This is a genomic window from Cellvibrio sp. ARAG 10.3 (genome assembly GCF_051846955.1).
GTDB lineage: Bacteria > Pseudomonadota > Gammaproteobacteria > Pseudomonadales > Cellvibrionaceae > Cellvibrio.
The window spans coordinates 230,686-288,356 of the sequence record NZ_JBPYCU010000002.1 but is presented as its reverse complement, the minus strand read 5'-3'; the positions used below and the strand labels follow the sequence as shown (position 1 = coordinate 288,356).

Sequence of the window (57,671 nt, the reverse complement as noted above, 5' to 3'; positions counted from 1 at the left end):
ATCAAGAACGGCATCGCCAAAGGCGTCAAGAATTACATTGGTGGAAACTGTACTGTCAGTCTCATGCTGATGGGCTTGGGCGGTTTGTTTCATGCGGGTCTGGTGGATTGGGTTTCCTCTATGACATACCAGGCGGCCTCTGGCGCCGGCGCGCAAAACATGCGCGAATTGATCAGCCAGATGGGCAGCATCCATGCCTCCGTGGCGGATAAATTGGCTGACCCGGCTTCGGCAATCCTGGAGATAGATCGTCAGGTTGCGGAGACGATGCGTAGCGCCGATTTCCCGCGCGACAACTTCGGCCATCCTCTAGCGGGTAGTCTCCTGCCGTATATCGATAAACAACTGGACAGCCGCCAGAGCAAAGAAGAGTGGAAGGGGCAGGTTGAGACCAACAAGATCCTGGGGCGCAGCGATAATCCTATCCCGGTGGATGGACTTTGTGTGCGTATCGGTGCAATGCGTTGCCACAGCCAGGCGCTGACCATCAAACTTAACAAAGATGTTCCGCTTGCCGACATTGAGGCTTTGCTGGCAGAAGCGAATCAATGGGCTAAAGTTGTACCGAACGAGCGTGATGCCAGTTTGCGCGATCTGACACCTACCGCTGTAACCGGCACTCTGTCGATACCGGTAGGGCGTTTGCGCAAGATGAATATGGGGCCGCAATACTTATCAGCGTTCACCGTCGGGGATCAATTATTGTGGGGTGCGGCAGAGCCGTTGCGTCGCATGTTGCGCATCCTCAAAGAAGCCTGATAAAGAGATTACTGCTGAATCAGCGCCTCGATTCTTATTCCGGAATCGAGGCGTTTTTTTAAATACAAAGTCATTTTGACTCTGCGGGCGGTGAAATCTACCTCTTAATTTTGTGGAATATGCCCAAAAACGTTTAAAAATCTGCCAGCTTGGCTGCTTGTAACTGGTGGAAGTGTTGATAAAAAGCTATTTATAATGAATACTTACGAAAGATAGTGAAGATATATTCGAGGTTTTATAACCTCTGCATACAACGTCCAGGTTTAAGTACCAGATTTTTTTGACCGACAAAATGTTGCCATCCCTGTCAGGTGCTTGAAACCAGGGGAGATAATAAAAGGATAGTCCTATGCATCTTCGAAAGCTGGTTTGGGTCTGTGGATTTGCCGTCGCGCTGTTGGCAAATTACGCCAGTGCCTTGGGGTTGGGAGAAATCAAATTAAATTCAGCACTGAATCAGCCGCTCAACGCTGAAATCAAGTTGTTGGATATTCGGGATCTCAGCACAGAGCAAATTATTGTTGCACTGGGTTCTCCTGCCGATTTTGAGCGCAACGGCGTTGACCGTCTTTATTTCTATACAGAGCTGGAATTTCAGGTTCTGTTGAACGAACCCGGCGGTGCCGTTGTGCGCATCTCAACGCGCAATCCTGTGCGTGAACCCTATCTTAATTTCCTGGTTGAAGCCCGATGGCCCAGTGGTCGTTTATTACGCGAGTACACCTTGCTAATGGATCTGCCCACCTTTGCCGATACGCCCTCAACACCGGTCGAGTCTGCAACTACTTATCCGCAGCCGATGACCCAGCCGCGCACCAGCGCTACAGTACAAACGCCAACCCGCTCCAGTTCGCCAGCTTATCCCCAGGCGGAGTCTCGGCCAGAGCCTGAATCTACCCCCGGTGGCCGTCGCTCCGGCGCTGATTCCTATGGTCCGGTTGGCAGCAATGAAACGTTATGGCAAATCGCACTGGATGTTCGTCCGGATCGTGGTTTGTCCGTGCACCAGACCATGCTGGCTATCCAGCGCTTGAACCCGGAAGCATTTATCAACGGCAATATCAATTTGCTGCGCAAAGGGCAGGTCTTGCGTCTACCTTCTGCTGATGAGATCAGATCCATTTCCCGCAGCGACGCAGTTGCCGAAGTGGCTGTGCAGAATCAGGAGTGGTCGGGAAGCACCATGGGTGCCCAGTTGAATGCATCGCGCCGTGAAGTATCGGCGCGACGTGAGTCTCAAGATGTGAGCGGACAGGTGCGACTGGCCTCGCCTGGCAGCGATTACGATGGCAGTGGGCAGGGCAGTGGTAGCAATGCCGGCGACAGTCGTGGACTGGAAAATGAATTGGCCGCAACCCTTGAAGAACTTGATAAGGCTCGCATGGAAAACTCCGAACTGAATTCACGGATTCAGGATTTGGAGGAGCAAATCGACACGATGGAGCGTTTGGTTAATGTGAGCAATGAGCAACTGCGTGCAATGCAATTGGCAGCCCAACAATCTACTGCCGAACAACCGGCCGCTGAAACTATTGGTACGCCAGAGACTACTCAGCCGTCGGAGACAATGCCAGAAGAGCCAGTTGTTGATGCGCCTGTAACTAATGTTGTACCAGAGTCGACTATCGAACCCGAAGTTGAGACAACGACTCCCCAGGCCGAATCTGAGCAGGCCAAGCCGGCTCCAGCACCAGTCAATCCCAATCGCGTGGTCCAGTCTGCGCCTAAGCCTAAAACACTGGTTGACCACATTGTCGATAATGCCATCTGGATCGGTGTGGGTTTACTTGTATTGTTGCTTGCCGCTTACGCCCTCATTCGTCGTCGCAACGAACAGGCTATGGAAGAAGAAGCCACGCAGGACGATGATTTCTTCAGTATGCCCCCGGCAGATGAGGAGGCATATAACGAAGAGTATCAGGAAGAATATCCTGGTGACGCGGAAGAAGAGATGCCGCTGTTCGATGAGGATGATGTTCCGGCAGAAGCCGAGACGGGCGATGCTGTTGCAGAGGCCGATATCTACATCGCATACGGCAAGTTTGATCAGGCTGAAGAAATGCTGCTGAATGCGCTCTCACGGGAGCCCTCTTCTGTACCGATTCGCATGAAGTTGTTGGAAGTCTATTCCCAAACGGAAAATGTCGACAAATTTGATCAACACTACGCCAGTCTGTTAGGCGATGCCAATCATGCGGAATTACAGCGTGCAGCAGAGTTGCGTGAAAGCATTCCGGGTGCCGGCGAATTTGATTCGGGCCTCGATTTGTCTCCACAGGAAGGCATTGATCTCGCTTCCAGTGATGACACGCTTGATTTCGGTCTGGACGATGATTTGTACAGTGAGTCGCCAAAAGCAGAGAAGGCTTCAAGCGCTGCCGCAGACGATGACTTCAGTTTTGATCTGGATCTTGAAGAAGAGTCTCCTGAGCCTTTGTCGTTGGGAGAAACATTATCACGGGAGTCTGATGTAGGTAGTGCTACCACCCGCTATGACCTGTCCTTTGATGAGCCTCAAGATGCTGACGCTATTTCGGAAGAAGACGAATTTACATTGGAGCTTGATGACGACTTCTCCACAGCAACTGCTGATGAGGCTGAGCCAAGAGAAGAGAAAGTGACTCTGGATGACGATTTAGGTGAATTGTCATTCGAGTTGGAGGATGAAACGTCGGTAGCGAAAACCACTGCCTCATCAACCGCTGTTGAGGATGATGACTTCAGTTTTGATTTTGAAGAAAGTGAAACCAGCCTGACGGAAGATGAGCTTTCTTTTGATGAAGCAGCTATCGATGAAGCGGCCTTCGAAGAAACCTTGGCACAGGAAGATGTTAAGCGAGAAGAAAAGCCAAACGGCTCGCTGGAAATGGCAGACGATAATGCCGACGACTTCAATCCTGACATGGACATGAGTGATCTCGATCTTGAAGCCTTGGATCACGAGATGGAAAGCCTTGATGCCGAGTTTGGCGAAAGTGATGACAAAGCCTTCGCTGATCTTGATGCCCAACTGGAGCTGGACGATAAACAGTCCACATTGAAAACGGGCGATATACCGGACGCTGACGATGATATGTTTGAGCAGGCATTGTCCGAACTGCCGGATCAGGACACCGAAGCGATGCCGGAGCTCAGTCCTATCTCTGAGGCCGACATGGATGCGGAGTTGGACTTCCTCGCTGACACGGACGAGGCAGCCACCAAACTGGATTTGGCGCGGGCCTATATCGATATGGGTGATACCGATGGCGCACGGGATATCCTTGCCGAAGTGGTTCAGGAAGGTAACGCGCAACAGCGGGAAGAAGCGGAAGGGTTGCTTACTCGAATAGACGTTTGATTAATCCGCGCTTTATCAAAGCCTTGTGTATTTCGGTACACGAGGCTTTGTTGTTTATAAATGGCTAATTTTTATGAAGTTCCAACTGTTCAAATGAGCGAAAACTACGTTCCTGCCAGCAAAGTGTATACCCGTAACGGCGAGGTTGTGGCTGATACGATTTGGCCCGAAGGTATGCAGCGGGTGGCGATGGCGGTGGAATACAACGGTGCCGAGTTCCATGGTTTTCAAACCCAGCCCGGCGGCGTCAACACCGTGCAAAAGGCATTGGAAACAGCCCTGTCAACCATAGCCGCCGAGCCTGTGACACTGGTATGTGCAGGGCGGACTGATGCTGGTGTGCACGCCACTGCGCAGATTGTTCACTTCGACACCCTGGCTAAACGTCCGGAGCGGGCGTGGGCGCTGGGGACTCGCGCCCATCTGCCGCCCAGCGTAGCAGTGCGTTGGGCAAGAAATGTTATGCCGCAATTTCATGCACGCTTCAGTGCCTTGTCGCGGACCTATCGCTATTTACTGTCGGATCGGGAAAGCTACTCCAGCCTGACCCATGATCGGGTGACCTGGTTTAATCGGCGGCTTGATGTCGAGCTGATGCGCGAGGGCGCTGCTTGCCTGGTGGGCGAACATGATTTTACTTCGTTTCGTGCCTCCCAATGCCAGGCGCGCAGTCCAGTGCGAAAAATTCATCACCTGCATATCGTCCGGCGCGGCGATTTGATCGTATTGGAAGTGCAGGCAAATGCATTTTTGCATCACATGGTGCGCAACATCGTGGGGGTATTGATCGCTGTCGGTGCTGGTGATGTTGCTCCGTCCTGGGTAGCGGAGGTATTGGCCGCAAGGGATCGCAGTGCAGGTGGTATAACGGCCAGGCCCTTCGGTTTGTATCTGGTCTCTGTTGATTATCCGGAGCATTTCAATTTACCTGAGGTGGCGCCAGGGCCCTTGTTTTTAGCTGAACCGGTGGGTGGTTTTGCAGCGCCAGAGAATTAATGGCGGGGGGCGCCAAAATCGGGCAAGTTACAGTTTTTGGGGGAGTTTTCTGTTAGTATCGGCGCTTTATTTTCTTAGCGGTCAGGACTGTGGCTCGAACCCGAATTAAAATTTGCGGCATTACCTCAGTAACCGATGCGTTGGCTGCGCAAGTGGCGGGTGCTGATGCAATCGGTCTGGTGTTTTATGAGCCCAGCCCCCGAGCAGTAGACATTGAACTTGCTCGCGAGATAGCTTGCTCTGTCGGGCCATTTGTCACAGTCGTCGGTTTGTTTGTTGATGCTGAACCTGCTTATGTGAACACAGTATTGGCCCAGGTGCCCTTGCATGTGCTGCAGTTTCATGGAGACGAAACCCCGGCCTATTGCGAATCGTTCGGTCGTCCGTACCTTAAAGCTATTCGTATGCGCCCCGAATTGGATACCAGATCAGCTATAGCGGATTACCCCTCAGCAACAGCGATTCTCCTCGATGCGTACCGCCCCGGTATTCCCGGTGGTACCGGTGAGACTTTCGATTGGCAACGGGTCCCACAGGACTCAGGTAAAACGATTATATTAGCCGGTGGTTTGACGCCTGCTAATGTCGCTGAAGCAATTCGCTCCACACATGTCTACGGTGTGGATGTAAGCGGCGGTGTTGAATCCGCTCCTGGTCAGAAAGACGCCGCCAAGGTAAAAGAATTTATTATCAATGCCAGTCATGGCTCGTACAGGTGAAGAAACGGTGAGTGATAACAAGCAGTCTTCCACAGTTGATTACAGTGCATTTCCCAATGCCGAAGGTCATTTTGGCCCCTACGGTGGTCGTTTCGTATCGGAAACGCTTATCTATGCCCTGGATGAATTGAATACGATCTATACCCGCTTGAAGGATGATCCCAACTTTCAAGCCGAATTTGATAAGGACCTGGCCCATTATGTCGGGCGCCCGTCACCTTTGTACTTTGCCGAGCGCTGGACCCGTGAGTTGGGTGGGGCGCAGGTGTTTTTAAAGCGCGAAGACCTGAATCATACCGGTGCCCACAAAGTTAATAACACCATCGGTCAGGCACTGTTGGCCAAATTCACCGGTAAGGGCCGGGTTATTGCCGAAACTGGTGCAGGACAGCACGGTGTAGCTACGGCCACAGTTGCAGCACGTCTCGGTTTGAAATGTCGGGTGTATATGGGTGCGGATGACGTGAAGCGTCAATCGCTGAATGTCTACCGCATGAAACTGCTGGGGGCGGAAGTATTCCCTGTCACCTCCGGATCGCGCACGTTGAAAGATGCGATGAATGAAGCCATGCGTGATTGGGCGACCAATGTGGACGATACCTTCTACATCATCGGTACGGTTGCTGGTCCTCATCCCTATCCACAACTGGTGCGCGACTTCCAGGCTGTTATTGGTCGCGAGGCGCGCGCGCAGTCACTGGCGCAGGCTGGCAAATTGCCGGATGCCCTGGTGGCATGTGTCGGCGGTGGGTCCAACGCAATTGGCTTGTTTCATCCCTTCCTGACCGACGAATCCGTGGCGATGTACGGCGTCGAAGCGGGTGGGCTGGGTATTGAAACAGGCAAGCACGCAGCGCCGCTAAATAAAGGTATTCCTGGTGTCCTGCACGGCAATCGCACTTATTTGATGGAAGATGAAAATGGCCAGATCATCGAAACCCACTCTGTATCGGCGGGGCTGGATTATCCTGGTGTGGGGCCTGAGCATTCCTGGTTAAAAGATATCGGTCGCGTAAATTATGTGGCGATCAACGACGACGAAGCTCTCGCCGCGTTCCGGAAAATTACCCGGACTGAAGGTATTATGCCGGCGCTGGAGTCCAGCCATGCTTTGGCTTATGTCGAGAAACTCGCCCCTACCATGGGCAAGGATCAAATTATAATTGCCAATCTTTCCGGTCGGGGTGACAAGGATATCCTCACTGTTGCCGGAATCGATGGAATCACTGTTTAACCAGCATCGGGCGCTATCAGCCATCAGGAAATCCAATCGATGAGTCGTATTTCGCAAGTCTTGAGTCAAGCCAAAGCCAATGGCAGTAAAGCCTTGGTGGCTTATATTGTTAATGGTGACCCCTATCCGGCAGCAACCCTGCCCACCATGCATAAATTGGTAGAGCAGGGGGTTGATGTGATTGAGTTGGGTGTTCCCTTCTCCGATCCTATGGCCGAAGGCCCGGTCATCCAGAAGGGCCATGAACGCGCGCTGGCACATAACATTAGCCTCAAGGCTACCCTGGATGTGGCGCGTGAGTTTCGCAAGAGCAATAGTCATACGCCGCTGGTATTGATGGGGTACGCCAATCCGGTGGAACGCTTCGGTTATGAAGCCTTTGCCAGGGCCGCTGCTGAGGCAGGCGTTGACGGTTTGCTGACCGTGGATCTGCCGCCGGAAGAGGTGGCGGTATTGAAGGAAGCATTGGATTCAGCAGGGCTCGACAACATCTTTTTATTGGCGCCGACAACAACTGTCGAGCGCGCCCGCAAAATCGCCAGCCATGCCAGTGGTTTTCTCTATTATGTTTCTCTCAAAGGCGTAACGGGTGCCGGCCATCTGGACGTGGGTGCCGTTAAAGCCAAATTGGATGAGTTCGGCCAGTTAACCGATCTACCCGTCTGTGTTGGTTTTGGTATCAAAGATCCTGAAACTGCCAAGGCGATTGCGTCCTTGGCTGACGGTGTGGTGGTAGGTAGTGTGCTGGTGGACAAGATGGGCAGCATGGCGGATCAAAGCCACACTGACATTGCTCAGGCTGTTGGCGACATTGTTGGCAGTATCCGCAAAGCGCTTGATGACCGCTAAACCTGATTTATTAATTTCGAAAACTGTAACGAGAGAAGATAACCGATGAGTTGGTTAGACAAAATTATCCCGAATGTGGTGCGTTCAGAAGGCAAGCGCAGCACCAAAGTCCCCGAAGGTTTGTGGGAAAAATGTGTGAAGTGCGATGCCGTACTTTACAAACCCGAGCTGGAAAAAAACCTCGATGTTTGCCCAAAGTGTGATCATCACAAGCGCATGGGTGCACGGGCGCGATTAAATGTATTTCTCGATGAAAACAATCGTAAGGAATTGGCCACAGAGGTCGAGCCCATTGACCGCTTGAAGTTTAAAGACATCAAAAAATATAAAGAACGTTTAACCACTGCCCAGAAAGCCACGGGTGAAAAAGACGCGTTGATCGCTATGAAAGGCGAATTGAAAGGCATGCCGGTAGTCGCTGTGGCTTTCGAGTTTGCGTTTCACGGTGGCTCCATGGGTTATGTCGTTGGTGAGCGTTTTACCCGCGCTGCCAAGGTGGCCCTTGAAGAAAATATTCCGCTCATCTGTTTCTCAGCTACTGGCGGTGCCCGTATGCAAGAAGCACTGATTTCCCTGATGCAAATGGCTAAAACCAGCGCGGTGATTGAGCGCCTGAAGATGCAGGGAACACCTTATATTTCGATCATGACCGACCCGGTTTATGGCGGTGTATCTGCCAGTCTGGCGCTGTTGGGTGATATCAATGCCGCTGAGCCAGGTGCACGAGCCGGTTTTGCTGGCCCTAACATCATTGAGCAAACCATCCGTCAAAAGCTACCTAAAGGTTTCCAGCGCAGTGAGTTTTTGCTGGAGCATGGGGCTATCGATATGATTATCCATCGCCGCGATATGCGTGACAAAGTGGCTTCCTTGCTCGCAAAATTTACCCGTCGCGCAGCGGTGTAAATTTCTCGCGCTGCGCTCTCAATGCAATTTTCATCACTTAATGAGTGGTTGGGATGGCTGGAAACCTGCCATCCCCAAGAGATCGACCTGGGGTTGGAGCGTATCCGCGTTGTAGCCCGGGCGCTGCAATTATTAAATCCCACGGCGCGGGTTGTCACAGTGGGCGGCACGAATGGCAAAGGTTCATGTGTCGCAGCGACAGCCGCGCTCTTGCAATCGACAGGCTTGCGTGTCGGTGTCTACACCTCTCCTCATCTACTTCATTATTGCGAGCGCATCTGTGTCAATGGTGTAAAAGCCACTGAAGCGGAAGTGTGTGAGGCCTTTGAAAAAATTTACCTCGCGTGTGGTTCGGTTAGCCTGACGTATTTCGAATTTGGCACCCTGGCGGCATTGGAAATATTCCGGTCTCGGCAGGTGGATGTGATGGTGCTTGAGGTGGGGTTGGGCGGACGCCTTGATGCGGTCAATATTATTGATCCCGATGTGGCTGTCATCACCAGCATTGATCTGGACCATCAAGACTGGCTGGGTAACGACCGGGAAAGCATCGGTCAGGAAAAAGCTGGCATTATGCGCTCCCACAGGCCGGTCATATGTGCTGACCCTATGCCGCCTAAAACGGTGGTGGCGACAGCGCAGCATGTTTCAGCCCAATGGCATGGTGTGAATGAAACCTTTGGGTTTTCGGCCGAACAAGCTTGCTGGGATTGGTGGGGCTTGAATCCAGCGGGTCAACGCATTGAATTGCGTGGGCTCCCATTACCTGCATTACCCTTGCCGAGCCTCGCGGCGGCGTTACAGGTGATAAACCTTTTGGGGCTTGATCCCGGCAAGATTGGGTGTGGCAAGCTCCTGGCTCATTTGGAGCTCCCCGGTCGTTTCCAGCAATTGCATTACCAGAATCATCATTTCATTCTTGATGTTGCGCATAATCCGGCTGCGACACAATACCTTGCGCGGCGTCTGCAGGCGCAGAACTTCTCCGGCCGAATCATCGGTATCGTGGCGATGATGGCCGACAAAGATCGCTCTAACAGTTTGGGCAATCTTACGCACCTGATTAATGCCTGGTATCTGGCAGACCTGTCGTGGCTACCACGGGCGGCTACTCCTGACCAACTGGCGCAGGATCTGCAACAATTGACGGTACCTGTTGTCGGTCGTGGTACAGTGGCGGAATGTATTGAGCAAGCCCTGGCTGTTGCACAGGCTGAGGATCGCATAGTGATATTTGGTTCTTTCTACACTGTGGCCGCTGCCCTGGCTGTAATGCAGCCTTCAGAGACCGAGCAGGGGAGTCAACAGTGAAAGACGCCTTAAAACAAAGATTGGTGGGAGCTGTAGTGCTGGCCGCTATCGGCGTGATTTTTCTGCCCGGGTTTTTTAAAGAGCAGCAGGGACATCAGGTCGACACTCGTTCACACATTCCTGCCGAACCTTCCTCGCCACAAGTGACCTTTGAGGCGCCGCAACAGCCTACTGACATATCCCCGGCGCCAGAACCTGAAACCATGTTTCTACCCCCTGAACCAGAGCCAGCCCCTAAACCCGAGCCGGAAGTGCTGGCCGACGCAGATGCTCCTGTCCCCGTTGAAGACAAACCCGCCGCAACAACAGAGCAGGTTCCTCAATTACCCTTGGGGCCTGACGGAATTCCTGATGCCTGGGTTGTGCAGGTGGCGAGTCTCAGTAACAAAGAGGCCGCAGCGAAACTGCGTGATGAGTTACAGGCGGAGGGGCACAAAGCTTATGTCCGCACAGTGACAACGGCAAACGGTTCGGTGACACGGGTTTTTATTGGACCAAAGCTGGACAAGGCAGAAGCGCTTAAAGTAAAAACTGAGGTCGACAAGCGTTTGAAAGTGAACGCGATGGTGTTGCGTTTTCAGCCTTGAATCCGACACGGCCGGCCACCATTATTGCCGTGTTTTCGGGGTATCTGATGCCGGACCGGTCTGCTAAAATGCGCCTCCTTGATCAACCGGAGATTCCTGACGCATGAATTGGGCAGATTGGACCATTGTCGGTATCTTGGTTCTATCCAGTTTGATCAGTATCAAGCGGGGTTTCGTCAAGGAAGCCCTCTCTCTCGCCACCTGGATTCTGGCAGTCATTATCGCGCTGTTATTCAGCGAACGTCTGGCTGTCCTGTTAACTGATTCAATTACTACTCCTTCTGTTCGCGAGGTCGTCGCGTTTGCCATTTTATTTATCGCGACTTTACTGGTCGGCGCCATGGTGAATTATTTGATTGGAGAGTTAGTGCGCATCACCGGCTTATCGGGTACAGATCGCATGCTGGGTATGGTGTTTGGACTGGCGCGTGGCTTTGTTATCGTGATGGCCCTGCTGATTTTCTTGCCATCATTGATTCCCGTTGAAGAAGACAGCTGGTGGCATGAATCACGGTTGATCCCCTATTTTTTATCATTTGAAGGCTGGGCCCGTTCAACGGCCACGGATGTCTCGCAAATGTTTTCCGGGTTGTTCGGCAAGTAGCAATACACATTTTTTTAAAGGTGAGGCAATTATGTGCGGCATTGTTGGTATTGTGGGTAAACGCGATGTGAATTTACAGTTGTACGATGCGTTAACCATATTGCAACACAGGGGGCAGGATGCCGCAGGGATTGTGACATGTCAGGAGGGGAGGCTGGCGCAACAAAAAGCCAATGGTCTGGTGCAGGATGTGTTCAGAACCCGCCATATGCAGCGGCTGGTTGGCAACATGGGCATTGGTCATGTGCGCTACCCTACGGCCGGTAGCTCCGGTCCGGCGCTGGCACAACCTTTTTATGTCAATTCACCTTATGGTATTGCTCTGGCGCATAACGGCAATCTCACCAATGCCGCGCAGTTAAGTGAAGAGTTATTTAAAACGGATTTGCGCCACGTAAATACCGATTCCGATTCGGAAGTTTTGCTGAACGTATTTGCACACGAGTTACAATTGCAAGGCAAATTAACGCCCAATGCGGATGATATTTTCGCTGCAGTATCCGGTGTACATCGTCGCGTAAGCGGTGGTTATGCCATCGTGTCATTGATTGCCCGTTATGGTCTGGTTGCGTTCCGCGATCCGTTTGGTATTCGCCCTTTGGTGTATGGCAAGCGCGAGTCGGAAGAGGGTACCGAGTATATGGTGGCCTCCGAAAGTGTCGCACTCAATGTGCTGGGTTTTGAATTGATTGATGACGTAGCGCCGGGTGAAGCGATTTATATTACCGAAAATGGTAAATTGCATCGCCGCCAGTGTGCGGAAAACCCGAGCCTGAATCCATGTATTTTTGAACACGTGTATTTTGCGCGTCCGGATTCCATCATGGATGGCATCTCCGTGTATAAAGCACGCTTGCGCCAAGGCGAAAAACTGGCTGAAAAAATTCTGCGTGAACGGCCCGATCACGATATTGATGTGGTGATTCCTATCCCTGACAGCAGCCGTGTTGCAGGCCAGGCACTGGCGCAAAAACTGGGCGTGAAATTCCGGGAAGGTTTGGTCAAGAACCGCTACATCGGCCGCACCTTTATCATGCCGGGACAACAGCAGCGTAAAAAATCTGTGCGCCAGAAGCTGAATCCCATTGATCTGGAGTTTAAAGGCAAGAATGTGTTGTTGGTAGACGACTCCATCGTGCGCGGCACCACTTGCCAACAAATTATTCAGATGTCGCGCGATGCTGGTGCCAAGAAAGTGTATTTTGCTTCGGCGTCGCCGGCGGTTATTTATCCCAACGTGTACGGCATTGATATGCCAACGGCTTCCGAGTTGATTGCACACGGCCGTACTCACGAAGAAGTGTGTCGCGAAATTGGTGCTGACTGGTTAATTTATCAGGACCTTGAAGATCTGATTGCGGCGTCTTCTGAAGGTAACAGTCGGGTTACCAACTTTGATTGCTCGGTATTTACCGGCCAATACATTACCGGAAAAGTGACGCAAGAATATCTTGATATGCTGGCCGCAGTACGCAGCGACAACGCCAAAACCAAAACCGGGAAAAAAACGTTTAAACCGGAAGACACCGTGATCGGTCTGCACAATGGCGTGGCGAACAGTTAACCAGGAACAGCAGGAATATACCAATGGATGAATTTGACCATTATTTAGATCACGCCGCACTGGATACGCTGGCGGTTCGTGCCGGACAGGTGCGCACTCAGGAAGGTGAGCACAGTGAGGCATTGTTCCTGACCTCAAGTTATGTCTTCGGCAGTGCGCGTGAGGCAGCGGAGCGCTTTTCCGGTGAACAACCGGGCAATGTATATTCGCGCTATACCAATCCCACGGTGAGAAACTTTGAACAGCGTATTGCAGCGCTGGAAGGCGCGGAAGCTGCCGTAGGGACATCGTCAGGTATGGCGGCCATTTTGAGTACCTGCATTGCTTTGCTGCAATCCGGTGATCACATTGTTTGCTCCCGGAGCGTGTTCGGTACCACCACAGTATTGCTGAGTAAATATTTGCAAAAATTCGGTGTCAGCACCACCTTCGTCAATCCCGTTGACTACACTGCGTGGCAGGCTGCGTTTACATCGAAAACCAAACTGGTATTTGTTGAAACACCGTCCAATCCACTGTGTGACGTGGTCGATATCCAGCGTCTTGCCGATATAACCCATCAGCACGATGCGTTGCTGGTCGTGGACAATTGTTTTTGCACACCGGCATTGCAGCGCCCACTGGAATTCGGTGCTGACTTAATCGTTCACTCCGCCACCAAATATATCGACGGGCAAGGGCGTTGTTTGGGCGGCGTTGTGGCAGGACCCAAAAAATGGGTCGATGATGTCCTCGGTTTTATTCGCAGTGCCGGGCCAACCATGAGTCCTTTTAATGCCTGGGTATTTCTTAAAGGCCTTGAAACCTTGCGTTTGCGGATGGAAGCACATTCGCGTAATGCATTGGCCCTGGCGCAATGGCTGGATGCCCAGCCCCAGGTCGAAAAAGTTTTTTATGCGGGACTGCCTTCACATAATGGCCATGAGCTTGCCACCAAACAGCAGTCTGCTTACGGTGGTGTGCTATCGTTTCGTGTAAAAGGCGGGCGAGAGCAGGCATGGAAAGTGATTGATGCCACACGCATCATGTCATTGACTGCCAATTTGGGTGATACCAAAACCACCATTGTTCACCCGGCGACAACAACTCACGGACGCCTGAGCCCCGAACAAAAAGCGGAAGCGGGCATCACAGAAAATTTAATTCGTGTTGCGGTTGGTCTCGAAGATATTGCGGATTTACAAGCAGATCTTGCGCGGGGGCTGACCTCCTTGTAGCGATAAACGGTAACAACCAACGACAACAAAGGCATCCGGGTGTTATGCGGGATTTTATTGAAGCGATTATTTCTGAAGTTGGCCGCGTACTGCTTGGCAAGGAAGATAAGATAAAACTCGCCTTGACCTGTTTGTTGTCCGATGGTCATTTACTGATTGAAGATTTGCCGGGGATGGGTAAAACCAGCCTGTCCCAGGCACTTGCCAAAGTTCTCGGCCTTTCCCACCAGCGCATACAATTTACCAGCGATATGCTGCCTGCCGATATTCTCGGCGTCTCTGTGTTTGATCCAAAAGAAGGTCAATTTACGTTTCATCCTGGTCCGGTTTTTACCCAGGTATTGCTGGCCGATGAAATCAATCGCACCACGCCGAAAACCCAAAGTGCATTACTGGAGGCGATGGAAGAGGGGCAGGTGACCATCGAAGGTGAAACCCGCGCGCTGCCAAAACCTTTCTTTGTGATTGCGACACAAAACCCGCAGTCCCAAATGGGAACTTATCCTTTGCCGGAATCACAACTGGATCGTTTTTTAATGCGCATCAGTTTGGGTTATCCCGATGCCGCAGCTGAAAAGCAATTGTTTCTGGGTGGTGATCCGCGACAGCACCTGAAGGATCTAAAAGTTTGCATTACGCCTGCGCAGTTGCAGGACATCAAACACACCACCCAAAAAATTAAAACCTCGGATAATTTGCTGGATTACCTTCAACGCCTGATTCATTACACCCGCGTATCCGCAGATTTTTCTTACGGACTGTCGCCACGCGGCGCCATGGCATTGTTACGCGCGGCGAAAACCTGGGCTTTTATGCACGGCCGAGCTTATGTGATTCCTGAAGATATTCAGGCGTTATTACCTGCCGTGGTGACCCACCGTATTGCACCAGCATCGTCTGCTCGGGACCAGGGCGAACACACCTTGATTATCAAATTGCTCAATACCGTTGATGTTGTTGCCACCTAATCTATCGAAACTCTTGTGGTGAGCCGCCATGAGCACCAAACACGCTTTGGTTAATTCGCTGCGCAACAGATTCTGGCAATGGGTAGCGCGCCGCGCACCCAAAGCGCCTGCTGTCACCCTGCAACATAAATCCATCTATGTCTTTCCCGGCCGCCAGGGTGTGTTGTTTATTTTTGTGCTGGGGTTGATGTGGCTGTTGGGTACCAATTACGAAAATAATCTTATCCTGGCCGCAGCATTTCTCCTGATGAGCATGATGATCGTATCGGTTGTTCATGCGTTTCGTAATCTCGCCGGGCTGCGGTTTACCGCCATTGGATGCCAGCCAGTATTTGCGGGCGACTATGTGCGCTTCGATGTCTTGCTGGAGGCCGCGCCGCGCACTGATCATGAAAATATCCAACTCAGTTTTTTCGATGAAAATATGTCCGTTGCAGTGGATGTGCCGCACGGGGGTGAGCAACGCCTGAATTTGTCGGCCAAGACACACCGGCGCGGCTGGTTTCAGCCGGGGCGCCTGTCAGTGAAAAGCCATTATCCCCTGGGCCTGATTCGTGCCTGGTCATGGATTCAATTGGACACTAAAGCACTGGTTTATCCCGCGCCCCTGCCTTCTGCAGCGCCGCCTATGACACCGGCCAATTCTGCCCACGGCGATTATCTCTCCCGCGAAAACAGTGAGGACTTCCAGGGTTTTCAGCGATACCAGGCAGGAGCACCCCTGGCCCATGTTGCCTGGAAACAGTTTGCGCGCGGTGCCGGTTTGCACTTGAAAGATTATGTGGGCTACCAAAATCAGCAGGTTTGGCTGGACTGGGATGGCTTGCCGGGACTGGATACCGAAACCCGTCTATCGCAATTATGTTATTGGGCATTGGAGCTGGCCAGGACGCACACCGAATTTGGTTTGCGTATGCCGGGCTGCACGATAGAACTGGGCTTGGGAAGCGCGCACCAGGATCGCATATTGCGTGCGCTGGCGCTGTTTGAGATTGGCGACCCTGACACGCGAGGTCAACGCGGTGCGTGAAGCTGACCAGATACCGCGTAACAGCCTTGCCTGGTTATTGCTGGCCCAGGCGGTCATCCTCGCCCCTCATGTGGTACATGTCCCCTTGTGGATCTGGGGCGTCTGGTTGTTTGTGGTGTTCTGGCGCTGGCAAATTTTTCGCGGTGCCTGGGGGTTTCCGGGTTGGGCGGTCAAGCTGGTACTGGTGGCCAGCAGCAGTGCGGGTTTGTACCTGGTTTACCGGGGCAGTTTCGGCGTCCAGACCATGGTCGGGTTGCTGATCGTAGGCTTTATCCTGAAGCTTATCGAAATGCGCAAACGCGGTGATTTATTGCTGCTCTGTCACCTCGGATACTTTGTTATTGCTACCCAGTTTCTATTTTTCTCCAACGTGTTCGCCGCCCTCTATGGGCTGTTTTCCCTCACGGTGCTTTCCGCCACCTTGCTCGCTTCCCACCAGTCGCTGGATCAACACCGCTTCTGGCGCACTTTACGTTTGACCGGTGTGCTGGTTTTGCAGGCGGTGCCTCTCATGTTGCTGCTGTTCCTGATCGCGCCGCGCGTGGGACCTTTGTGGGCCGTGCCGATGAATACCAGCGCGGCAAAAACCGGAATGAGCGATACCATGTCGCCCGGCGACATCAGCCAGCTCAGCCGCTCCACGGAGCTGGTATTTCGAGCGACCTTCGAAGGGGCTGCGCCACCGCAGGCCGAGTTGTATTGGCGCGGGTTGGTATTTTCCCATTTTGACGGGCGTCGCTGGTCACAATCGAATGCGCAGATATCTCGCTACAACATCAATTGGCCGGAGCAAGGGCGGGCGGATTGGCGCGATGAGCTGCGTTACCAGGGCAGTGAATACCGCTACCAGGTCATTACCGAGCCAACCCGGCAATCCTGGATGTTTTCCCTGACAGCGCCACAGCAGTGGGGTGATGACGCGGGGTTGAGTCAGGAGTTGAGTTTGCAACGCCAACGACCGATTACCCAGCGCATTCAGTATTGGGTCACCTCGTCGCTGGATTTTCGCTATCAGCCGGACCAGCTTGAGGATTGGCAGCGCCGCCAGGCGCTGCAATTGCCCGCTGACAGCAATCCGCGCACGCGTACCCTGGCTGAACAGTGGCAACGGGAGGCGGATTCTGAGGATGCTCTGATCAGACGGGTGCTACAGCATTACAATGCGAGCTTCCGTTACACACTCCAGCCGCCTCTTCTCGGCCAGGAAAGCGTCGATGAATTCCTGTGGGAAACTCAAGCCGGATTTTGCGAGCACTTTGCGAGCAGCTTCGTTTTCTTTATGCGGGCGGCGGGTATCCCGGCGCGGGTCGTCGTGGGCTACCAGGGCGGTGAATACAATCCGCTGGAAAATTACTATGCCGTGCGGCAGCGCGAGGCTCATGCATGGGCCGAGGTATGGTTGCGGGAACGCGGCTGGGTCAGGGTTGATCCGACTGCAGCAGTAGCGCCGGAACGCATTGAGCAGGGCGTGGACTTCTCATTGGATGAGGAGGATGTCCAACTGCTCGACAATTCTTTTGTATCCGATATTTCGTTGCTCAATACACTACGGTTGCGCTGGGAAGGATTTAACTATCTCTGGAGCCGTTGGGTGCTGGGTTATAACGCTGAGACTCAGGGCTCGCTCTTTGAGCGCTGGCTGGGGGGCGTCGATATCTGGCGCATTGCCTTGTTTGTTCTGGTGTCGGGCGCGCTAATCCTTGGCGTCATCATGCTGTTCCTGCTGTGGGGTCAGCGAAAACGATACCGTTATCCGGCCGACCGTTATTATCAACATTACTGCAATAAGCTTGAGCGCTTGGGTTTCTCGCGTAAACCGGGCGAAGCCCCGCGTGACTTCGCGCGGCGAGTAATTCATCTGCGCCCGGATCTATCCAAACCCATAAACTCCATTACAGAACTCTATGAGTGGGCCAGTTACGCAGGTAACCAGGCCGCGCTTATTGATTTAAGACGAGCCGTTGCAAACTTCGTGGTTCGTCCCACCTGACACCCCCCGTTGTAGATTTGTTCATTGATGGGGCGTGCGCACAACATTTTGCGCCTATCCTGTGCCTTCCGATATTTTGTGCATTTTTATTGTGCATTTCTTGAGTGTTATTGTTTTATTTTGGTGCATTTCCCGTCGTGTTCGTCTGCGCTAATTTATCTAACTATTTGATAAATAATCCTATTTTTGATTGGCGCAGTTATTGCTGTGCGGAAGCATCTGCACAAATTTGTTGCGGAATTTGAGGATTTGCACCTCGATCAACATCAACATCAATCGATAAAACCCATTCTTTGGTGCGTGATCCGGTTTTGCAACGATCTCGCCATCATTCGTGATTCAAAGTGGGGCATTTATTGTGATCTTACAGCTCATCCCTAACCCGATGGGCATACAACTATAAGGAGTGATCATGAAAAACGTCGCCCGTGCGCTTTTTTCTCTCTCAACCCTGGTAACGGCGCTGCTCATCGCCCCTGCTGCCCTGGCTCAGGATGGCGTTGATGGTGCCAATACAGCCTGGATGCTCACCGCTACCGCGCTCGTGTTGTTCATGACCTTGCCGGGGCTGTCATTGTTTTATGCTGGCTTGGTACGGGTCAGAAATGTCTTGTCAGTGTTAATGCAGTGTTTTGCCATTGCCTGCCTGATGTCCTTGTTGTGGATGATCGCTGGCTACAGCCTCAGCTTTGGCGACGGCAACGCTTACATCGGCGACTTCAGCAAGGTGTTTCTGGCTTCTGTCGGTGAAGACGCCTTGTGGGGGGATATCCCTGAAAGCCTGTTCGCCACCTTTCAGATGACTTTTGCCATCATCACCCCGGCGCTGATTGTGGGTGCCTTCGCGGAACGCATGAAATTCTCTTCCATGTTGCTGTTTTCCGCGCTCTGGCTATTCGCGGTGTATGTGCCGGTATGCCATTGGGTGTGGAGTGGGAACGGCTGGTTGTTCAATATGGGCTTGCTGGATTTTGCGGGTGGTACGGTTGTGCATATTACCGCCGGTGTGGCAGCTCTGGTGGCAGCTCTGGTGCTAGGTAACCGCACCGGTTTCCCGACCACCGCAATGCCACCCCATAACATGACCATGACGGTCACGGGCGCAGGTATGTTGTGGGTCGGCTGGTTCGGGTTCAATGCCGGTAGTGCCCTGGCGGCCAATGGCAACGCCGCCATGGCAATGCTGGTAACCCATATCTCTGCTGCCGCCGGCTCCCTGGCCTGGATGACCATTGAATGGCTCAAATTCCGCAAACCCAGTGTGCTGGGTATTGTCACCGGGATGGTGGCGGGGCTGGGCACCATTACGCCGGCATCGGGTTACGTGGGGCCGGGTGGAGCCTTGATCATCGGCCTATGTGCCGGTATGGTGTGTTTCTTTATGACGCAACTGATCAAACGCGTATGGAAGATTGACGATTCGCTTGATGTCTTCCCGGTCCACGGCGTTGGTGGCGTTCTGGGCACCTTGTTAGCGGGTATCTTTGCGTCTACTGAGTTGGGTGTATTCAGTGGTCACGGTTTTGCGGAGGGTATTAGCAGTATTGGTGAACAACTGGGTGTCCAGTTCATCGGGGTGATCGTGACCTTCGGTTATACCGCTGTGGTGACTTATGTTCTGTTGAAGATAACAGGCGTGCTGACGGCCGGTTTACGGGTAACCAAAGAAGAGGAAGTGGTTGGGCTCGACATCAGCCTGCATGAAGAAGACGGTTACAAATTGTAATAAGTCAGTCTGTTGAAAAATGCCATGACCATCTCCGGGTGGTCATGGCGTTTTTATTTATCAGTACTTTTTTACCGTCAGCGAAAAGCAATCAATGCAGCCGTGACGGCAACATTCAAAGACTCTACGCCGTTATTCATTGGAATACGCACACGCTGGTTACAGAGCTTTTCAACCTCTTGCGACACGCCTTCTGTTTCATTGCCCAACACGTAGATGCACGCCCCTTGAGGTTGGAAATCCTTCAATGTATGGCGGGCGTGGGATGAGAGGCAACAGATATCAGCGCCGTGTTGCTGAAAGTCTTTGAGCGCTGTTGCCAGATGGGTGCAGCGTAAGATCGGTGCACGAAACAGCGTGCCTGCGCTGGCTTTAATCACTAACGGATCAATTTGTGCACTTCCTTTTTGCGGCAACAGGATACCGTCAATATTACCGGCGCAGGCTGAGCGAATAATCATGCCGAGGTTCTGCGGATTGTTGATGTTATCGAGGGCGAGTAGTGTGAATGGCGTTGCCGCAGCATCCTTGAGAAACGCGTCATGGGTTTTATAACCGCGCAGTACCAGGTCGGCTGCTACACCCTGATCCTGTTTTGCATTTTTTGAGATGCGCGATAACGCCTGGCGGTTGTGATAAAGCACTTCTGCGCCTTTGTCCCGCGCGATAGCGATGATGTCTTCGAGAATATCGGCTGATTTATTGCTCTCCGCCAGGTGTAAGCGATACACGCCGACTGCAGGATCTTGCAGCGCTTCAAGCACCGGCTTCCGGCCATAAACGGTGAGTAAATTTTCAAAAAAACGCTTCTTATCGCGGTAGGCTTCGCTATCGGTTTTATTCATGAAGGGAGCACGAGTAAATTAGTGATCGGGATGCGGATTATATCCCGATCACGCGGCATGACGTGAAGGTTTCAGTACAGCATTGCCTTGTCAATAACGGATATAACGCGCTTCATCATTGTGCATCAGCGCTTGCAGAATCATTCGTCGATTGATAAGGCCTACCAGTTTCCCGCCTATCACCACCGGATAATTTTTCGGTTTATTTAATAACATGGTTTCTGCTATCTCGAGGATGGACGTATCCGGCGTAACCGTCAGCACATCTTTGCGCATTATGCTGCTGACCGGCGGCGGTTCTGCGCAAAAAAACGCGCTATTAAGCATCTCTTTTATACAATCCTGTTCTGAGACAAAGCCTACGACCTGTCGGTTTTCATCAATAACCGGTGCACCGGTGAGGTGGTGGGTGAGCAAGTGGTCAACCACCTGTTCCACATTGGCGGAGACGGGAATCGCGTGCGCGTTGTGCTGCATGTAATCTTTAACAAGAATGGACGGCATTGCGTGATCCTCCATTGAGTGCTCACTAAAAGCTTAGACCACAATGAGGCTTTTTTCCGCGCAAGATTTCTACAGAATCTGTTTATGCATCCTCACACAGCGCCTTGTAGGCGCGCACGGCATTATCCAGGCCCATAGCAATGGCATCCACGGTAAGGGCGTGGCCAATGGACACTTCCAGCAGCGCTGGCACCATACGGAACATCGGCAGATTTTCCAGATTCAGATCGTGGCCGGCATTGAGGCCGATACCGATTTTCTGAGCGTGAACAGCGGCATCAAAATAACGCTTAAAAAGTGCATCGAACTCGGCATCCTGATGTTTGAAGGCTTCAGCATAAGGGCCGGTATATAACTCAATGCGATCTGCCCCGATATCTTTTGCCAGGCTGATTTGTTCGATATCCGGGTCCATAAAGAGGCTGACGCGGATGCCCAGATCTTGCAGTTCCTGAATCAACGGGCGCAGTTGTGCACCGGATTTACGTAAATCAAATCCGTGATCTGAGGTTAATTGGTCGTTGGTGTCAGGCACCAGTGTGCATTGATGCGGACGTGTATCACTCACCAGCTTGATAAAACCGGGAAAACTTCCCAGCGATTCAGCGTAGGGATTGCCTTCAATATTAAATTCGATTTGCTTGTTATCACGCACCAGTTCCGCTAACGCGTACACATCGCCGGGGCGAATATGTCGTTGGTCCGGACGTGGGTGCACGGTTAAACCATCGGCGCCGGCGGCAATGCAGACCTTGGCGTGACTGATCAGGTCCGGATAATTACCCGGGCGGGAATTGCGAATCAGTGCAATCTTGTTCAGGTTAACGCTTAAAGCGGTGCGGCTCATGATCGCGGCACCAGCGCATCACTGACATTGCTGTTTTTCAACGAATCTTTTTTTTGGGCCTCAGGTTTTTCTGCCTCACGGTTGTTTTTGTCCACGCGGGTGGCGTTGAGAATACGTACCGCATAATTGGGTGCATCAGGAAAAGCGCGAAACATGCCACGGGGTTCTGCGACGATTTTTTCTACGACATCCATACCCTCCACAACCTTGCCAAAGACGGCATAGCCGGGTTTATTTTCTTTGGCATCCAGCGAAGGATTGGCTCGAAGGTTGATAAAAAACTGCGAGGTGGCACTGTCAGGATCATTGGTGCGTGCCATCGACAGGGTTTTGTATTCGTTCTTTAAGCCGTTATTGGATTCATTTTTAATCGGGTCGCGGGTTGCTCTTCCTGCAAACTGGAAATCCATACCGCCGCCCTGAACCACAAAGCCGGGAATGACGCGATGAAAAATAGTGCCGTCATAGAATTTGCTGTCAACATATTCCAGGAAGTTTGCCACAGTAATGGGCGCTTCCTTGGGGTAGACTTCTATCACAATCGTGCCCAGGTCAGTCTTTAGCGCGACCTGGGGATTCTGTTGCGCTGCCGTTGCAAGGGATAAGAGGCTGCCCAACACAATAGCCACAATTCGCTTCATAAAATTTTTGTGGGTCATAAATTTTTTGTAGTTCATCATTGATCTTCGCGCCTCACATCAACGCCATTCTGATTGCCGTTTGCGTTTGCCCAAGGCTTGCAAAAGGAAGGATAAAATTACACCGCAGATTAATAACCCAGCGCCGTAAACCCACTGGTTATAACGGTCTGCGTCGCGCAGCTGTTCATTCTCTGCTTGCAATACATCTACGCGCGTTTGCAGCAACTGATTGTTTTCATGGATGCGCTGGTTCTCCTGCTCCAGGTCCACCGCTGCGGCCGAGGTTTGACGCAGGCTGTCGGTGCTATCCAACAACGCCTGATATTCCTGTTGCAGATTTTCATAATCAATTTGCAATTGGTCATGTGCTTTTTGTCGTTCCAGGGCTTCTTTTGCCGAGGATGAGGCTCTTGCCAGTTGGGCATTTACCCGCTCCAGCTTGATTGAAGCGGTGGGCTCGTTGATCAAATGTTGCGTGCGAATCCAACCCTGTACACCGTCAGTGGCTTCTACCAGTGCCCAGGTATCGTTACTGGCATCCTGCTCTTCGCGAATCAGGCGCAGACGGGTTCCGCTGGTCAGAGCGGCTTTAACCACTTCGGCGTTATTGCTCATACTTGCGCGCAAAGGTACATACATGACATCAGAAATGTACCGCACATTGGCTTGCGCGAAGCTGTTCAGCGAATACACAACCGAAATCAGTGTGCACACCAATGCCAGCAGTATTGATGGTGAAATAAGCAGGTTTTTTTTCACGGCGATTCAGTTCCTGTTGTCAGCGAGGTGAAGAATAAGAATGGTTTGTGACGCACTTTTTATGGCAAGACTTTTTTGAACGGTTTGACAATGACTTTCTGATAAACCCCTGCCGCGACATAGGGGTCAGCCGCCGCCCAGGTTTCTGCATCCTGCAAGGATGGAAACTCCGCCACAACCAGGCTGCCACTGAAGCCGGCATCGCCGGGGTTTTCTGAATCAATCAGGGGATGTGGTCCGGCCAGCACAAGACGGCCCGCGTCTTTGAGTGCCTGCAAGCGCGCCAGGTGATCGGGACGGGCGCCTTTGCGTAAATCGAGACTGTTAGTGATGTCTTCACTGATGATGGCGTAAAGCATGGGGTTTCCTTAGCAGATTAATTAGCGCTGCCATCGTTGATGATTTCTTCGAGGGTCAAGTGGGTCAAGCGATGGATATTACGAAATAGATAGTACATAGCCCCCATCATCACAATAGTGACAGGCAACGCGATAACCGGAAAACTCAGTGCCGTCATCTTGCCCAGTTCGGCGTTAAAGGCTTCGGTACCAGGTGCACTGACAACCAATAGTTTGGCCAGAATATAGTTGAGTGCGGAGGACAGGAAAAATGAACCAGCTACCAAAAAAGACGCATTTTTCAGGGTTTTTTCAAAATCCGCTTCGGTGCCATGTTGCTTGAGGGCGTCCGCAATTTTATCGACTTTGAGCACGGTGTCGTTATAGAGAAATGTCTTCACCAGGGGGTAGGGGGTTTTAATGGATATCAGGGTAACCAGGCCAATCAAACCGGGGATGGCGGCTTCCTTGATGGCAATGTATTGTGGGTCCAGTTGCAGCAAACTGATGCCGCCAGTGAGCAATACGCTGATAAAACCCAGCGCCGAGAAGATATTGAATTTGCGATTGATGATGAAATCGCGCAGGCCGTAAGTAATAGGAAAAGCGAGCGCAACCACCACAGCCCATTGCGTACCCAGGTGCTCTTCACCGCTGAGCTTCATCAGGATCAATGTGGGTATGGCAATATTCAACAGGATGTTGAACAGCAGGTTTTCTTTTTTGGGCTTGCGCGCGCTGGTTGTCTCCGGCGAAGCCGCGTTGTTCTGGGAAGAATTATCGGCAGTCACAGTATTTTCCACTTTGTTTTCAGAAACGGTTTCAGTCATTGTCATTACCGGTGTCATAATAGGTTTCGTCGTAACAAGCGAAGCTCCTCGTTACTGACCTGATCCGCCTCCTGAATCCATCCTTGTATATGAACAGACGCTTAAGGAATTCGGTTTGATTTTTGATCTTCACTGCCACAGCAACCAATCGGACGGTATTTTAAGCCCTGACGCTCTGTTGTCGAGGGCTAAAGCAAAAGGTGTCGACGTATTGGCGTTGACCGATCACGATACCATAGCCGGTTTGCCGAGCGCCCGGCAAGCGGCCTGTCAACAAGGTGTGCAGCTCATCAATGGAATTGAATTTTCCAGTCAATGGGGCCGGAATGGCGTGCATATTGTGGGACTGGGCGTGAATACAGCAAGTTCCGCGTTGCAGGACGCGATTACCGCACAACAAAATGCCCGTACCCAGCGTGCGCTTGCGATTGCCGAACGTCTTCAAAAAGCGGGTTTTTCCGATGCTTTGAGTGGTGCGCAGGCGCTGGCCGGAGATGCGCTGGTGGGGCGCCCGCATTTTGCCCAATGGCTGGTAAACGTGGGCGCAGTCACCAATGTGAACGCTGCCTTCAAAAAATATCTGGGCGCGGGTAAATCTGCCGATGTGAAATACCAGTGGCCCGCGATGTCTATTGTTGTCGAATGGATTCATGAGGCGGAAGGGGTTGCGGTGTTGGCGCACCCTTGCAAGTATGATCTGACGCGCACCAAGATGTGCGCGTTAATCGGTGATTTCGCGGCGGCGGGTGGCGATGCCCTGGAGGTGATCAGTGGCCAGCAAGTGGCCGGCGTGGCAGAGGATCTGGCGCGCATAGCCGAAGCCAATCAACTTTATGCATCCTGCGGCAGTGATTTTCACATGCCCGACCAGCCCTGGCAGGAGTTGGGCCATTTCGGCACCTTGCCTGAACGCTGCCGCCCGGTGTGGCAGTTACTTGGCTTTCAGGCATAGCGACCAAGACAATCAGTACGATAATGACAAGCGATAGATAAACCATCTAAGGAGTAACCTGTGGCGCAGTTTTTTCAGATCCATCCCGACAATCCGCAAACCCGTCTGGTTACCCAGGCGGTTGAGATTATTCGCAAAGGCGGGTTGGTCGCGTATCCGACGGATTCCGCTTATGCGGTGGGCTGCCACATTGGCGACAAGATGGCCCTGGATCGCATTCGCGCGATGCGCCAGCTTGATAAACACCACAATTTCACCTTGATGTGTCGCGATTTATCAGAATTAGCTACCTACGCGCGGGTCGATAACCGGGTGTTCCGCTTATTAAAGAATCACACGCCGGGCCCTTACACATTTATTCTGGAAGCCACAGCGGAAGTTCCCCGCCGCTTGATGCACCCCAAACGCAAAACCATCGGTTTGCGGGTGCCCGACAACAAGATCGCCCTGGCGTTGATGGAAGAACTGGGCGAGCCGCTAATGACCAGCAGCTTGTTGTTACCGGGCGATGAGTTCCCGCTCAGCGACCCTTACGATATCCGCGATACGCTCGAACACCATGTTGAACTGGTCATCGATGGCGGTTATTGCGGGGTCGAACCTACCACGGTGATTGACCTGACCGGCGATGTGCCGGAACTGATCCGCCAGGGTAAAGGTGATTTCTCAGATTTCGCCGCTAATTGATTGATTTTTAATGACTGTTAGGGATTTCCCGCAGTGCTGTCACCACTGCGTAATAATGGCTATAATGCCCCCCTCAATCCGCCCGGGGTCTGTGATGCCGAGCGCTTCCGTGGTTAATGTGGATCTCTCTTTGTGAACAATCCGACCAACGATACCCTTGATGATGCAGGTGCAGCGACGGCTGATGAGGCAGTCGCTGAGGCGCAACAAGCGCCCGCAGCTGAAGTACAGGAAGGGGAAAATCACGGAGCTAGCCACCGTCCAAGCCAGGCCGAGATGCCGTTTGCCATTGTCCATGGCAAGGCATATACCCAATTACCTCAGGATCTCTACATTCCGCCGGATGCTCTGGAAGTTTTCCTGGAGGCTTTCGAAGGCCCGCTGGATTTATTGCTCTACCTGATCCGCCGGCAGAATATCGATATCCTCGATATCAATGTTTCAGAAATCACGAGCCAGTACATGGCGTATGTCGACCTGATGGAAGCTCACCAGTTTGAGTTGGCTGCTGAATATCTGGTGATGGCGGCCATGTTGGCAGAAATAAAATCGCGCATGTTGCTGCCGCGCTCGGCGGAAGAGGAAGAGGAAGGCGAAGATCCTCGCGCCTCGTTGATCCGCCGCTTGCAAGAGTATGAGCGCTTCAAGCAGGCCGCTGAGGATGTCGATAAGCTGCCGCGTATTGGCCGTGATGTCTACCAGGCCTCCGCTCAGGCGCCGGACCGTAGCCTGACCCGCCCGGAGCCGGACGTTGAGTTACAGGAGATTTTGCTGGCGCTGTCCGAAGTGCTGCGCCGGGCGGATATGTTTGAAAGTCACCATGTATCGCGCGAAAAGCTCTCCACCCGTGAACGTATGGCGCAGGTGCTGGATAAGCTTGCACACAACCATTTTGTCCCGTTTGTCAGCTTGTTCAAGATCGAAGAAGGGCGCTTGGGCGTTGTAGTGACGTTTCTGGCGGTGATGGAATTAATCAAGGAGTCGCTGGTAGAAATTGTACAGAGTGAATCCTTTGGACCTATACACGTAAAAGCTCGCATGTCATGACCATAGAAGATACTGACGAAATCACGCCTGAACTCGACGAGTTAGACCAGGATATCGGAAGCCCGGATGACACTCTGGATGACCAGGAGGACACCCCTGCGGTTAATCCTCATTCGCTGGCGGTTGATCCGGAACAACTGCGCAAAATCATTGAAGGTGCCTTGCTCGCGGCGGGTCAACCGCTAACGGTTGCCCGGTTGATCGAATTATTTGATGAGAAGGTCGCCCCCGCCAAAGAAGACGTGTTAGCCGCACTGCAGGCAATCGAAACCGCGTGTGAAGATCGCGGCTTTGAATTGAAAGAAGTCGCGTCTGGCTGGCGCTTTCAGGTGCGGGAGGGGCTGGCCCCCTGGGTAAACCGTCTGTGGGAAGAGAAACCGCAAAAATATTCCCGTGCGCTGTTGGAGACTCTGGCGCTGATTGCTTACCGCCAACCGATCACCCGGGGAGATATCGAGGAAATTCGGGGCGTAGCCGTCAGCTCGCATATTATGAAAACCTTGATGGAGCGCGAGTGGGTTAAGGTGGTTGGCCATCGCGATGTGCCGGGGCGGCCTTCGCTCTACGCCACCACCCGCCAGTTCCTGGATTACTTCAACCTGAAAAGCCTGGAGGATTTGCCCTCCCTGAGCGAAATCCGGGATTTGGATGAAATAAATCCTGTGCTTAACCTCGGTGGTGATGAGGAGGGCTTGGGTGAGTCTGACACCGACACGCCCATCCCCGACAATACCGAGGGGACCAGTGCCGAGGCGTCGGAAGAAGACGGTCTCGAAGAGTTTATTGAAGGCGAGGACGCCTTTGAAGATATTGAAGAATTGCCTCAGGACGCTGCACCAAGCAGTGGCCCGCTAGACGACACTACAGACAACCCAGTGGCAGAAGATGCCGCGAATGAGGACGAGGAGCCTCGCAACGAGTAATTTCGTTGCACTAGCCTATGGTAAAACATCCCCACCAAGACCCATCCGATAAGCCACGCAAGTCAGCTAAACCGACTACTGATAAATCGGCTCATGCCAAAAAATCACGCCCGCAACCACCGCTGGGGACGGGGAAAGCCAAAGCTGGCAAATCCCGCCCAGCTGATACACCTGTGTCTGTTGAGCGTGAATCAACCAGCGAAGCAGCAGCGGGCGATGAAAAGCTTCAGAAAGTATTGGCCCGTGCGGGATTGGGGTCCCGGCGGGAGATGGAGCGGGCGATCGAGAGTGGTGCGGTCAAGGTCAATGACCGGATTGCCAGCTTGGGCGATAGGGTCACACCGGCGGACAAAATCTTCTTTAACGGCCAACGGGTCGTTACCCGCGCCGAGGTCACCCGTCGGCGTGTCATTCTCTATAACAAGCCGGAAGGTGAAATTTGCTCCCGCTCCGACCCGGAAGGGCGTCGCACTGTTTATGACAGCCTTCCGCCTATCAAAGGTGAGCGTTGGATTTCTGTTGGGCGTCTCGACTTCAACACCAGCGGTTTATTGCTGTTCACCAATGATGGCGAACTGGCGAATAAGCTGATGCACCCGTCATCGGTGATTGATCGGGAGTATCTTGTGCGCATTCAGGGAACTGTGGATGACGACATGAAGGAGCGTTTATTGGAAGGTGTGCTGCTGGAAGATGGCGTTGCGCGCTTTACCGATATTGTTGAGGGCGCGGGTGAGTCCCGTAACCGCTGGTTCTACTGTGTGGTTATGGAAGGTCGTAATCGCGAGGTGCGGCGTTTGTGGGAGTCCCAGGGTGTCAAGGTCAGCCGGTTAAAGCGCGTCCGTTACGGCAATATCTTTATTCCTTCCCATGTGCGCGTTGGACAATGGATGGAATTAAGTGAAAAGGAAATCTATGACCTGTGTCTGACAGCAGGTTTTGATAAGGCTAGCCTGCCGAAATCCACGCCTTTGTCGCGTGAAGAGGCAATCAAACTCCAGCGTCACGACAAGCGTCTGCGCGCGGCCTCCGCACCGCGCCGCCCGGTGGTTCCCCCGCGCAAAAAGCAACCCGAATGACTATCGGATCGTTTGCACAAAGCGGGCGGGGTGTCGGGGCAGAGCGGGTTAATTTGCAGCCTGTAGATTGATGATGCAGTTACGGCCTTTAGCTTTGGCATAGTAAAGGGCTTTATCGGCCCGCTCGAATATCGCATCAACTTTTTCCTTGTCGCGTCCGCGGCTTCCCACACCAATACTGACCGTGGTGGCGAAGCTCTCGCCGTCCTCTCCAAAGCGTAATTTCGCAATTTCCTGGCGCAGCCTTTCCGCAATGATCAAGGCTCCGCTGGCGCCGGTTTTTCTCAGCAGTACCACGAACTCTTCACCACCGTAGCGAAAGGTGATGTCAGACTCACGGCACACGGCCTGAATTCGGCCGGCGACTTCGCGCAATACCTGATCACCGCGGCTGTGACCGTGTTTATCGTTGATCAGTTTGAAATGGTCGATGTCGATCATGAGCAGCGATAAATCCTGATCATAGCGCTCGGCAAGTTGAAGCTCCTGATGCAAGGCTTTATCTAACGCGATGCGATTACCCAGGCCCGTCAGCGGATCTTGCAACGCCAGGGCGATGGCATCCTGGTAGCGAAGCGCATTGCGCAAGGGGTACACCAGGTGAGCCAGTAGGCTTTCGAGCAGTGCCAGTTCATCTTCCGCCAGGCGTTTACTCCGACTGAAGACAATCTCACCCAGGTAGGCATCCGCGACAGTTAATCGGTAGTCACAGTGGTGAACGGCCTCGCGGCCAAGGTTGAGCGTTTCGTCGTGAACGAAATGAAAGCGCAGTCCCTGAATGCCGACAATACCCTGAAGATGCGTGAAAAACAGCGTGATGATCTCACGCGGTTGCTGGCTGACTTGCAAGGCTTGCATCAGCTTGTTGCGCGCCTCAAGCAGTTCGGGTTGAGAAAGATGGGGTATCGCGGATTGCACAGCAGAATATTCGCCCTGAGCGAGTTCGCTCCGTGCGTCTTTTATCATGGTCATATCCCGCATACGTTTTTACCTGTTATCAACCCTTCCGCTGTCCAGTCCGTTCGCATTAAGGGTTAAAGAATTGGCGCTACCGGCAGATTTGCCCGCGTTTTAACCCTATGGAGCGAAAACTGTGCCAGTTGCGGCTTTTCCATTGGAAAGCGATATAAATCAGGTGGTTATAGGCAGTAGGGTGCGGCGGGAGTGACGGTTAGGTGGCGGCTAAATCATGAAAAGGCGGCAAGAAATTGCCGCCCGTCAAAAGTTTGGCTACAGGCTGGGTGGGTCAGGATTTTTTTTCGGTGGGGATCTGAACACTGACGCACAGGCCGCCATCAATCAGGTTGCGCGCACTGATCTTCCCTTTATGCAGGGCTACCGTGCGTTGGGCAATGGCTAGGCCGAGGCCATAACCGCCGCTTTCGCGGTCCCTGGCCTGGTCTGTGCGAAAGAAAGGTTCAAAGATATCCTCCAGTGCCTCCTCAGGTACACCGGGGCCGCTATCACAGATATGAACAATGTACTCCTGGTCATTGGCCAGGTAATGCAGGTCGATGGTGATCCTGCCGCCGTAGGGCGTGTAATGCAGCGCGTTGCGCAGCACATTTTCGAACACTCCGATCAACATGTTGCCATGGGTTTGGACCAGCGCCTCGTCGACGGTGGAATTCAGCTTCAGATCAATATGCTTGTCTTCAGCGTCCTGGCGATAATTTTCCTGCAGGGTTTCCAGGAGCACCTGAATATCCAGTGCATCATCCAGTTCCCATTCACCGTTATCCAGAACGGGCAGGGCGAGGATGTCTGAAATCACATTGTTCAAATAATCCGCTGCCTGTTTAATCCGCTCAAGTTCCTTATCAACGCTGCCGTTGCTGCGTTGCTGGGCAAGCCCGAGGGCGATCTGCAAACGGGCCAGAGGCGAACGCAGTTCGTGAGACACATCCTTGATCAAACGCTTTTGCTCGAGCATCGCTTTTTCAAGGCGCTCGGTCATATGATCAAAATCGCGACCCAGTGCGGCAATTTCGTCGTTGCGGCCGGAAAATTGTTTACTGACCCGTACACTTAAATCACCGCGTGCAATTTGTTGCGTTGCTTTTTGTAAGGTATTCAGGCTGCGTGTGAAATGACGTGCAAGTAAGAAACACGCGCTGCCACTGATCAGGATGGACACTAACAACAGTGGCCAGATGTTTTCGATAAACATCTCCCACAGGATGTCGCGATCCGAGCCATCATCGCGTCCTGGGGAAATGGTAATTAATTTCACACTGTTACCATCGTTGAGCGTGATATAGCGGCCGAATAATTTGCGATTGCGATCCTGGACTTTGTCGTAGGGATGGCGGCTGGTGAGCTTGGGCAATAACACCAATACGCCGGGAGGCAAGGGGCGATCCAGTAAGTCCCGGTTGTCTTTATCGACCACATAAAAAAAGCGGGTAGACCAGGCGGGCATACTGCGCATGTCCTGCATTACCTGTTCGGTATTGCGATTGATGGCGGCGCCGGTCATTTGAAACAGAAGGCGTTTGGCCGGTTCTTCGTCGCGATCAATAGAGCGCTGCATACGATCCGGCGTCATGTCAAACCAATGCACGACTACATTGGTTGCCACGATAATCAAGGCGGTGATTAACCAGAAGGTGATAAAAATCTTGAGGTACAGTCGGGTCATGTAAGTTATTCGGTATCATTCAATGTAAGCATATAACCCGCACCGCGAACATTGATAATCAGATCCTTATGCGCACCGACGGCGGTTAATTTCTTGCGAATATTGCTGACATGTACATCAATACTGCGGTCATAAGGTGTCAGTTTCCGATTCAGTGCCTGCTCTGTCATTTCGTCCTTGCTGATCACTTGTCCCGCACTGCGCACCAGCAATTCCAGCACGCTGAATTCTGTTCCGGTCAGGGGAACGTCGGTGTCTTCCCAGGTCACACTGCGACTGCCGAGATGCAAGGTCAATTTATCGGAACTGATACGCTCCACTGCCTGCTGGGTAGCCTGGTTGGGGGTCGCCCGACGCAGGACAGCGCGGATACGCGCAACCAGTTCGCGGGGATCACATGGCTTGGGCAGGTAGTCATCAGCACCAATTTCCAGGCCGATAACCCGGTCAATGGTGTCGCCTTTAGCAGTAAGCATCAGCACGGGCGTCTGGCATTTTTGACGCAACTGTTTAAGCACATCAAAACCGTTGCGGATGGGCAACATGACATCGAGAACAATGGCGGCATACTGGTTGTGATTTGGAAGGTCTACGGCTTGTTGTCCGTCATGTACCATGTCGACGACGAAGCCTTCAGTGGAGAGATATTCATTCAATAATTGGCAAAGTTCTTTATCGTCATCGATCAAAAGCAATTTATTCATGGGTAATCCATCTGATCAGATACTGTGAGAGTAAGTGTGCTACAGCGCCACGCAAAGTGTCATGGTTATTGTGAATTGTTTAACCCTTCTTAACATTGCATCAGAGATACTGTCTCCAACGACAACAAGAGCATCCAATCGGGCTCCTGTCGTAAAAAACCTGTTGGTAACTGACCTGTGCGGATACTACTTGAATGATAGGTCGCGTTGCCAAGAGAGCAAGTCTGATCGACTAACCCTCGGAGATTCAATTATGAATACGATGAAAAACTGGCGCCATCTTATCACTGGTATTACCACCCTGGCGGTGGTTTCTTTGGGTAGTTACGCCCTCGCAGAAGAGACTGTGGGCCCGGATAAAGATTGCAAAGGCAAACACAGCTTTCGCCAGCACATGAAAGGCGAGCGCCCCATCGAACACATGGCCAGGTTCCTGGAACTCACTGACGAACAAAAACAAACGCTGGCCGCGCACAGAGACGCGCAACGCGCGCAATATCGCGAACAGCGGCAGCAAATACGCCAAACCCAACGGGCGTTGCACGACGCCGTTGCCAATAATGCGGATGAAGCAGAAGTGACCGCCCTGGCAGAAAAATTGGGTGACCTGAGCGCGCAACAAGCCATCGCCCGCGCCAAGGAAAAGCAGTTTTTGCTCAGCATCCTGACACCGGAACAGAAAGAAAAAATGGAGCAGATGAAAGCCAAGCGTAAGGGGCACTGGCGCGAAAAAGCGGCCGATACTCGTGCCTGATTAATCTGGTTAGACCCTTGCACGCAAGAAGCAATGTTGGGAAAATCCGCACTCTTTTGGCGGGCCCCGGCGGCCCGCTAACTCGATTCCTTTATATTCCGGTGATCCCGAGGTGAATGTGGGCAAGATAGGTCTGTTTTTCGGCAGTGACGAAGGTAACACCGAGCGTGCCGCCTACCGTATCCAAAAGCGCTTCGGCGAGGATGTGGTGGACGTGATGGATATCGCGGATGTTACGCAACTGGATTTTGCTGACTACGACCGGATCATCCTCGGCATTCCCACCTGGGATTTCGGCCAGATTCAGTCAGACTGGGAAGAATTCTGGGACGATATAGCCGCAGTCGATTTTTCCGGCAAGACCGTCGCCCTGTTCGGTCTGGGCGATCAGTTTGGCTACGGCGACTACTTCCTTGATGCCATGGGCATGCTGCACGATGTCATCATCCAATCCGGTCCTATTATCGTCGGGCATTGGCCCACAGAGGGATACGAATTCGACGCCTCCAAGGCTGAGATTCCCGGCGCAGGCATGTTTGTCGGGCTGGCGCTGGATGAAGACCAGCAGGAGCATCTGAGTGCAGAACGCCTCAACCGCTGGTGCGCCCAGATTCATGCGGAGTTTGGCCTGGATACTCCGCTACAAGCCTTGGATGATTGATTGTTCAGGGCGCTTCCGCGACAAAAACAGCGCGTACTGGTGCCGGATGGCCCTCTGCCGTTAAGGCCGGGTTATCCGGGTGGAGAAATTCCGGCAGGGAATGGAAACGCATCCAGTGGGTTGAACGTTGTTCTTCCGGCGTGGTAGGGCACACATCTACCACGCGCGGATTGGCAAAGCCCATCTTGCGCAGCCAGGACACCATTGTGGCGCAACTGGGTAAGAACCAGACATTGTTCATCATGGCGTAACGCCCCTCGGGCACCAGAACCTCGCCCAACTCCCCCTCGATAACCAAGGTTTCCAGCACCAATTGTCCACCAGGGCGTAGCGCTTCTTTAAGCTCGCGCAGGTGATCCATGGGTGAGCGGCGATGGTAAAAAACCCCCATGGAAAATACCGTATCGAACGCCTGGAGCTTGGGTGGCAGGTCTTCTATACCGACCGGCAGGACATCCACCGGCGCCTGGGCATCAATCAACTGCTTGATCATGTGAAACTGCACCACAAAGCGCGGTGAGGGATCAATGCCGATAACGCGCGCGGCGCCGGCTCCCAGCATGCGCCAACAGTGATAACCGTTGCCACAGCCCACATCCAGGATCAGCCGATCTTTCAAGGGCGCCAGATGGGGCAAGACCCGATCCCACTTCCAGTCCGAACGCCATTCAGTATCAATGTGAATACCATGCACATGATAAGGACCCTTACGCCAGGGGATAAGCTGCTCCAATGCCGCGCGCAGCTGGGCGCGGGTGGTGTCATCACAGTCGCTGGGAGTACCGATGATAACTCCTTGTTGCAGGTCTATCCGCGAGGCACGGATCTGCGGCATCTCCATCAGCGCTTGCTTCCAGCCGGGCAAATCGCCGTAGCGCTGTTCACTCAGACCCGCCGTGATTTGTTCCGGCAGGTTGGCCAGCCAGGGCGCGAGCGGGGTGTGGGGCAGGGCGGCAAGCAGGGGTTGGTAATCCATCATGGTTTGATCGCAATCATCGAGGCAAAGTTAAAACATTGGAACCAGACATCCACGCTGCCAAAGCCCGCTGCGCGCAAGCGTTGACGATGCGTAGCCAGGGTTTCGGGAATCAGGACATTTTCTATGGCGGAACGCTTGCGGGCGATTTCAAGATCACTGTAGCCGTTGCTGCGTTTGAAGTTGTGATGCAGCTCGATCATCAACTCGTGGTGCGGCTTGTCTTCAAAGGCGACCTTTTCGGACAGGATCAACACCCCGCCAGGTAGCAAGCCTTCATAAATAGCCGTCAATACGGCGAGTCGCTGATCGATGGGGATAAATTGCAAGGTGAAGTTCAGTACCACCATGGAAGCCTGCTCAATGCGAATATTCTGTACATCACCGCAAACGAGTTCCACCGGCACTTCGCCGCTGTCCGCAGCGATGACTTGTCGACACCGCTCAATCATGGCCGCTGAATTGTCGATGCCGAGAATACGCGTGTTGGCCGCCTGGATACGATGCCGCATGGCCAGGGTGGCGGCACCCAATGAGCAGCCCAGGTCGTAGCACACGCTATTCGCCTGCACATAACGCTCGGCCAGGTTACCGATCATATTGATGATGGTGGCGTAGCCCGGAACCGACCGTTTGATCATGTCCGGAAATACATTCACCACCGTTTCATCAAACACGAAGGGTCCCGGTTGTCCGAGGGGATTGGCGTAGATGTTGTCGGGCTTATCAGACATAGACACGGCTGGGTTGGTAAACAGGGGGCGCATTGTAACGCTCTGGCGGCGAGCAGAGTAGCGGGATGGGCGTAAAAACCCGGGGAGGTGTCGCTTTGTTCATCAAAGTGTCACACGACAAAACGATGATAATACGATGAATACACGCCAACTTTTTCCCGCTGTCAACACTCCCTCAGCCACACAACCGGACCTGCACAGAGAGTTGCAGCGGCTGATTGATCAGCGCTTGCTGACGCCCTTGTTCCAGCCGATCTTCGCCCTCGATAGCCCGCGGATTCTGGGTTACGAAGCCTTGATTCGCGGTCCCGAAACCAGCCCGTTGCATAAGCCTGAGCAACTCTTTTCAGTCGCGCGTTCAGCCCGCCATTTGGCAAGCCTGGAATATGCCTGCCGCGAAGCGGCGTGCCGTCAGTTCATGAGCCTGGGCTTGCCGGGCAAGCTGTTTTTGAATATGTCGCCCTTGAGTTTTACCGACAACAATTATCGCGATGGTGTCACGCGCGAAATCTTGCAGCGTGTCGGTTTAAATGCTGAGCGCCTGGTATTTGAATTGACGGAAAATCAGCCACTGGATGAGTTCGAGCTATTGCGCTCTGCGTCTGATCACTTTAAGCGGCAGGGGTTTGCGGTGGCGCTGGATGACCTGGGCGCCGGGTATGCAGGGTTGCGGGTATGGAGTGAATTGCGCCCCGATTATGTGAAGATTGACCGGCACTTCATCAGTGGTATTGATCAGGATGCAGTAAAGCGGGAATTTGTCCGTGCAATGCTCGATATCGCCCATCGTATGGGTAACAAAGTCATTGCCGAGGGAATTGAAACCGCTGCGGAATTACGCACCCTGATCACCATGGGCGTGGAGTACGCACAAGGTTTTTATCTGGCGCGGCCAATGGCTGAGCCGGTACGTCAAGTGCCCTCGGCTCTGTTTGGTTTTCAGCACGAACGTTTTCCCCGTCATCCGGATTTTTTTCATCGAACCGTGGGCGATATCCTGGCTGACTCAGTTGTGGTGTCACCCGGTACGCCCGCTGCGGAGGTGGTGAAGATGTTCCGTGCCGATGTGCGTTTGACCTGCGTGCCTGTTGTGGCCGGTAATCAACCCATCGGCATGGTGAGCCGGGTGGAATTATTGAATATTTTTGCCCAGCGCTACGGCCATGAATTGCACTCCACCAAGCTGATTACCGAATTTATTAGCCCACTGTCGTTGACGGTGGAGATCGATACTGAACTGAAGGTGGTGGGACAGTTAATCACCGAAGATCCCCAGCAAAACCTGAGCGTGGATTTCATTATCAGCGAGCAGGGGCTTTATCGCGGGGTGGGGACGGTACGTAATCTGTTGCGTTGTATCACCGAAGAAAAACTGCGCGCGGCGCGTCACAGCAATCCACTGACACAATTGCCGGGTAACGTTCCGCTGTACGAATGGATCGATTATTTATTGAATAGTTACACCGAATTTGTGGTGGCCTATTGTGATATCAATCACTTCAAACCCTTCAACGACACCTTTGGTTACAGCTACGGTGATGAGGTCATTGTAAAGTTGGGCCAGTTGCTTATGGCAAACATTGACACTGCCCGGGATTTCGTAGGCCATGTGGGCGGCGACGATTTTATTGTTGTGTTTCGTAGTGACGACTGGCGCGCGCGATGTGAACACATCCTCACCTCGTTTAGCGAGATCTACCACACCATTTTGCCGACCCCTCACAATGAATACTGGAGCCAGGACCGTGAGGGTAATCGCCAACGCTTTGGTCCACTGACGCTGGCCATTGGCTGTGTCCAGCCTGATCCATTGGCTTGTATGACGCATCACCAGGTTGCGCTGCTGTTGGCTGATGCAAAACACAGTGCCAAGCGCAGCAACGGAAATTGTATTTTCGAGTCGCGCCGCCGCACGCCGTATCCTTCCTGATAACCGGTTTTTCTCCCTCTGTTACTTTTCTCCCGGATAAATTGGACTATGCTCCAACAATAGCTTTTTGGATTGAGAGGGGTTCCCCATGGCTGAGGCGGAATATCATAAACTCCACGCCTTGATAGTAGACGACTTCGATAGCTTTCGTGTCACCGTGAGTAATATGTTGCAGGATATTGGTATCCAGTACATTGACAGCGCCGTCAATGGGGCTGATGCCCTCCGTCATTGCAAGAACAAATCCTACGATCTGATCCTCTGTGACCATAACCTGGGCAAAGGCAAGACCGGTCAGCAGGTTCTGGAAGACTTGCGCGAGAACGGCAATCTTAATCGCTATGCCCTGTTTGTTCTGATCTCCGCCGAGTCGAGCAAAAGTATCATCATGGCCGCCTATGATTATGAGCCGGATGCCTATCTCACCAAACCCATTACCACCAAAGCATTACAGCAGCGCCTGAGCCGGCTTTTTGCGCAGCGAACCCGGATGTTACCGATTATGCAAGCGATGGGTGCGGAACGTTGGGACGTGGCCGAGGCCCTGTGCCTGCGTGAAATTAATAGCGGTGGTCGTTATGCCAACCAATGCCAGAAACTGCTGGGGCAGCTCTACATCCAGACCGGTGCTTATGAAAAAGCGGAGGCTGTTTATCGAGACGTGCTGGATGTGCGCCAACTGGATTGGGCGCAGGTGGGCATGGCGCGGGTAAAAAAAATGCAAGGCGACCTGGTGAGTGCCCAGCAATGGTTAGAGGAGGTAATGAATACCAATCCGCTGTGCATGAAAGCCTACGATTTACAAGCCGAAATTTATCGAGAACAACACTTACATAAGCGTTTACAGGATGTGCTACAGCAGACGGTAGAAATATCCCCCTTGTCGATCTTGCGGCAGCAGCAGTTGGGTGATGTCGCCATGCTGAATAACGATGCCGAGACGGCAGCCAATGCTTACCGACGAACCGTGCGGCTGGGCGAGAATTCTTTCTACGACCGGCTGGAAAACCATACCGGTTTTGCGCGTGCCACGCTGGCTTTATTCCGTGAGGATAAAATTTTGGCCAAGCCCTTGTTACGTGATGCCATAAAAACCATGGCAGAGCTTGAACAGCGTTTCACCAAATCCCCTGAAGAAAAAATTGAAGCGCTACTGATTGAGGCGCAACTGTTTGCGAGTAATGGTGAAACAAGGAAAGCAGAAGAATTATTGCAGGCGGCGAGAAACCAGAGCGCCGATCTGGACATATTGCCGATTGCTGCCGACATAGAATTGGTTCGGGCTTTTGTCGCGGTAGGCCAAAAAAACATGGCAGACGAACTGACCCGCACCTTACTGGAGCGCTATAAAGATTCCGAGCGGGATCTGGAAAAGCTTGACGCATTATTGGAAGAGCCTGCCAGTGAAAAAAACCGTTCATTGGTGGCCGCTATCAACAAGAAAGGCATTGCTTGCTACGAAGCCCGCGACTATGAAGCGGCTATTCAATGTTTTGAAGATGCACTGCAAACTTTTCCCAATCACATCGGTATTCGTCTGAATCTGGTACAAGCCCTGGTCGATAAGTTAAAGATAGAGACTGACGCAGCCTCCATGGATCTGGCCATTGATACCCTGGCTCAGGTAGAAGGCAAAATTGTGCCGGCCCACGATCAATATCGCCGTTTCCGTCAGTTGCAGGAGATGCTGCGTAACCTGGATAACAGCCGCCGGCGGTGATCCGCCAGCCTGCTTTTTTGTGAGTTCACTATATGATTGATGATAACGATATGACCTCCGCCAAGGACTCGCCACTGGATTTTGCTTTTGTGTTGGCATCCAGTGTTCATGACATGAAAAATTCCTTGGGTATGCTGTTAAATACCCTCGCAACCATGATGGAAAAATCGCCACCGCAAGATGACGAGCAAACCAAAACCTATGCCATATTGGAATATGAAGCTGCCCGCATCAACAGCGAGCTGATTCAATTGCTGTCCCTTTACCGCATGCAACACGAACATTTATTGGTGCAAATAGACGAACACCATGTCATTGATGTACTCGAAGAACAGCTGGCACGCAACGACATGTTGTTGCGGACGCGCGGTATTCAGTTGGAAGTAGATTGCGATGAAGATCTGAGCTGGTATTTTGACGGTGAACTGGTTGGTGGTGTGATAAATAATATCCTGGTGAATTGCGCGCGCTATTGTCGCAATACTTTGCAGGTGTCTGCCAAAATTATCGACAACGAACTTTGCATAGCTGTCGCCGATGACGGGCAGGGTTACCCGCCGAGTATGTTAGCTGCACCGCATGAGATAAATGCCGGCGTATCATTTTCTTCCGGTAGCACCAACCTTGGGTTATTGTTTGCGCATCGCGTTGCCGGTTTGCATCGTTCCCGGGAACAACACGGTCATATTCAGCTAGCGAATCAGGGGCCTTTGGGTGGCGGTGTATTTCAACTTTGGTTGCCCTAGGAAGCATGAATGCTGATCACAGTTGAAATGCGGCGCATGCTATAGCATTATCCGCGGTGCCCTTTGAGATTACACGGCGCGCCCTCTGAATAAGGAACCTTATATGCTAAAAATCCGCTTCAAAAACAATAAATATAATGCGGTATGGTTAGTAGAACCAAAGGTGACAATTGGTCGGCTTATAACCAATGACCTGGTTGTGGATGATGCAGAGGTTGCTGACAGCCACATTGAAGTGCTCGTCGAACACGAACAGCTTACCCTGAAAAACCTGGTACCGGAAAAACCGGTCAAGGTGAACGACGAAGATGTTACCAGTATTTGTACGTTAAAGCCGGATGATGTGATAACCCTGGGGGCAGTGGAGCTTCAGGTGATCGATCCCAAGCGGGAACCCAAGGAAGCCGTCGTCGAAGCCGGCAACGTTACCCAGTTGCGCACACCTGCACCCAAGACCACCGGCTGGGCATTAAAAGCTAATCACACCGCGCTGGCCAATCGTGTTTTTCCAATCAAGGAAATGACTATTGTCGGACGGGCGACCGAGTGCGACATCAGTCTCGCAGCTGCGCATTTGTCGCGCCGGCATGCGCAGCTTCAAGTGCTCGATGGCTTGCTGTATGTCAAGGATCTGGGGTCTGCCAATGGCACCTTTGTGAATGGTAAACAGGTCACGGAAGCGAGGGTAAAACGTGGTGACGAACTCCGTTTCGATACTCTCAGTTTTGGCGTGATCGGCCCTACTACTGACGACCTGGCTAAGACCACAGTGCGCGCCCCAACCTCAAAAATACCAGATGCGACACCGGTGCCGAAAAGCCGGCCCATTGCCAAACCACGCAGCACGGCGAGTGTTGTCGGTGATGTTAAAGCCGGCCAGCGCTCGGTCCATGCTCGCCCATCCCATCCCCGCGAGGAGGACACCCCCAGACATGGTCGAATGGGTCTGGCCTTGTTGGTGGTTATCGCGGTAGTCGTGGTTGCAGCCCTTTATTTTACCCGCCGTTAAAAAAGCGGCTAAAGTTGATTAAACTTTGGCCGATAACCCCGGTAATCGACGTTGATTTCAGTGTTATGGGGGTTCAATGCATATTCCATCGCTTTCCCAATCGCCGGCTCGCCTGAGCAGCCATGTTCCAGCAGCGGACGACAACCGTACAGCCAATAACCGGCTTGCCGCCGGTGTTTCCCTGGATCCCACCGTTTCTTCTGCTCCCTCCAGGCAAGATGCACTGGCGCTGTTTGAGCGCACGCTGACAATGGGCTATGAAAAACTGCAGGCCAAGCAGGGTGCAGCAAGTCAGTTTGCAGCCTTTGAGCCGCTGACCGCCGAAAAAGTGGCCGGCAATATCCTGGGTTTTATCGAGCGTCGCTTGCAGATGGATGTCGCTGAAGGTGCTACTCGCGAGCAATTGGAATCGCGTCTGGAGGCTGGGCTGGCAGGTTTCAAGAAAGGCTTCGCGGAAGCCAGCGAAAAGCTCAAGGCACTCAGTATGCTATCGCCGCAAGTGGAGCAGGATATCGGTATGACCTACGACCTGGTGTTGAGTGGCATCGACGCGTTGCGGGAAAAATTCCTGGGTGCCGTGACTGAAACGGAAAACATCCCTAAGGCCACGCCACTAGCCTCGCGCCAGCAGGCGTATGGCGCGCTGGCCAATTCCAGCTATCAATATGCCAGCGCGAGCAGTTTCAGCTTTCAGTTGACCACGGCTGACGGCGATAAAGTCACTATCTCTGCCAGCAGCTCACAAGCCTTCAGCAGCCAATACACCAAAGGTGTGAGCGGGGGCTCATCGGTTGAAGCCATGAATGCTTCCTACAGCGCAACGCGTGCATCCAGTTGGTCGGTCCAGGGCGATTTGAACGAACAGGAAATGCAGGCGATTGAAGATTTATTGGGCCAAGTTAACCAATTAGCTGGCGATTTTTTTGCCGGTAATCTCGACGAGGCATTCAACCAGGCGTTGGCATTGGGTTACGACCAGGAGCAAATTACAGCATTCTCTTTGAATTTAACCCAGGTTGATGTGCAGCGTGTCAGTACCGCTTATCAGCAATTTAATGATGCGCCCTTGGGTGAGAATCCGGGAGAACGCCTATTGCCCGTCGGACACTTTATCCGTGATCTACTGGATGCCCTGGAGACAGCCGGCCATTTTGCTGAACCGGAAAATGTATTGTTGGCGTTAAGTGGAAACATTGTGGCGCCGGATAACAGCCAAACACCATCACCTGCTGAAAGATTTCGCGGCTTTGTTGAACAGGTTTTACAAAGTCTGAATCAGGCTTAAGGTCTACGCCAATCACTGATCACGAGATAGAACCTGTTACAATTCGCTTTTTTGTAACAGGTTTTTTTATGTCGTCTATTCTTCTCTACACCACAGCGGGATGCCACTTGTGCGAAGCAGCTAAAACAGTGTTATGGCCGTTACTGACGGAATTCGGTTTGCGTCTGGAAGAGGTGGATATTGCAGATTCGGATGAACTGATTGAGCGCTATGGTATTCGTATTCCGGTTATTGCTTTTGAGCAGTCTGTTACGGAATTGGCCTGGCCTTTTTCTGCCGAGCAAGCGCGGGTTTTTATTAACGACTACCGGCAACCTAACGCGGATTAAAGCCCATGGTTTCCATGGTTGTGGTAACCCAACTTAAAGCATCCAGATAAATATGTGAAAGGGTATCCGGCGAGATACTGCGTGATCCCAGGTATTCCCAGTCAATTTTATCCCACTCTGCTCGCTCATAATGCTCGACGATATCGAGCACTTTCCCTTCATCACCCAAATGTTTTAATAACGCTTCATTCAGTTGTTCGCTCAGTGAGATATTTCCGAGCAAGACTTCAAGTGGCGCATCCATAAAGGCATCCAGAGTAGACAATAGCCCCACAGTGAAAAACGTATCCTGACGTTTTTTGCCGCTCATGGTCGCTGCAATAATTTCGCACATACGCGCGCGCGTCAACGCGGCGATACTCAGCTCAACCGGCTTATCGCCGAGATTGGCCATCGCCAATAAATTTACCCAATTCTTGATGATGTTAAGCCCGAGCAAGGTAATGGCCTGGCGCAATGATTCAATGGTACGTGGCAGGGCGAAGGCCGCCGAGTTAACCAAACGCAAGAGTTTATAGCTGAGCATGGGATCGCGTGCTACCAGTTGCTCTACGCGTTCCAGCGGCACATCCGGGTCGTGAAGCACCGAAAGCAGTTGTAATACCGCCTGTTTATTCTCGGTAATCCTGCGCCCTTTGATCACCTTGGGGCGCGCAAGGAAATAGCCTTGAAATAAATCAAACCCTGCATCCTTACAGTATTCAAGCATCTCGTAGGTTTCTACTTTTTCCGCTAACAATGTAAGGCCGAAAGGCTTGAGGTAATCGATATGTTCACGGATTTGTTGGGGCGAGAGTTGCAAGACATCCAGCTTGATGATGTCGGCATAAGGAATGAGATCGCGGGTTTCGTCCGTCAGCTCAAAATCGTCCAGCGCAATGGTGTAACCCTGCTCGCGCAAGCTGCGCAGGCTGTGCAACATTTGTGCATCTATTTGCTGGCCTTCGAGCACTTCCACCACCAATTGCCGCCGGTCAAAGGGCGGTGGTGTCATCAGCAGGGTGCGAGTAAAATTAATAAAAGCTTGATGATGGCCAACAACACTGTGGATCGATAATTCGGTAAAGGTATGCAGCAGAACTTGCGAGCTGGCCATGTCGCCACCGTCTGCAGTGTATTCGTTCAAATCGCAACTGCGGCATAGCAGCTCATATGCAACCACCTGCATCTTGCGATTGAAAATCGGCTGGCGCGCCAGCAAGGGCAATAACTCGGACATAAACTGCTGTGAAATCCTTACCGTTGATCAACCATGCGAGTCTGGTGGCATCAATGATGTTGAGCAAACTGCTCATCATTGTATGACTTATATGGCTAAATGGAAACTCAAGGCAGGAGATGAATAAAGGCCCGCTTTTTTGGCGATACCGGGCCTTCAACAAATACACAGACTATAAGGAATTACCAGCTTCCAGCGGCGTGATAAACGGTTGCTTCTCGCCAGTACGATAGCCGTAGATGACCGAAAACGACAAGACATTCTGGACATAACCGCGGGTTTCATGGAATGGAATGGTTTCAATCCAGACGTCATAGGGCAATTTTGCATCGTCCTTGCTCAACCATTGTTTGACCCGAGTCGGACCCGCGTTGTATGCCGCTGCCGCAAGGATGCGGTTGCCGTTAAACTGGTTCAATAATTGGTTCAGGTAACGACTACCCAAAGCAATGTTTTTTTCCGGCTTTAATAAATCGTGCTGGCTGGAATAGGGGATGCCGGTGCTCTTGGCTGTATGTAACGCTGTTGCGGGCATCAACTGCATCAAGCCTAAGGCACCTGCTGAAGAGCGTGCATCGGGACTGAATGCACTTTCCTGCCGTGCAATGGCAAAAAGGAACAGCGGGTTAACCGAGGTGGCTTTTGCAGCAGTCGCAACATGCTCCTGATAAGCGAGTGGGAAACGGACTTGCAGGTCGTCCCAGTATTCTGCGTCGATCATCGCCTGAATGCCCTGGCGGTGCCAACCCCAGCGGTCTGCCAGCCGACCGGCAGCGACAATCTCTTCAGTTTTCATACGGCGCGTGGTGTGAAACCATTCCCGGCTTGCGCCATAGATGTCACCCAGAATATAGAGCTCCCGCGCCCGCTGAATACCTGGTGCCTGCTCAACCTGATGTTGCAACTCAGGGGAGATCAGCATGGGCTTATCAACCAGTCGATATTCGTAACCTAATTTATCCGCAGATAAAAAGCCGTAAAAACTGCGGGTCGCGGCGACGCGGTTATAAAGCGATTGCACGCTTTGGCCATCGACTTCCTTGATATCAAGCTCTTCCATAATGCGGGCGCGCCAATATAACCAGCGCTCGGTTTGTTGTGCATCGACCGGTAATCTGGTCAACCAGGTGTAGGCTTTTTCCCAATCCTGCTTGCGCAGGGAATCGCGAATCAACGCTTCGGTGAGGTCGGTGCTGGTAATCTGGGAGATAGATGACAGCAGGGTTTCCGCCGCCTCCGGATTGGCCTGGCGCAGCAGGCGGGTTGCAATATGGTATTGAGTTTCCAGGCGTTGGCTGTCTTCAAACAATTGTTGCGCGTCGTAACCTTGCCAGAGAACCAATGCCTTCGGGGCGTCTGTTAACGCCAGGCGCTGTAAGCCGTAAAGTATGATTTCCTGCATTTCCGGTGACTGGGTGCTAAAGCGTGTGGTTTGCGTTAACAGGCTAGGATTGCGACGCACCTCCTGAAAAAGCGTTGCGAGCTTTTGCTGCGGCTCCGCCATTTGACGGGATAGATAACTGGCAAGACTGTTATTGCCGGCTTGCAAGGCTTTGCTGTGCCTTTCCCATAGCAGCTCAGGGGTCAGTTTTCCGGCCGCTATCCAGCGGGTAAACACCGGGTCACAGGCTTTGGATTGTGATTCGGCGATATTCCATAACGGTGCAACATCGTCATAGGCCGTTTCATCACCTGTTTCCAGGCGAGCACGAAGGCTGTTGCAGGCAAGCTCGGGATCATTTAATTCCGCATTATAAAAGATGTTGTAGTCCTGCCATTTCTGGCGGGTTGCCAGTGTTCTCAACCAACGATGGGAGAGACGATCACTCAGGTAGGAACCGGGATAGGCGGACAAGAATGCGGCCACGTCCGCTTTGGGCAAACTATTCAGACGATCACCAATATCCTGATATTCGAGGTAGGGCAATAGCGGATAATCTTTCAATGCGGCCACTAGTGTATTGTAGGTTTTTACCTGGCGGCGATTCAGGGCTGTTTTAGCAGCGGCGTAATCCTTCCGTTGCTTGGCTCGATCCACATGAACCAAAGTCTCAACTACCGCTTCGCTTGCTTTAACCGTTTCGCCTGTATCGGGTGAAGGTGGTACGACAGGATCTTTTTCAATCCCAAAGGCGTGGGGGAAGCTAATAAAGCTACAAAACACTCCGGCGGCGAGCGGGCGGAGTGCCGACAAAAACCATGCGCGCATTGAAAACCTCGGGTACGTCTTAACGCGATTTAAAACAGAATTCCGGCTTTATCGAAAAGCCCTGTTGATAGCGAATACATTGAGAATAACAGTGGATTATCGGATTCGCCAGTGGCCAGCGTAAACTTCATCTTCTATAGAGAAAAAATTTCTAACGTATTGATATAAAGTGGGAAAACGTGTCGTCTGTTCGCCTGCTCTTATTCATTATCTTATGCAATTAAATCATGCCATTTGCCTGCTGAGTTCGACTTTTTGACGTAACTCCAGTTCAATCTTTATGATCAAAACCTGTGCTCGTTGATACCTGAATAGGAGCAATTTAGCCTGCGTTATAAGGCGCAAAAGCGTTATCATGCTGGCCCTCGCCAGCCGAGGCGGTATTCGATTCTTACGACTGTGGGTGAATGACTTTCTTATGTCCTTGATTAAATTGGAAAAAGCCTATTTGAGTTACGGCTTGCAAGTGCTACTGGATCAGATCGACCTCACCATTGAACGCGGGCAGCGGCTGTGCTTGATCGGGCGAAACGGTGCAGGCAAATCCAGCTTGTTGAAAGTCATTGCCGGCGACGTTGATCTGGACAAGGGCGATGTGATCCGGCAGAGCGGCGTGCGTATTGCGCGTCTGGAGCAGGACCTGCCGGAGGCAGATGATCGCAAAGTATTGGATGTGGTGGCTGCGCAATTTCAGGGTATGGGTGATTTATTGGCAGAGTATCGCCAGTTAGCTCACGCTGCCGATTTTTCTGATGCGCGGATGGCGCGTATGGCTGAGCTGCAGCAACACATAGAAGCGCGCGATGGTTGGAGTTTGCAACAACAGGTTGAGACGGTGTTGTCGCGCCTGGAGCTGCCAGCGGAACGTTATATGCGCGAATTGTCGGGCGGCTGGCGCCGTCGTGTTGCGCTGGCCAAGGCGCTGGTGGGTGACCCGGATGTATTACTGCTCGACGAACCGACCAACCATCTGGATATTGCTGCAATCGACTGGCTCGAAAAACAGTTGCTCAATTTTAAAGGCGCGCTGGTTTTTATCACGCATGACCGCTCCTTGCTGCAAACGCTGGCTACTCATATAGCCGAACTGGACCGCGGTCACTTGCGTTACTGGGCCGGTGACTACGCGAGCTATCTGGTTTATCGCGAACAGGCGCTTGCGGAAGAGGCGCGTCATAACGCGCTGTTTGATAAAAAACTTGCGCAAGAGGAAGTCTGGATTCGCCAGGGGATCAAGGCGCGCCGCACGCGCAATGAAGGGCGGGTGAGGGCACTCAAAGAGTTGCGTAATGTTCGCTCGCAACGGCGTGAAGTTATCGGAAAAGCCAATTTCTCACTGGCCAGCGGTGAAGCCTCAGGAAAACTGGTTGTGGAATTAACCGGTGTTCATTACGCCTGGGGCGATAAAGTCATTGTGCAGGATTTTTCCAGCACGATTATACGTGGTGACCGCATTGGCCTGGTTGGCGCCAACGGTGTGGGTAAAAGTACGCTGTTAAAACTGATTCTGGGTGAATTGCAACCGCAGCGCGGTCAGGTTCGTTTGGGAACGAATCTTAGCATTGCTTATTTTGATCAATTGCGTGACCAATTGGATCTGGATAAAAACGCTGTCGACAACATTGCCGAAGGGCGCGAATTTATCGAACTGGATGACGGTAAAGGCAAAAGAAACGTTCATATTATTTCTTACCTGAGTGATTTTCTCTTTACCGGTGAGCGCGCACGCACGCCGCTGCGCGCATTGTCGGGCGGTGAGCGAAATCGAGTATTGCTGGCAAAGCTATTCAGTAAGTCAGCCAATCTCCTGGTCCTCGACGAACCTACCAATGACCTGGATGTGGAAACACTGGAACTTTTGGAAGACATCCTCAATGACTACGATGGAACCGTGCTTTTGGTGAGTCACGATCGTGCATTCCTGAATAACATCGTGACCAGCGTCATCGCCTTTGAAGGGCGCGGTAATGTGTTGGAATATGTCGGTGGTTACGATGACTGGATTCGTCAGGGTGGGAAGTGGACTGAACCGGATTTACCTGCAAGTGAAGCGGCCTCATTGCCATCAACGGAGCAGTCGCCACAGCAGCCCAAAGCAGAACCAAAACCCGCGTCCCGCGGCAAAAAACTCAGCTATAAACTGCAGCGGGAGTTTGATGAGCTGCCTGGAAAAATAGAACAACTGGAGCAACAACAAGCAGAACTTCAGGCGGAAGTTTCAGCACCGGAATTTTTTACTCGGGACAAAAGCCATGTAGACGCAAAGATGCAAGCCCTGGCCCACATCGAAGCGGAGCTGGAGCAATGTTTCGAACGCTGGGCGGAGCTTGAGGACCTGCAGCAAGCAAACTAACACTGGCTACGATGATTTTTTGTCTTCGGGAGGATTGACCCGGACCGCCAGGACGTCACACATGGCGCCGTGCAATACACTGTTACACGTAGAACCGAGCAAAAGTGCAAAGCCCTTACGCCCATGGCTGCCAACAATAATCAGATCGGCATCCTGTTGATTGGCCAGGTAATGGAGTTCAGTGGCTGGTTGGCCCACGAGCACATGTTCCTGTTGGATAGGGAAATTGGCCTGGCTGGCCAGACGTTGCAGCTCCTGTTCCGCTTTGAGCTGCAGTTGTTCCTGGACTTCCGATAAATCCACCGGCATATCCCCGCCATAAGCAAATGTGATCGGCTCAATGACGTGTGCCACACTCAATTGCGCCTCACAGGCTTTGGCCAATGCGACTGCTTTGGATAACACCTGTGGTGATTCTTCAGATAAATCCAACCCGACAATGATATGGCGATAGAGCGGAGTCATAATGGCTGTCCCGTGTGAAACCTTTGATTAATTATTGTCTAGTTGCAATAGCCCAACGTGTGAGATTTCCTAATACTAGTCTCATTTATCAAACGTGACCAGACCGGTAAACCCTCCACTATGTAACAGGATGAACAGGAAAAAATCGAATGAATCTCTGGATAATTCTTATCGTGATTGGTGTTGTGGCGATGGTACTGGGGCCGATTATGATGTTACAACCTAACGCAACCCAGCGCAGCCAGGAACACTTGCGCCGCAAAGCGATGGAGATGGGAATGCGGATACGTGTCGTCTCCTTGCCGCAACAAAAGACCGATACCGAAGCACCCTCGGCAATGCCCGTCTACTCGCTACCTGATGAGACGCCCTCGAAGACGCAAGCGCGCCCGGAGTGGTTATTGGTTCGCACACCCTATGCCCACGAAGCTCACTATATGGGCTCCTGGCAATGGTACGGTAATGGCCGTGCTGCGCCTGCTGAATTGGGTAAACTGGAAAAAATACTGCCCCAGTTGCCCGCTTCTGTTCACGCGGTGGAAGCGGGGGTTCAGGGGTACGGTTTTTACTGGTCTGAAGCAGGCGGAATTGCCCGGCTCGAGACCTTGTTTCAGTTGCTCCAGCAATTGCAATTGGTGCGGTCCAACTGAGCAAGTTCCTCAGGAGGCGTTTAAAGCAGTGCCGCGTCTTCGGGCACCAGGTCTTCGCTCAATGCTTTGCGGGTACCTGCTATGGTTTCCCCCAATTCCCTGATCATACGCATGCGTTTAGGATCGGAGTGGGTGGATTCAATAAGTAAATACTGGGCTTTTTTATAGTAGGCCTGGGCTGAAAAGATGTCGCCCCGGCCACTGGCTTTGTACCCCTGACCGATAAAGGAAACAGCGCTCACCATCAAGTGTGCCCAGCTGAGTTCATTGAGATAAACATCCAGCTCCTCATCGCTTACTCGACCCAGACTATGCCGATGGCGCAGCACTTGGGCGGCTTTATTGAGATGTGATTGCGCCTGGGCAATCTGAACGTCGCTGTCTTTGAGGTAACTGGTACGCGGCCGAGATTTAAGGGCAACCAATTCATTCCCGCGTGTTTCCGCATACTTGATGCTGGCTTCGATGTGAGTGGTGTTGCGTCGCTCCAGCTGCAGTATCTTTTGCAAAAGGTCGAGGATCTCATCGTTCACATGTTTGGCTATTTGTCGGTCCGGTAGTGTCTGCATCAGACAATCAACAACTTCTTCCAGAAGCTCCACCTGCAGTCGCATTTGCCGCTGTTGCATGCGGCGTGTGCGCTCACGTTTTTGCATTTGATTGATGGTACTGACCAACCCCAGTGCGGCGAGAGTGACAAATATGAGTATAAAAAGAAGAGTCATCAGCAATCTTCGGTAATATTCAGTAAAAAATTACCCCGGTCTTGCACGCGTGATGGCAAGCTTGGGGATAAATCAAATAAACTTCAAAAAAATAAAATAAAATCAAAGGGTTAGTGCGGTCCTTCGGTGCTGGCGAAAGACGGGCTCAGATGCTCGTCAATGCTCAGGAACGACCATTTTAACCGGCCTTGTCGCAGGGCAGCCCCTTGACCCTGATAGATTCAAGACTTATATATGCGCACCTTGTCGGCATTTTAGCCCGTCTTACGATATCTGCCTCAAGGGACTGTTGAAATATACGCCGCCATTGGCGCAGCCGCCAGACCACTTATTGGGAATTTATAGAAGAACGCTATGGGCAAATCCTTAGTAATTGTCGAATCACCAGCCAAAGCTAAAACAATCAATAAATATCTTGGTGGGGATTTTATCGTCAAATCCAGTATCGGCCACATCCGTGACCTGCCAACCAGTGGCGCATCCAAGCCCGTGGACGCCAAAGAGCGGGCTAAGCAAGCTGCTGCAACACGCAAGATGTCCGCTGAAGAAAAGGCGGCTTATCAGGAGCAAAAGGGCAAACAACAACTTATTAATCGTATGGGAATTGACCCGGAGAATAACTGGGCCGCCCATTATGAAATTTTGCCGGGAAAAGAGAAGGTTGTAGAGGAGCTGAAAAAATTGGCGGAAAAAGCCGATCAGGTTTACCTCGCAACGGACTTGGACCGGGAGGGGGAAGCCATTGCGTGGCACCTGCGTGAGGCAATTGGCGGTGACAATGACCGCTACCGCCGCGTCGTATTTAATGAGATCACTAAATCAGCCATCCAGAATGCCTTTAAAAGTCCTGGCCCGATAGACCAGAACCGTGTGGATGCGCAACAAGCGCGCCGCTTCCTTGATCGGGTTGTAGGCTATATGGTTTCACCACTGTTGTGGGAAAAGGTGGCGCGGGGCCTATCAGCCGGGCGTGTCCAGTCAGTGGCCGTTCGCCTGGTGGTAGAACGCGAGCGTGAAATTCGCGCGTTTATACCGGAAGAATATTGGACCGTCTTTGCCGACCTTAAAGCTGACAAGGCGCAAGCAGCGTTCGAAGTTAAAAAATACAAAGACGATGCCTTTAAACCGCTGAATGAAGCTGACGCCATGGCGGCCGTGCGGGTGCTGCAAGATGCCAGCTACACCGTGGCCAGCCGTGAAGATAAACCGACCCAATCAAAACCCTCTGCTCCTTTTATTACCTCGACCCTGCAACAGGCGGCCAGCACTCGCCTCGGGTTCGGGGTAAAGAAGACCATGATGATGGCCCAGCGATTGTACGAGGCGGGTTACATCACTTATATGCGTACCGATTCTACGAATTTGAGCCAGGAGGCAGTGGAATCCTGTCGCGCTTATATCCTCGATCAATACGGAAAGCGTTATTTACCTGAAAATCCACCCGTATATTCCAGCAAAGAGGGTGCCCAGGAGGCTCACGAAGCCATTCGTCCTTCCAGTGTTTCTGTGCTTCCGAACCACCTCAGCGGTATGGAGCGGGACGCTGAGCGTTTGTATTCTCTTATCTGGCAGCAATTTGTCGCCTGTCAGATGAGCCCGGCGGAATATACCAGTACGACGGTAGTGGTTAACGCGGCAGACTACGAGTTGCGCACCCGCGGTCGGGTGATTCGCTTTGATGGCTTCACCAAAGTCCTGCCCCAACTGGCCAAAAAGGATGAAGACGTTGTTCTACCGGATATGAAGGTAGGCCAGGTCTTGCCGCTTATTAAACTTAATCCGGCGCAGCACTTTACCAAGCCGCCAGCTCGTTATAGCGAAGCAAGTCTGGTGAAGGAGCTGGAAAAACGTGGCATCGGGCGCCCATCTACCTATGCTTCGATTATCTCTACCATCCAGGAGCGCGGCTATGTCCGTCTGGAAAATCGTCGCTTCTACGCCGAGAAGATGGGCGATATTGTCACGGAACGCCTGGTTGAAAGCTTCGATGATCTGATGGATTACAGCTTTACCGCCAATATGGAAGAATCACTTGATGTGGTAGCGCAAGGCGGCAAAGACTGGCGGAAGTTGCTAGATGAATTTTATGCGGGCTTCACGAACAAGTTGCGCCAGGCTCACAGTAAAACCAAAGGTATGCGTGCCAACGACCCCACCGACACGGATGTGAAATGCGATCTGTGTGGCCGGCATATGCAAATTCGCACCGGTAGTACAGGGGTTTTCCTGGGCTGTTCCGGTTATAACCTGCCGCCCAAAGAGCGCTGCAAGAACACCATGAACCTGGTATCTGGCCACGAGGTCATTGATGCCGATGCTGATGAAGAAGCGGAATCCAAACAACTGCGAGCCAAGCATCGTTGTAAGCTCTGTAATTCTGCCATGGATAGTTACCTGCTTGATGAGCGCCGCAAGATCCATATTTGTGGCAATAACCCTGACTGTCCAGGTTATGAAATCGAACAGGGCACTTTCAAGTTAAAAGGCTACGAAGGCCCCACACTTGAGTGTGATAAATGCGGCAGTGAAATGCAGCTTAAAACGGGCCGGTTCGGGAAGTATTTCGGCTGCACCAACAGCGAATGTAAAAATACGCGCAAGCTGCTGAAAAATGGGGAGGCGGCGCCGCCAAAAGTCGACCCGATTGCCATGCCTGAATTAAAGTGCGAAAAAGTGGACGATCACTATGTACTGCGTGACGGTGCATCGGGGTTGTTCCTGGCAGCCAGCCAATTTCCCAAAAATCGGGAAACCCGGGCGCCACTGGTTGTGGAACTGCTGCCTTATAAAGACCAGATTGATCCCAAGTATCGCTTCTTATTATCTGCGCCGGTTAAAGATCCCGAAGGTAATAAAACGGTCATTCGCTTCAGCCGTAAAACCAAAGAGCAATATGTGCAGACAGAGGTTGATGGCAAGGCGACCGGTTGGAAGGCTTTCTATCAAAACGGAAAATGGGTGCCGTCAAAATAATTCTTGTTGATTACTAATTGTTCGATTGTGTGGCGCACTGGGTGCGCCACAGTTATATAAGGGGATGCATTATGGCCAACGCCAGTCTTTCACGTGTTAACCAGAAGTTAGCCTATGCGCGTGCGCTCCTTAAAATAGCCTCTGTGTCAGATCATCCCACCTCAGCGGCAGAGCGGCTGCAGTTGCAGGCACTGATGGACGCGGTTGTATTTCATTTGGTATGTGGCTTCCATCATTACCTGCGTGAACTGGCGGAGAATTATCGGGTGGCTGATGTTGCAGAAATCAACGATTGTTCCAGTCTGGTCGCCGCATTAGCAGCGATTGACAAGGCGCCGGCGGAGGCGACGGAGCTGACGTTGCTGGTGGACGATCCGAATTCCTGGCTGGGTCAACTGCAGCGCTATTACAAAAGCGTATGGTCGGCGTCGAAAGATGATTCAGAACACCGGGATAATGACGCGGAGTCGGATAACCTCATCGCTGTGAAGATTCTCGAGGGTGCTGATCAGGATCTGGACGTGGATCCGGAGATACTTCGACAGTGGGAAAATTCATTCTCATCGCTTATCGCCCGGCAACGCGAAACAAGCAGCGAATATTAAGCGCGATAAACTTGAGTCGCGAAACCACAGCCTTTTGTTGAACGTCATCAACGACTGTGGCACAATCAGCACCCTTCGCGCCCATGAGCCGGTTTGATCTCTTATTTTAATTATAGAAATCAAAGGGTTAGCGCTTTTTATATCGCCAATTACCATTTCAAGTTTTGGCATATGCGGTCGTGGTGGAATTGGTAGACACACCAGGTTTAGGTTCTGGCGCCGCAAGGTGTGAGAGTTCGAGTCTCTCCGACCGCACCATTTTGAGCAGGTTATGAGCGAGTTGCTTTCCGCAGCACCACTCCCATTTGAATAATCTTTGTTATATCACGAGGATAATATGCAGGTTTCACTTGAAACGACTTCTGGTCTGGAGCGCCGTCTGACGATTGGCGTGCCTGCTGAGCAAGTAGAAAGCGAAGTAGAAAAGCGCCTGAAAGAGGCTGCCCGCAATGTGCGTATTAACGGTTTCCGCAAGGGTAAAGTGCCATTATCTGAAGTTAAGCGCCGTTATGGTGCCGGCGTGCGCCAGGAAGTTGTCGGTGAAGTGATCAGCCGCTCCTTTTACGAAGCTGTACAAAAAGAGAACGTGAAGCCTGCAGGTCAGCCAAGCATCCAGCCGAAGCAAATGGCAATTGGCAAGGACCTGGAATATGTTGCTACCTTTGAGGTGTATCCTACGGTTACCTTAAGTGATTTGAGCACCTATGAATTGACTCGTATTTCAGCCGAGGTGACGGAAGCGGACATCGACAATATGATCGAGGTTCTGCGTAAACATCAGGCTACCTGGACCGAAGTAGATCGCGCTGCAGCTGATGGCGACAAGGTCAATATTGATTTTGTTGGCACCAAAGACGGCGTGGAGTTTGCTGGTGGCAAAGCCGAAGGCCAGGATCTGGTGCTGGGCTCCAAATCCATGATTCCCGGATTTGAAGACGGTATTGTCGGTATGAAGGCCGGCGAAGAAAAAGTTATTAAGGTGACCTTCCCGGAAGACTATCAATCCGAAGAATTGAAAGGCGCGAATGCTGAATTTGCTATCAAGGTTCACACGGTATCTGAAAGTGTCTTGCCTGAACTGAACAAGGCATTTTTCCAGAAGTTCGGTGTTGAAAAGGGTGGCGAGAAGCAGTTCCGTAAAGAAGTTAAGGCCAACATGGATCGCGAGCTGAGCAATGCCATTAAAGCCAAGGTTAAAGGGCAGGTGATGGATGCATTGATGGCTTCCCATTCCACCGAGGTTCCCAAGGCTCTGGTGGCTAATGAGATCAATGTGTTAAGGGAGCAGATGCTGCAACGTTTTGGCGGCCAAAAGCAGAACTTTGACGTCAAATCCCTGTTGCCCGATACCATGTTCCAGGAAGAAGCCGAGCGCCGCGTAACTCTTGGTTTGATTGTGGGTGAAATTGTCAAGTCGGCCAAGCTGAAGCCGGATGCCAAGCGTGTGAAATCTATGATTGATGACATTGCTTCGACTTATCAGGAGCCTCAGGAAGTTATCGAATACTACAACAGCAACCGTGAGCTGATGGCGGGTGTTGAATCTGCTGTCCTGGAAGATCAGGTGGTTGATTACATTCTCTCCCAGGCGAAAGTTGCTGAGCAGCAGTCCAGCTACGACGAAGTAATCAAGTCCACCAACCCTCAGCGATAAATGTTCAAAAAAGCCGCAAAACGCTGATTTTGCGGCTTTCTTCCTCCCAAATTCTCTCCCCAAATGCGCTTGATACTGGCATATAATCGCATCACAGGTTAAGCTCCCTATTGTCATATCAGGTCTGCAACTGGTTGATCTGAGTTGTTTCTTTCCCTGGCACAAGGAAAAAAGAAGGCACATGTCGTACGATTATTCCAAATCAGCCCCATCCATTATCAACAGTGGCCTGGTGCCCATCGTTGTAGAACAAACGGCGCGCGGTGAGCGCTCATACGATATTTATTCCCGTTTATTGAAAGAGCGGGTGATCTTTTTGGTGGGGCCAGTCGAAGACTATATGGCTAATCTGGTTGTGGCTCAGTTGCTGTTTCTGGAAGCTGAAAATCCCGACAAAGATATTCATTTATATATTAATTCTCCCGGTGGTTCAGTGACGGCCGGAATGTCAATTTATGACACCATGCAATTTATCAAGCCGGATGTAAGCACGATGTGCATTGGCCAAGCTTGTAGCATGGGTGCTTTTTTGTTGACCGCCGGCGCGAAGGGTAAGCGTTATTGTTTGCCTAACTCGAGGGTCATGATTCATCAGCCCAGCGGTGGTGCCCAAGGTCAGGCCTCTGATATCCATATTCACGCCCAGGAAATTTTAAAGATTCGCGGGCGTCTAAACGAGCTGATGGCATTCCATACGGGGCAACCAGTGGAAAAAATCGAAAGAGATACTGAGCGCGACAATTTTATGTCAGCAACGCAATCCCAGGAATACGGTTTGGTTGATGCAGTAATTGAAAAGCGCATAATCACCAAATAAATCCATGCAGTGAGTTATAAAAAGAACTGCGGAGCTTGAAATCCAAGGTAACGCACGCATAGTTATCTTGAAATACATGACGGAGTGGTTTCAATGACCGATCACACCAGTGACGCTGGCGACAAAAACGGGAAACTCTTATATTGCTCGTTTTGTGGCAAAAGTCAGCATGAGGTTCGCAAATTAATTGCAGGGCCCTCGGTATTCATTTGTGATGAATGTGTTGATTTATGTAACGACATTATTCGCGAAGAGATACAAGAGAGCAGTATTGAAGGCAGCTCAGACAAATTGCCGAAACCTCACGAAATTTCCGCCATTCTGGATCAATATGTCATTGGTCAACAGAAGGCCAAGAAAGTATTGGCCGTGGCTGTGTACAACCATTACAAGCGCCTCAGGGTTGGTGAGAAAGGTAAGGATAAAGAACCTGTAGAATTGGGCAAAAGTAATATCCTGTTAGTCGGCCCGACCGGTAGCGGTAAAACCTTGCTGGCTGAAACCCTGGCGCGTTTACTCGATGTGCCTTTTACCATTGCCGATGCAACCACCTTGACCGAGGCGGGATATGTTGGTGAAGACGTAGAAAATATCATTCAGAAATTGTTGCAAAAATGTGACTACGATGTAGAGAAAGCGCAGCAAGGCATCGTTTATATTGACGAAATCGACAAGATTTCCCGCAAATCAGACAACCCTTCCATTACACGAGATGTTTCGGGTGAAGGTGTACAGCAGGCGTTGTTAAAGCTGATAGAGGGGACTATTGCATCCGTGCCACCGCAAGGCGGTCGCAAGCACCCACAGCAGGAATTTTTGCAGGTCGACACCTCAAATATATTGTTCATTTGCGGTGGTGCTTTTGCCGGTCTTGATAAGGTTATTCGTGAGCGTTCCGAGAAAGGCGGGATTGGTTTCAGCGCTGAAGTGAAAAGCAAGGATGACAAGCGTAACTTCGGTGAAACCTTGCATGACCTTGAACCGGAAGACCTGGTACGGTATGGCCTTATTCCCGAGTTTGTGGGGCGTCTACCGGTTATCGCAACGCTCGACGAGTTGGATAAAGAGGCGCTGGTCCGAATCCTGACGGAGCCGCGCAATGCATTGACCAAGCAGTATGCACGGCTATTTGATATGGAAGGCGTGGCAATTGACTTTCGTCCAGACGCATTGGATGCGGTTGCGCAGCGGGCTATGGAACGAAAAACCGGTGCTCGCGGGCTTCGCTCTATCATGGAGTCTGTCTTGCTGGATACGATG

General features: G+C 52.0%; 52 protein-coding genes and 1 tRNA gene (2 of these 53 only partly in view). 37 read left to right on the top strand and 16 right to left on the bottom strand.

Annotation, left to right across the window (positions count from 1 at the left end; all coding sequences use genetic code 11):
• From asd to ACSV5M_RS03785, 16 genes are all read left to right on the top strand, one after another.
• Positions 1 to 759, top strand: the 3' portion of a protein-coding gene (gene asd / locus ACSV5M_RS03860) for an aspartate-semialdehyde dehydrogenase (protein ID WP_439174274.1). It extends 351 nt beyond the left edge of the window; the window shows 759 of its 1,110 coding nt (coding positions 352-1,110); its start codon lies off the left edge, out of view; it ends in the stop codon at positions 757 to 759.
• A 349-nt stretch (positions 760 to 1,108) separates the two neighbouring features.
• Complete coding sequence (locus ACSV5M_RS03855; RefSeq protein ID WP_439174273.1) at positions 1,109 to 4,099, top strand: FimV/HubP family polar landmark protein; 2,991 nt, start codon at positions 1,109 to 1,111, stop codon at positions 4,097 to 4,099.
• 93 nt (positions 4,100 to 4,192) lie between these two features.
• Positions 4,193 to 5,095, top strand: coding sequence for a tRNA pseudouridine(38-40) synthase TruA (truA, locus tag ACSV5M_RS03850; protein WP_439174272.1), 903 nt, complete (start codon positions 4,193 to 4,195; stop codon positions 5,093 to 5,095).
• An 89-nt stretch (positions 5,096 to 5,184) separates the two neighbouring features.
• Entirely contained in the window at positions 5,185 to 5,814 is a 630-nt protein-coding gene (locus ACSV5M_RS03845) for a phosphoribosylanthranilate isomerase (RefSeq protein WP_439174271.1), read from the top strand.
• Positions 5,815 to 5,821: 7 nt separating this feature from the next.
• Positions 5,822 to 7,048, top strand: coding sequence for a tryptophan synthase subunit beta (trpB, locus tag ACSV5M_RS03840; RefSeq protein WP_439174270.1), 1,227 nt, complete (start codon positions 5,822 to 5,824; stop codon positions 7,046 to 7,048).
• A gap of 39 nt (positions 7,049 to 7,087) precedes the next feature.
• Positions 7,088 to 7,897, top strand: a complete 810-nt coding sequence (gene trpA, locus ACSV5M_RS03835) for a tryptophan synthase subunit alpha (protein ID WP_439174269.1) — start codon at positions 7,088 to 7,090, stop codon at positions 7,895 to 7,897.
• A 45-nt stretch (positions 7,898 to 7,942) separates the two neighbouring features.
• Positions 7,943 to 8,803: an acetyl-CoA carboxylase, carboxyltransferase subunit beta gene (gene accD / locus ACSV5M_RS03830; protein WP_439174268.1), complete on the top strand. Its 861-nt coding sequence runs from the start codon at positions 7,943 to 7,945 to the stop codon at positions 8,801 to 8,803.
• Positions 8,804 to 8,824: 21 nt separating this feature from the next.
• Positions 8,825 to 10,114 carry a bifunctional tetrahydrofolate synthase/dihydrofolate synthase gene (folC, locus tag ACSV5M_RS03825; protein WP_439174267.1) on the top strand — a complete coding sequence of 430 codons (1,290 nt, stop codon included), beginning with the start codon at positions 8,825 to 8,827 and terminating at the stop codon, positions 10,112 to 10,114.
• Entirely contained in the window at positions 10,111 to 10,701 is a 591-nt protein-coding gene (locus ACSV5M_RS03820; protein WP_439174266.1) for an SPOR domain-containing protein, read from the top strand. The genes folC and ACSV5M_RS03820 overlap by 4 nt, the downstream gene beginning before the upstream one ends.
• Before the next feature lie 103 nt (positions 10,702 to 10,804).
• A complete protein-coding gene (locus ACSV5M_RS03815; RefSeq protein WP_439174265.1) occupies positions 10,805 to 11,305 on the top strand; it encodes a CvpA family protein in 501 nt (166 codons plus the stop codon).
• A 31-nt stretch (positions 11,306 to 11,336) separates the two neighbouring features.
• Positions 11,337 to 12,869: an amidophosphoribosyltransferase gene (purF, locus tag ACSV5M_RS03810; protein ID WP_439174264.1), complete on the top strand. Its 1,533-nt coding sequence runs from the start codon at positions 11,337 to 11,339 to the stop codon at positions 12,867 to 12,869.
• A 23-nt stretch (positions 12,870 to 12,892) separates the two neighbouring features.
• Complete coding sequence (locus ACSV5M_RS03805; RefSeq protein WP_439174263.1) at positions 12,893 to 14,086, top strand: O-succinylhomoserine sulfhydrylase; 1,194 nt, start codon at positions 12,893 to 12,895, stop codon at positions 14,084 to 14,086.
• A 44-nt stretch (positions 14,087 to 14,130) separates the two neighbouring features.
• Positions 14,131 to 15,054 (top strand): AAA family ATPase, encoded by a 924-nt coding sequence (locus tag ACSV5M_RS03800; RefSeq protein WP_439174262.1) that lies wholly within the window; start codon positions 14,131 to 14,133, stop codon positions 15,052 to 15,054.
• 28 nt (positions 15,055 to 15,082) lie between these two features.
• Positions 15,083 to 16,084 carry a DUF58 domain-containing protein gene (locus ACSV5M_RS03795; protein ID WP_439174261.1) on the top strand — a complete coding sequence of 334 codons (1,002 nt, stop codon included), beginning with the start codon at positions 15,083 to 15,085 and terminating at the stop codon, positions 16,082 to 16,084.
• Positions 16,041 to 18,074, top strand: a complete 2,034-nt coding sequence (locus ACSV5M_RS03790) for a transglutaminase TgpA family protein (RefSeq protein ID WP_439174260.1) — start codon at positions 16,041 to 16,043, stop codon at positions 18,072 to 18,074. The genes ACSV5M_RS03795 and ACSV5M_RS03790 overlap by 44 nt, the downstream gene beginning before the upstream one ends.
• 412 nt (positions 18,075 to 18,486) lie before the next feature.
• Positions 18,487 to 19,800 (top strand): ammonium transporter, encoded by a 1,314-nt coding sequence (locus ACSV5M_RS03785; RefSeq protein WP_439174259.1) that lies wholly within the window; start codon positions 18,487 to 18,489, stop codon positions 19,798 to 19,800.
• 77 nt (positions 19,801 to 19,877) lie between these two features.
• Here the strand turns inward: ACSV5M_RS03785 and ACSV5M_RS03780 are convergent, their stop codons facing one another.
• The 7 genes from ACSV5M_RS03780 to ACSV5M_RS03750 all read right to left on the bottom strand — a co-directional run bounded on the left by ACSV5M_RS03780 (position 19,878) and on the right by ACSV5M_RS03750 (position 24,564).
• Positions 19,878 to 20,645, bottom strand: coding sequence for a TrmH family RNA methyltransferase (locus ACSV5M_RS03780; RefSeq protein ID WP_439174258.1), 768 nt, complete (start codon positions 20,643 to 20,645; stop codon positions 19,878 to 19,880).
• A 90-nt stretch (positions 20,646 to 20,735) separates the two neighbouring features.
• Positions 20,736 to 21,149, bottom strand: coding sequence for a CBS domain-containing protein (locus ACSV5M_RS03775; protein WP_439174257.1), 414 nt, complete (start codon positions 21,147 to 21,149; stop codon positions 20,736 to 20,738).
• A gap of 82 nt (positions 21,150 to 21,231) precedes the next feature.
• On the bottom strand, positions 21,232 to 21,996 hold the full coding sequence (locus tag ACSV5M_RS03770; RefSeq protein ID WP_439174256.1) for a pyridoxine 5'-phosphate synthase: 765 nt from the start codon (positions 21,994 to 21,996) through the stop codon (positions 21,232 to 21,234).
• Entirely contained in the window at positions 21,993 to 22,676 is a 684-nt protein-coding gene (locus ACSV5M_RS03765) for a peptidylprolyl isomerase (RefSeq protein ID WP_439174255.1), read from the bottom strand. The genes ACSV5M_RS03770 and ACSV5M_RS03765 overlap by 4 nt, the downstream gene beginning before the upstream one ends.
• Before the next feature lie 18 nt (positions 22,677 to 22,694).
• Positions 22,695 to 23,396, bottom strand: a complete 702-nt coding sequence (locus ACSV5M_RS03760; RefSeq protein ID WP_439174254.1) for a TIGR04211 family SH3 domain-containing protein — start codon at positions 23,394 to 23,396, stop codon at positions 22,695 to 22,697.
• 59 nt (positions 23,397 to 23,455) lie between these two features.
• Positions 23,456 to 23,755, bottom strand: a complete 300-nt coding sequence (locus tag ACSV5M_RS03755; RefSeq protein WP_439174253.1) for a YciI family protein — start codon at positions 23,753 to 23,755, stop codon at positions 23,456 to 23,458.
• A gap of 17 nt (positions 23,756 to 23,772) precedes the next feature.
• Positions 23,773 to 24,564 (bottom strand): VC0807 family protein, encoded by a 792-nt coding sequence (locus tag ACSV5M_RS03750; RefSeq protein WP_439174252.1) that lies wholly within the window; start codon positions 24,562 to 24,564, stop codon positions 23,773 to 23,775.
• A gap of 115 nt (positions 24,565 to 24,679) precedes the next feature.
• On the opposite strand from ACSV5M_RS03750, the gene ACSV5M_RS03745 reads away from it, so the two are divergent.
• From ACSV5M_RS03745 to rluB, 5 genes are all read left to right on the top strand, one after another.
• A complete protein-coding gene (locus ACSV5M_RS03745; protein ID WP_439174251.1) occupies positions 24,680 to 25,516 on the top strand; it encodes a PHP domain-containing protein in 837 nt (278 codons plus the stop codon).
• 60 nt (positions 25,517 to 25,576) lie between these two features.
• A complete protein-coding gene (locus ACSV5M_RS03740; protein WP_439174250.1) occupies positions 25,577 to 26,203 on the top strand; it encodes an L-threonylcarbamoyladenylate synthase in 627 nt (208 codons plus the stop codon).
• Between the two features lie 132 nt (positions 26,204 to 26,335).
• Positions 26,336 to 27,250, top strand: coding sequence for a segregation and condensation protein A (locus ACSV5M_RS03735; protein WP_439174249.1), 915 nt, complete (start codon positions 26,336 to 26,338; stop codon positions 27,248 to 27,250).
• Positions 27,247 to 28,173 (top strand): SMC-Scp complex subunit ScpB, encoded by a 927-nt coding sequence (scpB, locus tag ACSV5M_RS03730; protein ID WP_439174248.1) that lies wholly within the window; start codon positions 27,247 to 27,249, stop codon positions 28,171 to 28,173. Before ACSV5M_RS03735 ends, scpB begins: the two co-directional genes overlap by 4 nt.
• A gap of 173 nt (positions 28,174 to 28,346) precedes the next feature.
• Complete coding sequence (rluB, locus tag ACSV5M_RS03725; RefSeq protein ID WP_439174247.1) at positions 28,347 to 29,252, top strand: 23S rRNA pseudouridine(2605) synthase RluB; 906 nt, start codon at positions 28,347 to 28,349, stop codon at positions 29,250 to 29,252.
• 48 nt (positions 29,253 to 29,300) lie between these two features.
• On the opposite strand, the gene ACSV5M_RS03720 is transcribed toward rluB, so the two are convergent.
• The 3 genes from ACSV5M_RS03720 to ACSV5M_RS03710 all read right to left on the bottom strand — a co-directional run bounded on the left by ACSV5M_RS03720 (position 29,301) and on the right by ACSV5M_RS03710 (position 32,597).
• Positions 29,301 to 30,218, bottom strand: coding sequence for a GGDEF domain-containing protein (locus ACSV5M_RS03720; RefSeq protein ID WP_439174246.1), 918 nt, complete (start codon positions 30,216 to 30,218; stop codon positions 29,301 to 29,303).
• 280 nt (positions 30,219 to 30,498) lie between these two features.
• Complete coding sequence (locus tag ACSV5M_RS03715; RefSeq protein WP_439174245.1) at positions 30,499 to 31,893, bottom strand: ATP-binding protein; 1,395 nt, start codon at positions 31,891 to 31,893, stop codon at positions 30,499 to 30,501.
• Positions 31,894 to 31,898: 5 nt separating this feature from the next.
• Positions 31,899 to 32,597, bottom strand: coding sequence for a response regulator (locus tag ACSV5M_RS03710; protein WP_439174244.1), 699 nt, complete (start codon positions 32,595 to 32,597; stop codon positions 31,899 to 31,901).
• A 253-nt stretch (positions 32,598 to 32,850) separates the two neighbouring features.
• Between ACSV5M_RS03710 and ACSV5M_RS03705 the strand changes: the two genes are divergently transcribed.
• Both ACSV5M_RS03705 and ACSV5M_RS03700 read left to right on the top strand, forming a co-directional pair.
• Positions 32,851 to 33,351, top strand: a complete 501-nt coding sequence (locus ACSV5M_RS03705) for a Spy/CpxP family protein refolding chaperone (RefSeq protein WP_439174243.1) — start codon at positions 32,851 to 32,853, stop codon at positions 33,349 to 33,351.
• A 118-nt stretch (positions 33,352 to 33,469) separates the two neighbouring features.
• Positions 33,470 to 34,012 carry a flavodoxin gene (locus ACSV5M_RS03700; protein ID WP_439174242.1) on the top strand — a complete coding sequence of 181 codons (543 nt, stop codon included), beginning with the start codon at positions 33,470 to 33,472 and terminating at the stop codon, positions 34,010 to 34,012.
• 4 nt (positions 34,013 to 34,016) lie between these two features.
• Here the strand turns inward: ACSV5M_RS03700 and cmoB are convergent, their stop codons facing one another.
• Together cmoB and cmoA are read right to left on the bottom strand one after the other, a co-directional pair.
• Positions 34,017 to 34,988 carry a tRNA 5-methoxyuridine(34)/uridine 5-oxyacetic acid(34) synthase CmoB gene (cmoB, locus tag ACSV5M_RS03695; RefSeq protein ID WP_439174440.1) on the bottom strand — a complete coding sequence of 324 codons (972 nt, stop codon included), beginning with the start codon at positions 34,986 to 34,988 and terminating at the stop codon, positions 34,017 to 34,019.
• Complete coding sequence (gene cmoA, locus ACSV5M_RS03690) at positions 34,988 to 35,722, bottom strand: carboxy-S-adenosyl-L-methionine synthase CmoA (protein WP_439174241.1); 735 nt, start codon at positions 35,720 to 35,722, stop codon at positions 34,988 to 34,990. Before cmoA ends, cmoB begins: the two co-directional genes overlap by 1 nt.
• Positions 35,723 to 35,858: 136 nt before the next feature.
• Here cmoA and ACSV5M_RS03685 point away from each other — a divergent pair, with 136 nt between their 5' ends.
• The 6 genes from ACSV5M_RS03685 (at position 35,859) to ACSV5M_RS03660 (ending at position 42,741) form a co-directional block, all read left to right on the top strand.
• On the top strand, positions 35,859 to 37,652 hold the full coding sequence (locus ACSV5M_RS03685; protein WP_439174240.1) for a bifunctional diguanylate cyclase/phosphodiesterase: 1,794 nt from the start codon (positions 35,859 to 35,861) through the stop codon (positions 37,650 to 37,652).
• Between the two features lie 88 nt (positions 37,653 to 37,740).
• Positions 37,741 to 39,372, top strand: coding sequence for a response regulator (locus ACSV5M_RS03680; RefSeq protein WP_439174239.1), 1,632 nt, complete (start codon positions 37,741 to 37,743; stop codon positions 39,370 to 39,372).
• A gap of 32 nt (positions 39,373 to 39,404) precedes the next feature.
• Positions 39,405 to 40,118, top strand: a complete 714-nt coding sequence (locus tag ACSV5M_RS03675) for a sensor histidine kinase (protein WP_439174238.1) — start codon at positions 39,405 to 39,407, stop codon at positions 40,116 to 40,118.
• 103 nt (positions 40,119 to 40,221) lie between these two features.
• Complete coding sequence (locus tag ACSV5M_RS03670) at positions 40,222 to 41,127, top strand: FHA domain-containing protein (RefSeq protein WP_439174237.1); 906 nt, start codon at positions 40,222 to 40,224, stop codon at positions 41,125 to 41,127.
• Between the two features lie 76 nt (positions 41,128 to 41,203).
• Complete coding sequence (locus tag ACSV5M_RS03665) at positions 41,204 to 42,412, top strand: DUF5610 domain-containing protein (RefSeq protein ID WP_439174236.1); 1,209 nt, start codon at positions 41,204 to 41,206, stop codon at positions 42,410 to 42,412.
• Between the two features lie 68 nt (positions 42,413 to 42,480).
• Entirely contained in the window at positions 42,481 to 42,741 is a 261-nt protein-coding gene (locus ACSV5M_RS03660) for a glutaredoxin family protein (protein ID WP_439174235.1), read from the top strand.
• Here ACSV5M_RS03660 and ACSV5M_RS03655 read toward each other — a convergent pair.
• A complete protein-coding gene (locus ACSV5M_RS03655) occupies positions 42,728 to 43,960 on the bottom strand; it encodes an EAL and HDOD domain-containing protein (RefSeq protein ID WP_439174234.1) in 1,233 nt (410 codons plus the stop codon). The genes ACSV5M_RS03660 and ACSV5M_RS03655 overlap by 14 nt on opposite strands.
• A 172-nt stretch (positions 43,961 to 44,132) precedes the next feature.
• On the bottom strand, positions 44,133 to 46,169 hold the full coding sequence (locus ACSV5M_RS03650; RefSeq protein WP_439174233.1) for a transglycosylase SLT domain-containing protein: 2,037 nt from the start codon (positions 46,167 to 46,169) through the stop codon (positions 44,133 to 44,135).
• Positions 46,170 to 46,587: 418 nt separating this feature from the next.
• Here ACSV5M_RS03650 and ACSV5M_RS03645 point away from each other — a divergent pair, with 418 nt between their 5' ends.
• Complete coding sequence (locus ACSV5M_RS03645; RefSeq protein ID WP_439174232.1) at positions 46,588 to 48,522, top strand: ATP-binding cassette domain-containing protein; 1,935 nt, start codon at positions 46,588 to 46,590, stop codon at positions 48,520 to 48,522.
• Positions 48,523 to 48,528: 6 nt separating this feature from the next.
• On the opposite strand, the gene ACSV5M_RS03640 is transcribed toward ACSV5M_RS03645, so the two are convergent.
• Entirely contained in the window at positions 48,529 to 48,987 is a 459-nt protein-coding gene (locus ACSV5M_RS03640) for a universal stress protein (RefSeq protein ID WP_439174231.1), read from the bottom strand.
• Positions 48,988 to 49,136: 149 nt separating this feature from the next.
• Here ACSV5M_RS03640 and ACSV5M_RS03635 point away from each other — a divergent pair, with 149 nt between their 5' ends.
• The gene (locus ACSV5M_RS03635) at positions 49,137 to 49,637 is read left to right on the top strand and encodes a hypothetical protein (RefSeq protein WP_439174230.1); all 501 of its coding nucleotides are present in this window, start codon (positions 49,137 to 49,139) and stop codon (positions 49,635 to 49,637) included.
• 20 nt (positions 49,638 to 49,657) lie between these two features.
• Here the strand turns inward: ACSV5M_RS03635 and ACSV5M_RS03630 are convergent, their stop codons facing one another.
• Positions 49,658 to 50,362 carry a hypothetical protein gene (locus ACSV5M_RS03630; RefSeq protein WP_439174229.1) on the bottom strand — a complete coding sequence of 235 codons (705 nt, stop codon included), beginning with the start codon at positions 50,360 to 50,362 and terminating at the stop codon, positions 49,658 to 49,660.
• Positions 50,363 to 50,716: 354 nt separating this feature from the next.
• On the opposite strand from ACSV5M_RS03630, the gene topA reads away from it, so the two are divergent.
• The 6 genes from topA to clpX form a co-directional block, all read left to right on the top strand.
• Entirely contained in the window at positions 50,717 to 53,335 is a 2,619-nt protein-coding gene (gene topA / locus ACSV5M_RS03625) for a type I DNA topoisomerase (RefSeq protein ID WP_439174228.1), read from the top strand.
• Positions 53,336 to 53,406: 71 nt separating this feature from the next.
• Complete coding sequence (locus tag ACSV5M_RS03620) at positions 53,407 to 53,940, top strand: DUF6586 family protein (protein ID WP_439174227.1); 534 nt, start codon at positions 53,407 to 53,409, stop codon at positions 53,938 to 53,940.
• Positions 53,941 to 54,113: 173 nt separating this feature from the next.
• Positions 54,114 to 54,198: transfer RNA gene (locus ACSV5M_RS03615), tRNA-Leu, on the top strand.
• Positions 54,199 to 54,277: 79 nt separating this feature from the next.
• Positions 54,278 to 55,594, top strand: a complete 1,317-nt coding sequence (tig, locus tag ACSV5M_RS03610; protein WP_439174226.1) for a trigger factor — start codon at positions 54,278 to 54,280, stop codon at positions 55,592 to 55,594.
• 181 nt (positions 55,595 to 55,775) lie between these two features.
• On the top strand, positions 55,776 to 56,411 hold the full coding sequence (gene clpP, locus ACSV5M_RS03605; protein ID WP_439174225.1) for an ATP-dependent Clp endopeptidase proteolytic subunit ClpP: 636 nt from the start codon (positions 55,776 to 55,778) through the stop codon (positions 56,409 to 56,411).
• A 93-nt stretch (positions 56,412 to 56,504) separates the two neighbouring features.
• On the top strand, positions 56,505 to 57,671 hold the 5' portion of the coding sequence (clpX, locus tag ACSV5M_RS03600; protein WP_439174224.1) for an ATP-dependent Clp protease ATP-binding subunit ClpX. 129 nt of this gene lie beyond the right edge of the window; the window shows 1,167 of its 1,296 coding nt (coding positions 1-1,167); its start codon is at positions 56,505 to 56,507; its stop codon lies off the right edge, out of view.

Excerpts from the sequence above, each read along its gene's own strand:
- ACSV5M_RS03650 (WP_439174233.1), bottom strand. The coding sequence starts at position 46,169 with ATGCGCGCATGGTTTTTGTCGGCACTCCGCCCGCTCGCCGCCGGAGTG.
- purF (WP_439174264.1), top strand. The coding sequence starts at position 11,337 with ATGTGCGGCATTGTTGGTATTGTGGGTAAACGCGATGTGAATTTACAG.
- ACSV5M_RS03630 (WP_439174229.1), bottom strand. The coding sequence starts at position 50,362 with ATGACTCTTCTTTTTATACTCATATTTGTCACTCTCGCCGCACTGGGG.
- ACSV5M_RS03680 (WP_439174239.1), top strand. The coding sequence starts at position 37,741 with ATGGCTGAGGCGGAATATCATAAACTCCACGCCTTGATAGTAGACGAC.
- ACSV5M_RS03675 (WP_439174238.1), top strand. The coding sequence starts at position 39,405 with ATGATTGATGATAACGATATGACCTCCGCCAAGGACTCGCCACTGGAT.
- ACSV5M_RS03715 (WP_439174245.1), bottom strand. The coding sequence starts at position 31,893 with ATGACCCGACTGTACCTCAAGATTTTTATCACCTTCTGGTTAATCACC.
- ACSV5M_RS03855 (WP_439174273.1), top strand. The coding sequence starts at position 1,109 with ATGCATCTTCGAAAGCTGGTTTGGGTCTGTGGATTTGCCGTCGCGCTG.
- ACSV5M_RS03655 (WP_439174234.1), bottom strand. The coding sequence starts at position 43,960 with ATGTCCGAGTTATTGCCCTTGCTGGCGCGCCAGCCGATTTTCAATCGC.
- ACSV5M_RS03795 (WP_439174261.1), top strand. The coding sequence starts at position 15,083 with ATGAGCACCAAACACGCTTTGGTTAATTCGCTGCGCAACAGATTCTGG.
- ACSV5M_RS03620 (WP_439174227.1), top strand. The coding sequence starts at position 53,407 with ATGGCCAACGCCAGTCTTTCACGTGTTAACCAGAAGTTAGCCTATGCG.
- cmoB (WP_439174440.1), bottom strand. The coding sequence starts at position 34,988 with ATGGATTACCAACCCCTGCTTGCCGCCCTGCCCCACACCCCGCTCGCG.
- accD (WP_439174268.1), top strand. The coding sequence starts at position 7,943 with ATGAGTTGGTTAGACAAAATTATCCCGAATGTGGTGCGTTCAGAAGGC.
- ACSV5M_RS03780 (WP_439174258.1), bottom strand. The coding sequence starts at position 20,645 with ATGAATAAAACCGATAGCGAAGCCTACCGCGATAAGAAGCGTTTTTTT.
- clpP (WP_439174225.1), top strand. The coding sequence starts at position 55,776 with ATGTCGTACGATTATTCCAAATCAGCCCCATCCATTATCAACAGTGGC.
- scpB (WP_439174248.1), top strand. The coding sequence starts at position 27,247 with ATGACCATAGAAGATACTGACGAAATCACGCCTGAACTCGACGAGTTA.
- truA (WP_439174272.1), top strand. The coding sequence starts at position 4,193 with ATGAGCGAAAACTACGTTCCTGCCAGCAAAGTGTATACCCGTAACGGC.
- ACSV5M_RS03640 (WP_439174231.1), bottom strand. The coding sequence starts at position 48,987 with ATGACTCCGCTCTATCGCCATATCATTGTCGGGTTGGATTTATCTGAA.
- cmoA (WP_439174241.1), bottom strand. The coding sequence starts at position 35,722 with ATGTCTGATAAGCCCGACAACATCTACGCCAATCCCCTCGGACAACCG.
- ACSV5M_RS03750 (WP_439174252.1), bottom strand. The coding sequence starts at position 24,564 with ATGACTGAAACCGTTTCTGAAAACAAAGTGGAAAATACTGTGACTGCC.
- ACSV5M_RS03685 (WP_439174240.1), top strand. The coding sequence starts at position 35,859 with ATGAATACACGCCAACTTTTTCCCGCTGTCAACACTCCCTCAGCCACA.
- ACSV5M_RS03800 (WP_439174262.1), top strand. The coding sequence starts at position 14,131 with ATGCGGGATTTTATTGAAGCGATTATTTCTGAAGTTGGCCGCGTACTG.
- ACSV5M_RS03785 (WP_439174259.1), top strand. The coding sequence starts at position 18,487 with ATGAAAAACGTCGCCCGTGCGCTTTTTTCTCTCTCAACCCTGGTAACG.
- topA (WP_439174228.1), top strand. The coding sequence starts at position 50,717 with ATGGGCAAATCCTTAGTAATTGTCGAATCACCAGCCAAAGCTAAAACA.
- ACSV5M_RS03710 (WP_439174244.1), bottom strand. The coding sequence starts at position 32,597 with ATGAATAAATTGCTTTTGATCGATGACGATAAAGAACTTTGCCAATTA.
- ACSV5M_RS03765 (WP_439174255.1), bottom strand. The coding sequence starts at position 22,676 with ATGATGAACTACAAAAAATTTATGACCCACAAAAATTTTATGAAGCGA.
- ACSV5M_RS03665 (WP_439174236.1), top strand. The coding sequence starts at position 41,204 with ATGCATATTCCATCGCTTTCCCAATCGCCGGCTCGCCTGAGCAGCCAT.
- ACSV5M_RS03770 (WP_439174256.1), bottom strand. The coding sequence starts at position 21,996 with ATGAGCCGCACCGCTTTAAGCGTTAACCTGAACAAGATTGCACTGATT.
- tig (WP_439174226.1), top strand. The coding sequence starts at position 54,278 with ATGCAGGTTTCACTTGAAACGACTTCTGGTCTGGAGCGCCGTCTGACG.
- ACSV5M_RS03705 (WP_439174243.1), top strand. The coding sequence starts at position 32,851 with ATGAATACGATGAAAAACTGGCGCCATCTTATCACTGGTATTACCACC.
- ACSV5M_RS03670 (WP_439174237.1), top strand. The coding sequence starts at position 40,222 with ATGCTAAAAATCCGCTTCAAAAACAATAAATATAATGCGGTATGGTTA.
- folC (WP_439174267.1), top strand. The coding sequence starts at position 8,825 with ATGCAATTTTCATCACTTAATGAGTGGTTGGGATGGCTGGAAACCTGC.
- ACSV5M_RS03660 (WP_439174235.1), top strand. The coding sequence starts at position 42,481 with ATGTCGTCTATTCTTCTCTACACCACAGCGGGATGCCACTTGTGCGAA.
- ACSV5M_RS03645 (WP_439174232.1), top strand. The coding sequence starts at position 46,588 with ATGTCCTTGATTAAATTGGAAAAAGCCTATTTGAGTTACGGCTTGCAA.
- trpA (WP_439174269.1), top strand. The coding sequence starts at position 7,088 with ATGAGTCGTATTTCGCAAGTCTTGAGTCAAGCCAAAGCCAATGGCAGT.
- ACSV5M_RS03815 (WP_439174265.1), top strand. The coding sequence starts at position 10,805 with ATGAATTGGGCAGATTGGACCATTGTCGGTATCTTGGTTCTATCCAGT.
- ACSV5M_RS03775 (WP_439174257.1), bottom strand. The coding sequence starts at position 21,149 with ATGCCGTCCATTCTTGTTAAAGATTACATGCAGCACAACGCGCACGCG.
- ACSV5M_RS03755 (WP_439174253.1), bottom strand. The coding sequence starts at position 23,755 with ATGCTTTACGCCATCATCAGTGAAGACATCACTAACAGTCTCGATTTA.
- ACSV5M_RS03635 (WP_439174230.1), top strand. The coding sequence starts at position 49,137 with ATGAATCTCTGGATAATTCTTATCGTGATTGGTGTTGTGGCGATGGTA.
- ACSV5M_RS03805 (WP_439174263.1), top strand. The coding sequence starts at position 12,893 with ATGGATGAATTTGACCATTATTTAGATCACGCCGCACTGGATACGCTG.
- ACSV5M_RS03720 (WP_439174246.1), bottom strand. The coding sequence starts at position 30,218 with ATGATAAAAGACGCACGGAGCGAACTCGCTCAGGGCGAATATTCTGCT.